Origin of the sequence: Mesorhizobium sp. WSM4989, from assembly GCF_029625795.1 — a bacterium.
Classification (GTDB): Bacteria; Pseudomonadota; Alphaproteobacteria; order Rhizobiales; family Rhizobiaceae; genus Mesorhizobium.
The window spans coordinates 177,258-234,928 of sequence record NZ_JARTVN010000004.1 but is presented as its reverse complement, the minus strand read 5'-3'; the positions used below and the strand labels follow the sequence as shown (position 1 = coordinate 234,928).

General features: G+C 59.0%; 54 protein-coding genes and 1 pseudogene (1 of these 55 only partly in view). 36 read left to right on the top strand and 19 right to left on the bottom strand.

Annotation, left to right across the window (positions count from 1 at the left end; translation table 11 throughout):
- The 3 genes and pseudogenes from P9217_RS28205 to P9217_RS28195 form a co-directional block, all read right to left on the bottom strand.
- On the bottom strand, positions 1-49 hold the start of the coding sequence (locus tag P9217_RS28205; RefSeq protein ID WP_278055777.1) for an aspartate/glutamate racemase family protein. The gene continues 632 nt to the left of window position 1, outside the view; 49 of the gene's 681 nt are visible here — the first part of the coding sequence; the start codon lies at positions 47-49; the stop codon falls past the left edge of the window.
- Between the two features lie 30 nt (positions 50-79).
- Positions 80-1,444 (bottom strand): annotated as a pseudogene (locus tag P9217_RS28200) (NAD-dependent succinate-semialdehyde dehydrogenase); the annotation flags it as partial.
- Between the two features lie 116 nt (positions 1,445-1,560).
- Positions 1,561-1,929, bottom strand: coding sequence for a hypothetical protein (locus tag P9217_RS28195; RefSeq protein WP_278088325.1), 369 nt, complete (start codon positions 1,927-1,929; stop codon positions 1,561-1,563).
- Positions 1,930-2,140: 211 nt separating this feature from the next.
- Here P9217_RS28195 and P9217_RS28190 point away from each other — a divergent pair, with 211 nt between their 5' ends.
- From P9217_RS28190 to P9217_RS28105, 18 genes are all read left to right on the top strand, one after another.
- Positions 2,141-2,638, top strand: coding sequence for a type II 3-dehydroquinate dehydratase (locus tag P9217_RS28190; protein WP_278055773.1), 498 nt, complete (start codon positions 2,141-2,143; stop codon positions 2,636-2,638).
- Positions 2,639-2,661: 23 nt separating this feature from the next.
- Positions 2,662-3,159, top strand: coding sequence for a type II 3-dehydroquinate dehydratase (locus P9217_RS28185; protein ID WP_278055771.1), 498 nt, complete (start codon positions 2,662-2,664; stop codon positions 3,157-3,159).
- Entirely contained in the window at positions 3,156-4,415 is a 1,260-nt protein-coding gene (locus P9217_RS28180) for an FAD-binding oxidoreductase (RefSeq protein WP_278055770.1), read from the top strand. The genes P9217_RS28185 and P9217_RS28180 overlap by 4 nt, the downstream gene beginning before the upstream one ends.
- Positions 4,416-4,640: 225 nt before the next feature.
- Positions 4,641-4,991, top strand: coding sequence for a RidA family protein (locus P9217_RS28175; RefSeq protein WP_278055768.1), 351 nt, complete (start codon positions 4,641-4,643; stop codon positions 4,989-4,991).
- 143 nt (positions 4,992-5,134) lie between these two features.
- Complete coding sequence (locus tag P9217_RS28170; RefSeq protein ID WP_278055767.1) at positions 5,135-6,010, top strand: xanthine dehydrogenase family protein subunit M; 876 nt, start codon at positions 5,135-5,137, stop codon at positions 6,008-6,010.
- On the top strand, positions 6,007-6,498 hold the full coding sequence (locus P9217_RS28165) for a (2Fe-2S)-binding protein (protein ID WP_278055765.1): 492 nt from the start codon (positions 6,007-6,009) through the stop codon (positions 6,496-6,498). The genes P9217_RS28170 and P9217_RS28165 overlap by 4 nt, the downstream gene beginning before the upstream one ends.
- Positions 6,495-8,747, top strand: a complete 2,253-nt coding sequence (locus tag P9217_RS28160; RefSeq protein WP_278055764.1) for a xanthine dehydrogenase family protein molybdopterin-binding subunit — start codon at positions 6,495-6,497, stop codon at positions 8,745-8,747. Before P9217_RS28165 ends, P9217_RS28160 begins: the two co-directional genes overlap by 4 nt.
- Before the next feature lie 239 nt (positions 8,748-8,986).
- Positions 8,987-10,165, top strand: a complete 1,179-nt coding sequence (locus P9217_RS28155; RefSeq protein WP_278055762.1) for an ArgE/DapE family deacylase — start codon at positions 8,987-8,989, stop codon at positions 10,163-10,165.
- A 31-nt stretch (positions 10,166-10,196) separates the two neighbouring features.
- Positions 10,197-11,315, top strand: a complete 1,119-nt coding sequence (locus P9217_RS28150; protein ID WP_278055761.1) for a branched-chain amino acid ABC transporter substrate-binding protein — start codon at positions 10,197-10,199, stop codon at positions 11,313-11,315.
- Positions 11,316-11,921: 606 nt separating this feature from the next.
- Complete coding sequence (locus P9217_RS28145) at positions 11,922-13,895, top strand: FAD-dependent oxidoreductase (RefSeq protein WP_278055760.1); 1,974 nt, start codon at positions 11,922-11,924, stop codon at positions 13,893-13,895.
- A gap of 476 nt (positions 13,896-14,371) precedes the next feature.
- Positions 14,372-15,097 (top strand): SDR family oxidoreductase, encoded by a 726-nt coding sequence (locus P9217_RS28140; protein ID WP_278055858.1) that lies wholly within the window; start codon positions 14,372-14,374, stop codon positions 15,095-15,097.
- A 302-nt stretch (positions 15,098-15,399) separates the two neighbouring features.
- Positions 15,400-16,593, top strand: coding sequence for an ABC transporter substrate-binding protein (locus tag P9217_RS28135; protein WP_278055758.1), 1,194 nt, complete (start codon positions 15,400-15,402; stop codon positions 16,591-16,593).
- Between the two features lie 66 nt (positions 16,594-16,659).
- Positions 16,660-17,457 carry an ABC transporter ATP-binding protein gene (locus P9217_RS28130; protein WP_278055756.1) on the top strand — a complete coding sequence of 266 codons (798 nt, stop codon included), beginning with the start codon at positions 16,660-16,662 and terminating at the stop codon, positions 17,455-17,457.
- Entirely contained in the window at positions 17,454-18,158 is a 705-nt protein-coding gene (locus tag P9217_RS28125; protein ID WP_278055754.1) for an ABC transporter ATP-binding protein, read from the top strand. The genes P9217_RS28130 and P9217_RS28125 overlap by 4 nt, the downstream gene beginning before the upstream one ends.
- Positions 18,159-18,160: 2 nt before the next feature.
- The gene (locus P9217_RS28120) at positions 18,161-19,165 is read left to right on the top strand and encodes a branched-chain amino acid ABC transporter permease (RefSeq protein WP_278055753.1); all 1,005 of its coding nucleotides are present in this window, start codon (positions 18,161-18,163) and stop codon (positions 19,163-19,165) included.
- Positions 19,162-20,487, top strand: a complete 1,326-nt coding sequence (locus tag P9217_RS28115; protein ID WP_278055751.1) for a branched-chain amino acid ABC transporter permease — start codon at positions 19,162-19,164, stop codon at positions 20,485-20,487. The genes P9217_RS28120 and P9217_RS28115 overlap by 4 nt, the downstream gene beginning before the upstream one ends.
- Before the next feature lie 82 nt (positions 20,488-20,569).
- Entirely contained in the window at positions 20,570-22,228 is a 1,659-nt protein-coding gene (locus P9217_RS28110) for an amidohydrolase (protein ID WP_278055750.1), read from the top strand.
- A gap of 20 nt (positions 22,229-22,248) precedes the next feature.
- On the top strand, positions 22,249-23,310 hold the full coding sequence (locus tag P9217_RS28105; RefSeq protein WP_278055748.1) for a GTP-binding protein: 1,062 nt from the start codon (positions 22,249-22,251) through the stop codon (positions 23,308-23,310).
- Between the two features lie 100 nt (positions 23,311-23,410).
- Here P9217_RS28105 and P9217_RS28100 read toward each other — a convergent pair whose 3' ends face one another.
- From P9217_RS28100 to P9217_RS28090, 3 genes are all read right to left on the bottom strand, one after another.
- Positions 23,411-23,779 (bottom strand): cupin domain-containing protein, encoded by a 369-nt coding sequence (locus P9217_RS28100; protein ID WP_278055747.1) that lies wholly within the window; start codon positions 23,777-23,779, stop codon positions 23,411-23,413.
- A 482-nt stretch (positions 23,780-24,261) separates the two neighbouring features.
- Entirely contained in the window at positions 24,262-24,720 is a 459-nt protein-coding gene (locus tag P9217_RS28095; protein ID WP_278055745.1) for a hypothetical protein, read from the bottom strand.
- Between the two features lie 55 nt (positions 24,721-24,775).
- Entirely contained in the window at positions 24,776-25,378 is a 603-nt protein-coding gene (locus P9217_RS28090; RefSeq protein WP_278055743.1) for a hypothetical protein, read from the bottom strand.
- Positions 25,379-25,474: 96 nt separating this feature from the next.
- Between P9217_RS28090 and P9217_RS28085 the strand changes: the two genes are divergently transcribed.
- Both P9217_RS28085 and P9217_RS28080 read left to right on the top strand, forming a co-directional pair.
- Entirely contained in the window at positions 25,475-26,002 is a 528-nt protein-coding gene (locus P9217_RS28085) for a helix-turn-helix transcriptional regulator (RefSeq protein WP_278055741.1), read from the top strand.
- 185 nt (positions 26,003-26,187) lie between these two features.
- Positions 26,188-26,352 carry a hypothetical protein gene (locus P9217_RS28080; protein ID WP_278055740.1) on the top strand — a complete coding sequence of 55 codons (165 nt, stop codon included), beginning with the start codon at positions 26,188-26,190 and terminating at the stop codon, positions 26,350-26,352.
- A gap of 46 nt (positions 26,353-26,398) precedes the next feature.
- Here the strand turns inward: P9217_RS28080 and P9217_RS28075 are convergent, their stop codons facing one another.
- Positions 26,399-27,424, bottom strand: coding sequence for an alpha/beta hydrolase family protein (locus P9217_RS28075; protein WP_278055739.1), 1,026 nt, complete (start codon positions 27,422-27,424; stop codon positions 26,399-26,401).
- Entirely contained in the window at positions 27,414-29,027 is a 1,614-nt protein-coding gene (locus P9217_RS28070; protein WP_278055856.1) for a hypothetical protein, read from the bottom strand. The genes P9217_RS28075 and P9217_RS28070 overlap by 11 nt, the downstream gene beginning before the upstream one ends.
- Before the next feature lie 304 nt (positions 29,028-29,331).
- On the opposite strand from P9217_RS28070, the gene P9217_RS28065 reads away from it, so the two are divergent.
- Entirely contained in the window at positions 29,332-29,676 is a 345-nt protein-coding gene (locus tag P9217_RS28065; RefSeq protein WP_278055738.1) for a hypothetical protein, read from the top strand.
- On the opposite strand, the gene P9217_RS28060 is transcribed toward P9217_RS28065, so the two are convergent.
- The 3 genes from P9217_RS28060 to P9217_RS28050 are packed head-to-tail and all read right to left on the bottom strand — an operon-like array spanning position 29,673 to position 30,981.
- Complete coding sequence (locus tag P9217_RS28060) at positions 29,673-29,837, bottom strand: hypothetical protein (protein ID WP_278055737.1); 165 nt, start codon at positions 29,835-29,837, stop codon at positions 29,673-29,675. The two genes, P9217_RS28065 and P9217_RS28060, sit on opposite strands and share 4 nt — an antisense overlap.
- Positions 29,834-30,382, bottom strand: a complete 549-nt coding sequence (locus P9217_RS28055; RefSeq protein ID WP_278055736.1) for a thermonuclease family protein — start codon at positions 30,380-30,382, stop codon at positions 29,834-29,836. Before P9217_RS28055 ends, P9217_RS28060 begins: the two co-directional genes overlap by 4 nt.
- A complete protein-coding gene (locus tag P9217_RS28050) occupies positions 30,379-30,981 on the bottom strand; it encodes a hypothetical protein (RefSeq protein WP_278055735.1) in 603 nt (200 codons plus the stop codon). The genes P9217_RS28055 and P9217_RS28050 overlap by 4 nt, the downstream gene beginning before the upstream one ends.
- Before the next feature lie 132 nt (positions 30,982-31,113).
- Here P9217_RS28050 and P9217_RS28045 point away from each other — a divergent pair, with 132 nt between their 5' ends.
- The 13 genes from P9217_RS28045 (at position 31,114) to P9217_RS27985 (ending at position 49,164) form a co-directional block, all read left to right on the top strand.
- Complete coding sequence (locus tag P9217_RS28045) at positions 31,114-31,722, top strand: transglycosylase SLT domain-containing protein (RefSeq protein ID WP_278055734.1); 609 nt, start codon at positions 31,114-31,116, stop codon at positions 31,720-31,722.
- A 12-nt stretch (positions 31,723-31,734) separates the two neighbouring features.
- Positions 31,735-32,049, top strand: a complete 315-nt coding sequence (locus P9217_RS28040) for a TrbC/VirB2 family protein (protein ID WP_278055733.1) — start codon at positions 31,735-31,737, stop codon at positions 32,047-32,049.
- A 3-nt stretch (positions 32,050-32,052) separates the two neighbouring features.
- A complete protein-coding gene (locus tag P9217_RS28035) occupies positions 32,053-32,346 on the top strand; it encodes a VirB3 family type IV secretion system protein (protein ID WP_023720449.1) in 294 nt (97 codons plus the stop codon).
- Positions 32,343-34,745: a VirB4 family type IV secretion system protein gene (locus tag P9217_RS28030; RefSeq protein WP_278055729.1), complete on the top strand. Its 2,403-nt coding sequence runs from the start codon at positions 32,343-32,345 to the stop codon at positions 34,743-34,745. The genes P9217_RS28035 and P9217_RS28030 overlap by 4 nt, the downstream gene beginning before the upstream one ends.
- Entirely contained in the window at positions 34,729-35,886 is a 1,158-nt protein-coding gene (locus P9217_RS28025) for a lytic transglycosylase domain-containing protein (protein WP_278055728.1), read from the top strand. The genes P9217_RS28030 and P9217_RS28025 overlap by 17 nt, the downstream gene beginning before the upstream one ends.
- Positions 35,887-35,904: 18 nt before the next feature.
- Positions 35,905-36,630 (top strand): type IV secretion system protein, encoded by a 726-nt coding sequence (locus P9217_RS28020; protein ID WP_278055727.1) that lies wholly within the window; start codon positions 35,905-35,907, stop codon positions 36,628-36,630.
- 183 nt (positions 36,631-36,813) lie between these two features.
- On the top strand, positions 36,814-37,857 hold the full coding sequence (locus P9217_RS28015; protein WP_278055725.1) for a type IV secretion system protein: 1,044 nt from the start codon (positions 36,814-36,816) through the stop codon (positions 37,855-37,857).
- Between the two features lie 79 nt (positions 37,858-37,936).
- Positions 37,937-38,644, top strand: a complete 708-nt coding sequence (locus tag P9217_RS28010; RefSeq protein ID WP_278055723.1) for a type IV secretion system protein — start codon at positions 37,937-37,939, stop codon at positions 38,642-38,644.
- The gene (locus P9217_RS28005) at positions 38,641-39,438 is read left to right on the top strand and encodes a TrbG/VirB9 family P-type conjugative transfer protein (RefSeq protein ID WP_278055722.1); all 798 of its coding nucleotides are present in this window, start codon (positions 38,641-38,643) and stop codon (positions 39,436-39,438) included. The genes P9217_RS28010 and P9217_RS28005 overlap by 4 nt, the downstream gene beginning before the upstream one ends.
- On the top strand, positions 39,438-40,901 hold the full coding sequence (gene virB10 / locus P9217_RS28000; protein WP_278055721.1) for a type IV secretion system protein VirB10: 1,464 nt from the start codon (positions 39,438-39,440) through the stop codon (positions 40,899-40,901). Before P9217_RS28005 ends, virB10 begins: the two co-directional genes overlap by 1 nt.
- Positions 40,898-41,923: a P-type DNA transfer ATPase VirB11 gene (gene virB11 / locus P9217_RS27995; protein ID WP_278055720.1), complete on the top strand. Its 1,026-nt coding sequence runs from the start codon at positions 40,898-40,900 to the stop codon at positions 41,921-41,923. The genes virB10 and virB11 overlap by 4 nt, the downstream gene beginning before the upstream one ends.
- Positions 41,924-41,935: 12 nt before the next feature.
- On the top strand, positions 41,936-44,086 hold the full coding sequence (locus P9217_RS27990; RefSeq protein ID WP_278055718.1) for a type IV secretory system conjugative DNA transfer family protein: 2,151 nt from the start codon (positions 41,936-41,938) through the stop codon (positions 44,084-44,086).
- 365 nt (positions 44,087-44,451) lie between these two features.
- Entirely contained in the window at positions 44,452-49,164 is a 4,713-nt protein-coding gene (locus P9217_RS27985) for a hypothetical protein (RefSeq protein ID WP_278055716.1), read from the top strand.
- Between the two features lie 161 nt (positions 49,165-49,325).
- On the opposite strand, the gene P9217_RS27980 is transcribed toward P9217_RS27985, so the two are convergent.
- Positions 49,326-51,563, bottom strand: coding sequence for a relaxase/mobilization nuclease domain-containing protein (locus tag P9217_RS27980; protein ID WP_278055715.1), 2,238 nt, complete (start codon positions 51,561-51,563; stop codon positions 49,326-49,328).
- On the bottom strand, positions 51,560-51,967 hold the full coding sequence (locus tag P9217_RS27975; protein WP_278055714.1) for a hypothetical protein: 408 nt from the start codon (positions 51,965-51,967) through the stop codon (positions 51,560-51,562). Before P9217_RS27975 ends, P9217_RS27980 begins: the two co-directional genes overlap by 4 nt.
- Positions 51,968-52,464: 497 nt before the next feature.
- On the opposite strand from P9217_RS27975, the gene P9217_RS27970 reads away from it, so the two are divergent.
- Together P9217_RS27970 and P9217_RS27965 are read left to right on the top strand one after the other, a co-directional pair.
- On the top strand, positions 52,465-53,145 hold the full coding sequence (locus tag P9217_RS27970) for a ParA family protein (protein WP_278055713.1): 681 nt from the start codon (positions 52,465-52,467) through the stop codon (positions 53,143-53,145).
- A complete protein-coding gene (locus P9217_RS27965; protein ID WP_278055712.1) occupies positions 53,142-53,549 on the top strand; it encodes a hypothetical protein in 408 nt (135 codons plus the stop codon). The genes P9217_RS27970 and P9217_RS27965 overlap by 4 nt, the downstream gene beginning before the upstream one ends.
- A gap of 117 nt (positions 53,550-53,666) precedes the next feature.
- Here the strand turns inward: P9217_RS27965 and P9217_RS27960 are convergent, their stop codons facing one another.
- The 6 genes from P9217_RS27960 to P9217_RS27935 all read right to left on the bottom strand — a co-directional run bounded on the left by P9217_RS27960 (position 53,667) and on the right by P9217_RS27935 (position 57,580).
- Entirely contained in the window at positions 53,667-54,005 is a 339-nt protein-coding gene (locus tag P9217_RS27960) for a hypothetical protein (protein ID WP_278055711.1), read from the bottom strand.
- 56 nt (positions 54,006-54,061) lie between these two features.
- Positions 54,062-54,385: a DUF736 family protein gene (locus P9217_RS27955; RefSeq protein ID WP_006205585.1), complete on the bottom strand. Its 324-nt coding sequence runs from the start codon at positions 54,383-54,385 to the stop codon at positions 54,062-54,064.
- A 713-nt stretch (positions 54,386-55,098) separates the two neighbouring features.
- Positions 55,099-55,632: a hypothetical protein gene (locus P9217_RS27950; RefSeq protein ID WP_278055710.1), complete on the bottom strand. Its 534-nt coding sequence runs from the start codon at positions 55,630-55,632 to the stop codon at positions 55,099-55,101.
- A gap of 273 nt (positions 55,633-55,905) precedes the next feature.
- On the bottom strand, positions 55,906-56,328 hold the full coding sequence (locus tag P9217_RS27945) for a hypothetical protein (protein WP_278055855.1): 423 nt from the start codon (positions 56,326-56,328) through the stop codon (positions 55,906-55,908).
- Positions 56,315-56,575 carry a type II toxin-antitoxin system prevent-host-death family antitoxin gene (locus P9217_RS27940; protein ID WP_278055708.1) on the bottom strand — a complete coding sequence of 87 codons (261 nt, stop codon included), beginning with the start codon at positions 56,573-56,575 and terminating at the stop codon, positions 56,315-56,317. The genes P9217_RS27945 and P9217_RS27940 overlap by 14 nt, the downstream gene beginning before the upstream one ends.
- Before the next feature lie 63 nt (positions 56,576-56,638).
- Positions 56,639-57,580: a DUF2493 domain-containing protein gene (locus tag P9217_RS27935; RefSeq protein ID WP_278055706.1), complete on the bottom strand. Its 942-nt coding sequence runs from the start codon at positions 57,578-57,580 to the stop codon at positions 56,639-56,641.
- Between the last annotated feature and the right edge of the window lie 91 nt (positions 57,581-57,671).

Genomic DNA, 57,671 nt, shown 5'->3' with positions numbered 1-57,671 from the left:
TATTCGATGAGGGCACCATTAACCCGACACGAGGCATGCGGTCTTTCATTCTTCAGTCCGATCCAGGCAAAGGCCTCTTCTAGGTTTCCAAACAGAGATATTTCAATTCGAGGTACTCGTTGATGCCGTATCTGGAACCCTCGCGGCCAACTCCTGATTGCTTTACGCCCCCGAATGGGGCTTGGGCGGTCGAAATGGCAGCGGTATTGATTCCGACCATTCCGAATTCGAGAGCCTCGGCAAACTTCCAGGCGCGGCTTAGGTCGCGCGTATAGAAGTAGGCAGCGAGCCCATATTCAGAATCGTTGGCCCGGTCGATGACCTCCTCGACGGTGTCAAACGCGAAAAGCGGTGCGACAGGGCCAAACGTTTCCTCTCGGGCGACCTTCATATCGTGTGAAACGTCCGTCAGCACGGTCGGCTCGAAGAACTGACCTCCACGTGCATGGCGGCGGCCTCCCAACCGGACCTTCGCACCGTGCTGCATGGCGTCTTGGATATGCTCCTCAACCTTCGCCAGGGCCTGCGGGCTGATCAAGGGGCCGATTTGAGTGTCTCCGGACAAGCCATTGCCGACATTCAATTCGGCAACCGCCTGGCACAACTTGTCCGCAAAGGCGTCGAGCACATTTTTCTGTACGTAAATTCTATTCGCGCACACGCACGTTTGGCCGGCATTGCGAAACTTGGCGATAATTGCGCCTGCCACCGCCTTATCGAGATCGGCGTCGTCAAAGACGACGAATGGCGCATTCCCGCCCAATTCGAGACTCAGCCTTTTGATATCGCCCGCCGCTTGCCGCATCAGCAGGGAGCCAACGCGGGTCGAGCCGGTAAAGGACAGCTTCCGCACTTTCGTATTGCTGCACAACTCCAGGCCTATGCCTGCCGCATCGGTGCTTGGGAGGATATGAAAGATCTCCGAGGGGATACCGGCTCGCTCCGCCAGCACGCCCATTGCAAGCGCTGACAATGGCGTTAGCTCTGACGGCCGCGCGACAATGCTGCAACCCGCGGCCAGCGCAGGCGCCGCCTTGCGAGCGATCATGGCGGAGGGAAAATTCCAAGGCGTAATCAGCGCGGCTACGCCGACAGGTTGCTTGAGAACGAAAATCCGCTTGCTTTGCCCATGCGCGGGGATGACGTCTCCATAAACGCGCCGTCCCTCTTCGGCAAACCACTCGATATAGCTTGCGGCGTAGGTGATTTCCGCGCGCGCCTCTGTCAATGGCTTGCCCATCTCCGACGTCAAGATGACGCTGAGATCTTCGATGTTCTCGAGCATCAGCCGCGACCAGCGAAGCATGATCGAACATCGTTCGTCAGCGGTTCTCGCAGCCCATTCCGAGCGAGCGGCATACGCAATATCGATGGCTTCGCGAGAACGGGCGACATTGAAATCGGAGACACACATTATGGCCGTTCCGGTCGCGGGATCTCTGACGGCGAAACATGCTCCGAGCGTGTCCTGTCGACCGGGCTCGGCAGCGTGCGGACCCAACAGGGAAGGATCTTTTAGAGAAATCATGGGCGGAAATGTCTCGAATGCTGTCGGTGTCGTCAGCTGGTAAGCCAGACGATGAACTGAAGAAACACGACAAGCACAGCCAGGGTTGCGATGATTTTCGCCAGGCCTTCGGCGAAATCAACGCGGCGAATTTTCAGGGCTTCCAGTTGCCGGGCTTGCGTGCGCAGCATTGACGCGTCGTCGAATTCATATTCGACGATCTCGTCATCATAGACGAGTACGAGAGAGGTTCCCTCTACGCCCCAATAGAAACAGTTGAGACCGTCGGTACCCCGTTGCCGCACTGGAATATTCTTGAAGCGACGCACCGGTCGATGCTCGAACGGAACCCGTTGACAATCGATCGGAGTCTGCGCGGCGCGTCGCGCCAAGGTAGCGGCTATCGCAAAAAAATCCTTCAATTCGGCTCCCACTGCGTCGAAATCGCGAGCACCATTTGTCATGCCATTCAGAGGAGTAAGGTCGAAAAATATTGTCTGACACTCTTAATGTATGTCAGATGGCTTGTCAATTTTGGTGGTGTCGCCTAATATCGAGACGATTTGCGGACGCTGCGCCTGGGAAAAAAGGCTACCGCGCTTGATGAGCTAACGGAAGGAGATGAAGGTGCGATTGTCTGATCTCAGAAAGGGCAATACCAAGTGGCATATCGTCGTACTCGGCGGCCCTGGCGTCCGAGCCACCCTGGGCGATATGGGTGAATTCGAGAAAGCGCTTGAAGAGTGGGCGTCGCAGCTTGGAATTGAGATTGAGCATTTCCAGTCAAATCACGAAGGCAGATTGCTGGAGTTTGTCCATTCCAGTCGAGATCGGGCAAGCGCCTATCTGGTGAATCCGGGCGGGCTCGTCAGAGTCGGCGAATCGCTTCGCCATACGTTGAAGGATGCGAAGAAGCCCTGCGTCGAAGTCCATCTCGACAATGGGGAGCTACGCCAGCAGTCGATTTTCGCTCCGAGCGTGTTGACGATCTTTTCTGGGCTTGGGCGTTCCAGCTATGTCGGCGCTATGACGGCACTGGTGCTCGCGCTCGACGATGTCGACTTCCTGCATCCGGAAGGGACTGGTCCTCTCAATCGCTCCCACGGCGCGCCGCGGTCGCTTTATACTTGATTGCCGATTGGAGGGCCAAAGTCATGACTGCACAAGAAATTTCGCATTCGCCGCAATTGACGCACCCAATCCGGGTTGGCTTGCTGAACGGGCTCAACATGACGAGCCTGGGCCGACGCGACAAAAACATCTACGGAACGATCGGCTCGCTGCAAGAACTTGAAGATGTCGTGCGTGATCTCGGTCTGAAACTCGGTGTCGAGGTTGTCCCCTATCACTCGAATCACGAGGGCGACCTCGTGGACTTCATCGAGGCGCAGACCGACATTGATGCCTTCCTGATCAACCCGGGCGGGTTGTGGGCGTTTGGCGAGCCCACGAAGCTGGCGCTACATCAGTCCCGCAAACCCTTTGTGGAAGTTCACTTCGCCAATATCTACGCAACCGGTCACGACTCGGTCTTTACATCGGTAGCCACTGGCACGGTGATGGGGTTCAGGCATTTTGGCTACCTTGGCGCACTGGTCGCTCTGGTCGAGGAGTTGAAGGCCGGTCGGCTGGCGAAAGACGAGGCGTCATGATGCCCAAGCCTGACGTCCTCGTTGTCGGTTGCGGCGCAGTTGGATTGAGCGTCGCGTACAATCTCGCGATAAGAGGAATGCGGGTGCTTGCCGTCGATCGCGTGGGACCTGGTGCCCAGACGTCGGCGAGAGCGGCGGGTCAGTCGGTCATCGCTCAGACCGACCCGGCGATGGGCGAGCTCATGCACCGTAGCATCGACATCATTACAGGTTTTGAAAAGAGCGCTGGAGTTGCTTTCAAATACCATCAGGTTGGCAGCATTCGGTATGCGCTTGCCGATTGGTCGGCGGCGCAACTGAAGCGTGAAGTCGAGCGGGCAAGCCTGCTTGGCGCTGATGTTTCGATGATTGCGCTCGACGATGCGCAACGGATCGCTCCGCATACCAATGCCGATGCCGCCTTGGCTGCCTGGCACGCCCCGAATGACCTCTATTTCCGCCCACCCGATATGCTGGCGGCGTTCTATTTGGCGGCCAAAAAGGCAGGCGTGGAATTCCAGTTCGGCGAGGACGTCGCTGACATCGTAATCGACGCTGGCAAGGTCGTTGGCGTTGTGACGCGAACTGGCAAGGTCGACGCCGGCGCCGTGGTGATAACAGCAGGGCCTTGGACGAAGGAGCTTCTGGCGCGAACCGGCGCGATCTTGCCGGCACTGTACGTACGCCACCAGTATTCAATTCGCTCCGGCGTTCCCGGCATTCATCCCGGTTTGCCGTCTGTTCGCATAGTGGACCACGCGGTTTATGCGCGACCCGAAGGCGTCAATTTGATGTTTGGGACGTATGAGCCGCATCCGCTCGAATTCAAAGCCGTTCCCAAAAGCGCGGAAGATGTCCCGCTCGATGGTGCGGCGATAGAGACCGCACTGCAAAAGGTCAGCGCAGTGTTTCGCGGGCTCGCAGACGCCAGCGTCGTCGAACTGCGCGGAGGTGTCACGACCATGACGCCAGATGGTAGTTACCTGATCGACGAGGTCGCAGACGCGAGCGGTCTCTATTTCGCTACCGGCTGCAACGTGATGGGTCTGTCCTGCGCTCCAGCTCTGGGCGAGGAACTGGCCTCATGGCTGGCTACCGGGCAGAGACCAGAGGTCTTGGAAGGCTTCTCGATCAGACGATTCGCGGATCAGGACTTGTCGTCGGATGAAATCCGGCAGAAGGCCCTGGCGGAATACGAGAGCATATATCGCGACGCTGAAACTGCGGGGTATGTCAGGGGCTACGGTGCCCCAGCGAGCGGCACGCACGCTGGATAATCGGATTCACGTCGAATTTAACGGCTGTCGGGGGTTTGAGACCAACAAGCTAGGTCTGCGGAAACACCAGTAGTCTCGTGCAATCCTGGTTTTGTCCGGAAGGCTGATCTGCGGGGTGCGAGGGGCGCAAATGCATGTCGCAGGCAGCGCTCATTTTGCCAGTAGTTCAAAACAGAACAAATGCGCGCATGCAGTCCGGCATGCGGATTTCTTAGAGGGTAAGACATGAACGTAAAGCGTCTCGAGGCCAATCACAGACTTTCCCAGGCGGCCGTGTTCGGCAACACCGTCTATCTGACGGGTCAAGTGGGCTCGGAGGCGGACACCCTTGGGGAACAGACGCGCTCCGTGCTGGCCTCGATCGACCGGTTGCTTGCGCTTGCCGGGACCGACAAATCAAACGTGATCCAAGCCACGATCTGGTTGGCGGATCGCAATGATTTCCCCGGCATGAACACCGTGTGGGACGAATGGGTCGATAAATCCAATCCGCCCGTACGTTCGACCGCGCAGGTCGATTTGCTCGTTCCCGGACAGAAGGTCGAGATCACCGTCGTTGCTGCGCTGCCCCAGTAGTTACGGTGCTCGAAACGCGTCGCTATCGTGGAGTGCCGCCGGGAAGTGGCTCTTTAAGGTTTGCGTTGCCACGTGAGAGCATTTCTCCCGGGGATCGAGCAGGTAGCTACCAAAGTGACGCGCGTACTGGATGAGTTTGCTCAATGTCGAATTTGACGTCAGTGCCATATGCGAAACCGAAACTCGTTTCTGAGGCGCTAGCCTTGATCGCCAACGAGAAAGCATGCGTCCTCGCAGGAGGTACAGACCTCGTCGTGATGCGCGCTCAGTCTGTCGTCAGTGCCGATAGCCTGGTTGATATCAAGGGGATTGAAGCCCTTACCGATGTCAACGTCGGGGGGCGTGGGATCAGCATCGGCGCGTGCACAAGCCTTGATACGCTTTCCTACCACAAGGGCCTTGGCCTGAACGCAATCAGTGACGGCGCGAGTGTTGTTGGTGGTTGGCAAACCCGTTGTCGCGCGACGATAGGCGGCAATATTTGTCGAGCCTCTCCGGCAGCGGATACGCTGTGCGGCTTGTTGGTCCTCGGGTGCGAACTTGAGGTTGCCTCCTTGGGTGGCGAGCGGTCGATTTCAGCAGACGCCTTCTTCAAGGGGCCGGGCAGAACCGCAATGCGTCCAGGCGAACTGCTTACCCGCATTGTGATTCCATTCGACGGCGGTGGGTCGGCCTACCGTCGCTTCACCTATCGCAATTCGATGGACCTGTCAGTTGCAGGGGTGGCGATCTTCCTGCAATTGAACGGAGACCGATGCACGCATGCACGGGTTGCCGTCGGGGCATGTGGTCCGACGCCCTTGCTCGTGCCGGAGGCGGCCAGCGAACTGATAGGCTCGACAGTAGACAGTGGCGCCGTCGCGGCCGCGGCCGCTGCTGTCGTTGCCGCCGCCAGACCTATCGATGATGTGCGTGGCAGCCGCAAGCACCGGCTGCACGTTTTGCGTCCCCTGGTCGTTTCCGTCGCGGCAGAAGCTCTAAGCAGGGCTCGCCAATGGAACAAGGACAGCTCCTCATGACAGCGGCAATAAATGTCGACATCAACGGCGAACAGCGGTGCTTGCAAGCCGACGCGGATACCCTCTTGATCGACGTGATCCGTTACGCCTTTGGATTAACCGGAACCAAGCTTGGCTGCGGCACCGGCGACTGCGGTGCCTGCACCGTTCTTCTGGATGGACGGCCGGTGAATTCTTGTCTGGTCTACGCCCTTGAATGCGAGGGCGCCCGCATCGAAACGATTGAGGGCGTGGTCGCTACACCTGCCGGTCGACTTATCGTCGAGGAAATGATCGATACCGATGCAGCGCAGTGCGGTTTCTGTACGCCAGGCATTGTCGTCACGGCTTGCGCTCTTGCGAAGCAATCATGTGGTCGGGACGTGACTGAATCTCAGATCGCAACTGCGCTGGCCGGCAATCTGTGCCGTTGCACGGGCTATCTGCCCATACGACAGGCGCTGCAAGCCGCCCTGGCGAAACTGGCGAACGGAGGGGAACAGCTGTGAACCTTCTCGGGACCAAATTCCTTCGCCGGGACGCCAGGGAACGGATCACTGGTGCCATAAAGTACACTGAAGATATTTCCGTGCCGGACATGCTCTACGCTGTTCTGGTGCGGTCGCCAGTGGCGGCCGGAACCATAAGGCAAATCAGCGTCGATGCCGCGCGAGGAATGGATGGCGTGGTTTGCGTCCTGACCGCTGAAGATCTGCCCGATCGGACGTACGGTAACTACTTGCACGATCAGCCGGTGCTTGCCAGGCATGTCGTACGTTTTGTGGGCGAACCACTAGCAATGATCGCCGCCACGAGTTTGAGCGCAGCTCGCCGGGCATCAAGGCTTGTCGAGGTACAGATTGATCCGCTGCCGTTCGTTGTGGATCTTGCCGCGGCTGTGGAGCCACAAGCACCTCTCGTCCATGGAATTGCTAAGAACGTACTCGACACCGCCCGCATCGTAAGGGGCGATGTGGACGCCACATTTCAACTGGCGCACAAAATTGTCACGACGCGGGTCGAAACCCATCGCGTGCATCAGGGCTATCTCGAGCCGCGGGGAGTGACTGCCATGCCCTGCGCAGACGGACTGTCACTCATCATGAGCACCCAGCAGCCGTTTGGCGTGCGTATGGTGCTTAGCGAGTTGTTTGATATACCGATCGGCAAAATCGAAATCCGGGTTCCCGCAGTAGGCGGAGGATTTGGAGGTAAGCTGCATGTCGGCTACGCGCCGCACGCGTCGGCGCTGGCCCTTGCAACAGGTCGCCCAGTGCAACTGATTTGCGAGCGGGGCGAAGATATGCGCAACGGCAGCCCTCGCGAGAATTCGATCGTGGAAATCTCGAGCGCGGTCGATCCCGATGGCCATCTGCTTGGAAGGAAATGTAGCATTCTCCTGGATTCGGGCGCCTATGCGCTTGATATCCAGGCATTGAATTCTATGGCTGCCTTCTACGCTACCGGGCCCTACCACATCGAAAATATCGATCTATCGTCGCGAGCCGTCTACACCAATACTTGTCCAACCGGCTCATTTCGTGGACCCACCGGACCGCAGCTCGTCTATGCCGGCGAGGCACATCTCGATGAGATTGCCCAAATACTAGGCCTTGATCCCGTCGAGGTCCGCCGCCGCAACTTCATTAGGAAGGGGCAGCGAGGTCCAGGTGGCGAACTGATGTCGGACGTGAGTATCGAACAATGCATGGACCTGGCGCTGGAACGCCTACGAGCATTCCGTTCAGAGGAGCGGCCTGCCGGAGACATCCGGCGACGCGGCTACGGCTTTGCCTGTACATGGTGGTCGTCACTGGGAACGCCGTCATCGGCGGTCGTGCAAGTGCATGACGATGGAAGCGCAACTGTGTCATCAGGCGGTACCGAGATTGGTACAAGTGTGATCTCTACGACGTTGCCGGCGATGGTTTCCGAGGTGCTGGGAATCGACCCTGAGCGAGTGGCACTGAACAATGGCAGTACCCGCGACGCCCCGTTCGAATCCGGCTCCAGAGGAAGTCGGACGCTTTTTTCTACCGGCAATGCGACGCTGCGTGCCCTGGAAGAAGTCGTTGGCCAGATCAAGGATGAGGCATCAGAGATGCTGGGCGTCCCGCCCGAGAACCTGGTTCTGCGCGAAGGCAGGGTTGAGGGTGTCGGCCAGTCAAACGCATCGCTGCCGTTGGCCGACGTGGTGTCGTCGGCCAGGATGCGGTCTGGCCCGGTCGTAGCATCCGCGCGTTATCGGGAAAGGCCTTCCGAGATCGAGGGTTCGCAGTTGGAGAACGCGCGCTTCGCTCGACTGGGGGAGGCGACGTTCCATTGTCATGCCGTTGAAATAGCCTTGGACGACGAGACCGGACGAATAGAGGTGCTCCGCTATGTTGCCGTCCATGACGTCGGGCGCATCCTCAATCCGCTCGCTGCCCGTGGACAGGTCGAGGGCGGTGTCGTCCAGGGTATAGGCTATGCGCTTTATGAGAACCTGGAAATCGACAAGGACGGCGCAGTCCGCAACGACAATTTCCACGATTACCGCATGCCGACCATCGCTGACGTTCCGAAGTCAATCGAAACCATATTCATCGAGACAAACGAGAGCGCCACTGGGCCTTTCGGGGCAAAGGGAATCGGTGAGCCTCCCGTGATCATACCCGCCGCAGCCATCGGGTCGGCACTGCGTGATATTCTGGGACGACAGCCTATGCGCCTTCCCTTCGATGCGGGATATATCGCGGAGTTCCTTGATCATCCCTAGCTGGGTCCGTATGCGGCGGCTTTTTCCGGCGCATGGTCAACAGCAGCAAGAACCTTATCGAGCACAGTTCGCCTCTTGCCAGCCCGGCCGCCCAATCCAGCCGCCTGGCCTGATCGATGTTCGTTGGGATTGAGGGCTCTGACTATTGACAAAATGTCTGACACTCATAATGTCATCAAAACAGTTTCGATGCAGAGCTTGGATTAACACCCTAGGCCGTTGCGGGAGGAGAGCCGCTGATGGCGATCGGCTGCCAGACAGTTCCGGTAGACGAGCCCGTTCTTGACGATCCGGTCGAGCTGTTGAAACAGCTGATCGCCATCAACTCCGTCAATCCTGACCTGGTCGTTGAAGGAGAGGGTGAGGCAAAGATCGCGGCCTTCTGTGCCGATTGGCTATCGGCGCGCGGGTTTGAGGTTCACCGGGTTGAGGAGCGTCCAGGACGGCCTTCGATTGTCGGTATCGCGCGCGGGTCAGGCGGCGGCCGGTCGCTTATGTTCAACGGACATATCGATACGGTCTCGATCTCAGGCTATGATGGAGATGCGCTAACCCCGGTTGTTCGCGATGACCGGCTCTTCGGTCGTGGCTCCTTTGATATGAAAGGCGGAGTTGCCGCAATGATGGTTGCGGCGGTGCGCGCGAAGGCGAGCGGCCTGCGGGGGGATATCCTCGTGGCCTGTGTCGCCGATGAGGAATTTGCCTCTTTCGGCACGGAACAAGTCGTTGCCAAGTTTACGGCAGACGCGGCCATTGTCACCGAGCCCAGCCATTTGGAGCTCACCGTTGCGCATCGTGGTTTCACGTGGTGCTACGTGACAGTCTACGGTCGCGCGGCCCACGGCTCACGCCCGGATTTGGGCATCGACGCAATCGCCAAGGCCGGAAAATTCCTATCCGCACTAGAGGACTACGATAAGCGCCTTCGAGCAGCACCCACGCACCCAACTCTGAAATCCGGATCCGTGCACGCCTCGTTGATCGAGGGTGGAAAAGAAATCTCCAGCTACCCGGCTGAGTGCCGCATGTCCCTGGAGCGTCGCACGATTCCTGGCGAGACCGCGGCTTCGGTGACGACCGAGCTCCAGCAGATACTGGACAATCTTGCATCGATCGATCCCGATTTTCGCGCCGCATTGACCGTTGGCCTCGACCGTCCTCCCTTCGCGGTAGCTGAGGCGGAACCAGTCGTGGTTACGCTCGATCGTGCCGCAACACGCGTGATGGGCGAAAAGCCAATCCGTCGAGGTGAGCCCTTCTGGACAGATTGCGCCATTCTACAAGCTGCCGGCATCCCCAGCGTGATGTTTGGAGCGGCTGGAGGCGGTGCGCATGCGCCGACCGAATGGGTTGATATCAAGTCTGTCGAACGTCTTTGCGATATTCTTACAGATACTGCCGTCGAGTTCTGCGAATAACGAAACTACACTAACGAAAAGGGGAACGAAAATGAAAAAATCTCTATTGGTGGCGGTAGCCATGGCTACGGTTTTCGGATTTGGCAGTAGTGCCTGGGCAGATGTGCTTATGGGGGTTGCCGGTCCCATTACTGGTCCGGGAGCGGCTTTCGGCGCGCAATTGCAAAGAGGCGCCAAGCAAGCCGTCGATGACATCAATGCGTCGGGCGGAATGAACGGCGAGAAAATCACCCTCGAAATTGGTGATGACGTAGCTGACCCCAAGCAGGGCATCTCTGTGGCGAACAAGTTTGTTGCCGACGGCATTAAGTTCGTAGTCGGCCATTACAATTCCGGCGTTTCAATTCCCGCTTCGGATGTCTATGCGGAAAACGGGATTCTCCAGGTCAGTCCGTCCTCAATCAACCCGGATCTTACTGACCGGGGCCTCTGGAATGTATTTCGTACGTGCGGCCGTGCGGATCAGCAGGGAGCGGTTGCCAGCTCCTATCTGTTGAAACACTTCAAGGATGCAAAGATTGCCTTTGTCCACAATAAGACGCCTGTCGGACAAGGGATGGTCGATGCAGTGAGAAAACAGATAAATGCCGGTGGATTGCAAGACGTCGCCTACGAAGGAATCAACGTCGGGGACAAGGATTTCTCGGCACTTGTTTCCAAGCTCAAGCAGGATGGCGTTTCGCTTGTCTACTATGGCGGCGATCATACCGAAGCCGCTTTGATAACTCGACAAATGGCTGATCAAGGTATGAAGGCGAACCTGATGGCGGGAGACGCTATCGCCACCGACGAGTTCGCCGCCATTGTCGGCGACGCCGCCGACGGCACGCTAATGACTTTTCCGCCGGATCCGCGCCAAAATCCAGCTGCATCCGGAATCGTCAAGAAATTTCGTGAATCAGGGTTCGAGCCGGAATCCTACACCCTTTACTCATATGCGGCTGTTCAGGTGATTGCGGCAGCTGCCAACGCGGCCGGCACGAACGATCCAGCAAAAGTGGCGGAGGCAATCAAAGCCAAGGGTGCCTTCAAGACTGTAATTGGCGATCTCAGCTACGATTCAAAGGGCGACATAACGAGAGCCGACTATATCGTCTACAAGTGGAAGAAGGGTGACGATGGGAAGTACACATATTTCCCAACCGAGTAGTAGGGTCGAGACCCACGGAGCTATGGCCGCCTATTCAAGGCGGCCAACTCCACGGATGCACAGCCGTCGCTCAGGAGAAATTTACCAGAGTTTCCTTTAATGCCGTGTGATTTCGCAAAGCCGGTCTCTAGTAATGTTAGCGATAAGAATATCAGCACGAATTGCACAGTGAATTTGACCATATTTGTTTTATTTATGTTAAATATAGTAATAATTTATACGATCAATATGATGAACATCGCTACGAGAAGTTCGATAGGAAACTACAGAGACTGCGCTGTTCATGGTCATTTGATGATCCCGATGTTCTAGCCCGAGTTTTTCTTCAGGAAGCCGCAGTCCACAACAGCCGAGCGCTCCGAGCTAATGTTTCAAACGACTGCAAAGTACTCCCGGCAAACGGTCTCCTTGCGTTGCGAACACACCGTTTGTCACTGACATCGCCGTGAGAAAATTGAAGGATCATGGCTTCAAACAGGACGCAACAAGCACGAGGAGTGCGATTGACTTAGATTAAGATTGTCTTACAATCGTGCCCGTTGGGCGGCACCCTCCCATCCGACAGCCAGTCCGGCTCGCAGTCCCGAAAACTCGAAGAGACCAGCAGTGAACGATTTCTTCCCGAACCTTTTCGCCCCAATTCGCATCGGCAGCTATACGGTCAAAAACCGTATCATGAATACGGGCCATGCTGCACACTATCAGCAGGGCGACGGCACGCCGAGCCAAGCCTATGCGGACTATGTTCGCGAGCGCGCGAAGGGGGGCGCCGGGATCATCGTCGCCGGTCATACTGTACCGGTTTACGATGGCCAACTCTCACTCTCTCTTACCAACTATTCCGACTCAAGTTCAGATGCATTCAAACGGATGGCGGATGCATCCCACGACTACGACGTTCCGATCCTGGCACAGCTTGGCCACCGGGGCCGCCGCCTCATGGACGGTGGTGCGTATCACGGCCGCGCGATCGTTGCGCCGTCTGCTGTGCCAACACCCGACTATTCCGTGCCAATGATCATGCCACACGTTCTAGACACCGGGGAGGTGGAGGAGATCGTTGCGTCCTTTGGTGCCGCCGCGGGTCGCCTCCGTAAGGTCGGGTACGACGGCATCGAACTCGCTGTTGGAATGGACTACCTTGCCGCCAATTTCCTTCATCCCAACGGTAATCGCCGTTCAGACAAATATGGTGGTCATACGCTCCTCGAGCGTATGACGTTCCTGCGCGAAGTTCTGAACGTCCTGCGTGCAGAGATGGGCCCTGACCGGATCGTCGGAATCAGGATGTATGACGATCTGGCCGAGTTCAGTCTGCAACTCGCGGACTACGTTGAGTTGGCGAAACTCCTCGAAGCGGAAGGTCTCGTCGACTATTTCAACATGTGGCACGCGGTGACCTCCATACCGCGTCAGGGCCGCATGCATTGGCCAAGCCACTACTACGAGCCCGGTGCATTCGTGCACCTGCCTGCGGCAATCAAAGCCGCCGTCGCGCTGCCGGTTGTTGGTGCCGGGCGTATGGATTCTCCTGGCATTGCCGAGCGAACCCTTGCCGATGGCAAGGCCGATATCATCGGCATGGCGAAAACCCTTATCGCGGATCCTCATTTCCCGAACAAAGCGAAGGCGGGCAGGGTAGACGACATCCGCACCTGCATAGGCTGCACGCAGGCTTGCGTCGGTCACGTCGATATTGGACTGGGGGTTGGGTGCATTTATAACCCCGTAACCGGCCGGGAGGGCATTTGGAGCGAACTCCCGCCCGCCGCAACTCCACGAAAGGTGGTCATCGTCGGTGGTGGGCCCGCTGGAATGGAAGCAGCCCGCATCGCGGCCACTCGCGGCCACCGGGTGGTTTTGTTCGACAGGGGTTCTCGACTCGGCGGCCAAGTCAATTTGGTGATGAAAGCCCCGAAGCGCGACAGCTTCGAAGAAATCATCTTGTGGTTCGAGCGCCAACTGCCAAAGCTCGGCGTGGACATTCGTCTTAGAACAGAGGTTACCCTAGATACAATTCTTGGCGAGGAGCCGGACGAAGTTGTCGTCGCAACAGGCTCGAAGCCCTATTTACCCGAGATCGAAGGCGCCGGATTGCCTCATGTCTTTACGACACGCGACGCCATGGCAAATCAGGCGGTTCTTGGAAAGCGTCTGGCCATATTCGATCTGGTTGGTCGCGGCGAGGCCGTCAGTGTTGCCGATTTTCTGGCTGAGCGGGGGCACGAGATCACATTCATCACTGGCCTCGAGACCATTGCGCCACACATGCCGTCCCCGACGCGCCACCATCAACTGGAAAGGCTGATGAACTTCCCGAACGTACGCCTTCTGACGCATACCGCCCCTTGGGAGATAACGGACGACGGCGTAGAGGTATACAATGTGGTCACGTGGCAGCCGGATTCCATCAAGAACGTGGATTCCGTTATTATTGGCGCCGGCGGTGCCGCCGATGATGCGCTGGCCCAGCCGCTTCGGGACAAACAAGTCGCCGTGCGTCTGATCGGAGACTGTTTCCAGCCAAGAGATATCGAACTTGCGATCATTGACGGACATCGGGCCGGACGTGAAATCTAGATGTCGTGCGTTCGGAATTTAGATCGACAGTCCCGTCCTTGGATATGCGCAAGTCGTCTTGGAGACCCGAGCTGAGCTCCAGGAGCCTGTTTATCAGCGGTGTTCAGGTGATCGAGCCGGGTGAGCCTACTTCACCCGACTCGCATGCATAGCGACACTGCCAATTCGATGGTGCGTTTAGCTCGCAAGAGCGGAAACCGGCACTGAGATGACAGTGCGGCGGTTGCGATGCTGGTTTTCTTTGTGGCGTCTCACAGGCCAAGACCAGTTCGAGCCTGTCGGGCAAGAGCCACATCTCCGGGATTCCGGCGCCCCGAGGTGTTGGTCAATCTGAGCGTAGAAAGTAATATTGACAGAATGTAAGACATTCCATAGCTACCTTACGTGGGTTGCATGCAAGGAGGTTTCGCCATGAGTTCACGTGTCGCAGTGATTACCGGCGGAGGCAGCGGGCTAGGTGAGGCTACGGCGAAACGATTGGCAAAAGACCATACACCTTGGCACTCATCGATATCGATGAAGCCGAAGGATGGCGGGTGGAGCGGGAACTTACCGAAGCTGGGCATAACGCAAGGTTTATCCGTTGCGACGTGTCAAACGCCGCTGCCGTTGAAGCGGCTGCTGCCACAGTCGGATCTGAACTCGGTGCTGTCGAGGTACTTGTGACTTCCGCTGCGATGCAGCCAAACCCGGAATGTGTGCTCGACATGGACATGGTCGCGCATGAGCGGATGTGGAAGGTCAATTACTTCGGCGCCATTCACGCCTGCCAATCCTTTGCCCGGCAAATGATCCCCAATGAAAAAGGCGCCATCGTAACCTTGGGATCAATTCATTCTCGAATGCCGTTGCCGCTGCCAGCCTATAACCCCGGTAAAGTGGCAATTGAGCGTATGACGCTGCTTGCTGCTGAATTGGGCCGCTTCAACATTCGCGTCAATTGCATCGGGCCGACCCACGTTATGACGCCGCCTCTTGTCGCCGCGATAGCCGCCGGAGAACGTGACGAATCAAGGATTATGGAGCCCCACGCGCTGAACTACCTGCCCGAGCCGGAAGACGTGGCTGAAACCATCGCCTTTCTTGTCTCCGATCGCGCCCGTGCGATAACCGGGGCCTTCCTTCCAATCGATAGTGGCATAATCGCCAAGGATGCGTTCGTGACCTATGCTGGTGGTATACCCTGGTTGAAAAAGCGCTAGCGGCAGTACAGGTCGCGGCCCAAGCCTCAAAAGAGATGATTTTGATCAAGGTTGCACCGATACGGGACGACCTCGCAGATGCGGTGATTTCCGCGAAAACTAGAGCGCGCACGCCAATCGGCCCGATGAGCATCTCAAGGATCAGTGGGCGTCACTCCAACACTATGTTGGTCAGAAAATCTGGGGCGACGAGAATGCAGCTATTGACAGATTGTCAGACAAAGTGAATGTATGATCGTTTTGCAGCGGGAGCGTCCTGAAGGCGCCCTGGTGATTGCCGAACGAGATTGGGAGGAATGTAAATGTACCAATTGAGACGCATGTTTACGGCCGCACTTGCGGCAACTGGCATCGCATGCGCAAGTGCCAGTGCAGCGGATATTAAGGTCGGGATCATCGTTGGATTTACGGGACCGACGGAGTCAGAAGCCCCGAACTACGCCCGCGCCGCTGAGATCGCGGCGGACGAGATCAATCGCAGCGGGCTACTTCTTGGCGGCAGCAAAATCGTAACGCCCCATGCCGATTCCACCTGCATCGATTCCTCGGCCGCCGTCCCGGCGGCGGAGCGCCTAGTATCTAGCGACAAGATCGTGGCACTCGTCGGCGCCGATTGCTCGGGAGTGACCGCGGCGATTGTGAACAACGTGACGAAACCGAATGGCGTCTTGACGATCTCGCCCTCGGCCACGTCGCCCGCACTCACTGGCATTGCCCCTGGCTACTTCTACCGTACCGCGCCCTCGGACGCTCGGCTTGGGCAAGTCATTACCGACATGCTGATGAAGAAGAACCTCAAGGAAGTGGCAGTCTCCTATTCGAACAGCGACTACGGCAAGGCCATGACTGACTCCTTCTCAGCCTCATACAAGGCAGCCGGCGGCACGATTACCCTGGCTGCTCCGCACGATGACGGCAAGGCCGACTACTCGGCCGAAGTGGCGGCCCTGGCTGCTGCTGGAGGTGATCTTCTCGTCGTGTTTGGGTACGCCGACCAAGGCGGACTCGGCATCGTGCGCCAGTCACTCGAGTCCGGTGCTTTCAGTCGCTTCGCTTTTGGCGACGGCATGTACTACCAATCTCTTCTCGACGCAGTGGGCAAGGATCTTGAAGGTTCGATCGGTGCCGTCGCAGGTTCGGAGGGCAAGGGCGGCGAAGCCTTTGACGCCGTGGCAAAGGCGGCCGGTTTCAATCCTAATGGCGTTTACAGGCGCGAGTATTATGACGCCATGGCTCTGATCGGTCTGGCGATTCAGAAGGCCGGCTCCACGGATCGCAAAAAAATTCGCGATGCGCTCGAGTCCGTTGCCAATGCGCCTGGAGAAAAGATCTACCCGGGTGAACTCGCCAAGGGGCTGCAGATCCTGAAGGATGGTGGCGATATCGATTATGTCGGTGCGACAAACGTCGAGTTCGACAAAAACGGCGACGTCGGGGGCTCCTACCGCGAATATGTAATCAAGGGAGGAAAGTTCGAAACCGTCGGCTTCCATTGAGCGCGGCGCTAACCGGGCAGTCGCCAGTGTAGAACTGGCGGCTGCCTTTTTACGTGGGAGGTCGTGTTGATCCAAGTAGAAGACCTGCATGTCCATTTCGGGGGACTCCGCGCGGTCGATGGTGTCAGCCTTACGATCGAGAAAGGATCGATTACTGGCTTGATTGGGCCGAATGGTGCCGGCAAGACAACTCTTTTCAATGCGATAGCCGGCCATCATCGACCAGTGTCGGGTCGGGTTATGCTGGACGGAAACGAAATTACCGGCCTGCCTCCGCACCAGTTGTTTGCGAGGGGCTTGCTGCGGACGTTCCAGATTGCCCATGAATTCGCCACCCTCAGCGTCAGGGACAATTTGATGATGGTGCCTGGAGGGCAGCCCGGTGAATCGCTCGTCGATGTCTGGTGTCGACCATCGAAAGTTGCGGCCCGTGAACAAGAGGTTCGTGCCAGGGCCGACGACGTAATTGCTTTTCTACAGCTTTCGCACGTGGCGGACGAACGTGCGGGCAACCTGTCCGGCGGACAAAAGAAACTGCTCGAGATCGGGAGGACGATGATGACTGACGCCAAGATCGTCTTCCTGGACGAAGTGGGTGCGGGCGTGAACCGCACTTTGCTGAACACCGTAGGCGACGCGATTCTCCGGCTAAACCGTGAGCGGGCCTACACCTTCTGCATGATCGAGCACGACATGGATTTCATCGCGCGTCTCTGCGACCCGGTGATCGTGATGGCTGAAGGGAAAGTGCTAGCCCAGGGTTCCGCTGCGACCGTAAAGGCGAATGAACAGGTGATTGAGGCCTATCTCGGACGAGGTCTCAGGCAGCGCCCGGCGCGTGAACCGAGGAGTTCGGCCCAGTGAGCATGCTGATAGGCGAGACCATGACCGGAGGTTATGGCGGTGCAGATATCCTTCATGGATGCACCATATCGGTCGACAGGGGCGAAATCGCGGTCATCGTCGGCCCAAACGGCGCCGGGAAGTCTACGGCGATGAAGGCCATCTTCGGAATGCTCGCGCTTCGCGAAGGCCGCGTGTTGCTCGCTGGGCGCGACATCACCGCCCTTTCACCACAGGAACGTGTACGGGCCGGCATGGGCTTTGTGCCACAGACACACAACGTGTTTGTGACGATGAGCGTCGAGGAGAACCTCGAAATGGGCGCATACATCCGCGAGGACGATTTCTCCGAGACTCTCGATCAGGTCTTCGCGCTGTTCCCCATTCTCAAGGAGAAGCGGCGGCAGCCAGCCGGTGAACTGTCGGGCGGGCAGCGACAACAGGTTGCCGTGGGTCGCGCGCTAATGACGAGACCCGCTCTTCTAATGCTCGATGAACCGACCGCCGGCGTTTCGCCGATCGTCATGGATGAACTGTTCGACCGCATTCTCGACGTCGCCGCCACTGGGATCGCGATCCTCATGGTGGAACAGAACGCGCGGCAGGCACTGCAAATAGCCGACTGCGGCTACGTTCTGGTGCAGGGGCGCAACGCCCATACCGGTACTGGAAATGAACTGCTAGCCGATCCGCAGGTTCGTGCGTCATTTCTGGGAGGCTGAGTGTGATCGACATCTTCAATGCGATGGCACTGTTCACCAATTTCGTCATCTTACCTGCAATTGCCTATGGTTCGCAGGTCGCGCTAGGCGCGCTCGGCGTTACTTTGATTTTCGGTATTCTTCGCTTCGCAAATTTCGCTCATGGCGACCTCATGGCGTTTGGCACCGCAGTCACCATTCTTCTTACGTGGTGGCTGCAGTCGCTTGGCATCGGATTCGGAGTTTTGCCGACTGCGCTGCTCGCATTACCCGTCGGGATTGCCGCTGCGGCGGGACTTGCATTGGCAACGGACCGGATTGTTTATCGCTTCTATCGGAACAAGCGCGTTGCCCCCGTCATAATGACCATGGCCTCGGTCGGCGTGACCTTCATCTATGGCGGTCTCGTCCGTATCCTCATTGGATCGGACGACCAGCGCTTTGCCGATGGGGAACGGTTTCTAATCAGCGCCGCTGGCTTCCGCGAACTGACAGGTCTTGCTGAAGGTGTGGCCGTCAAAGTTACGGTACTAGTCACCGTCGTGGCCACCGTGCTCGCCATGGGATGGCTATTCTGGTTTCTCGCTCGCACTCGCACCGGCAAGGCGATGCGCGCTTTCTCCGATAACGAGGATCTGGCGTTGCTCTCAGGCATCAATCCCGAAAGGGTCGTCCTGGTTTGCTGGTTGCTCGCGGCAGGTCTGGCGACCCTGGCCGGCACACTGTATGGCCTCGATAAAAGCTTTAAGCCGTTTAACTATGTTCAGTTACTACTGCCGTTCTTCGCAGCCGCTATGGTCGGGGGTATCGGTAATCCGCTGGGCGCAGTTGTCGGCGGTTATCTGGTCGCGTTCTCCGAGGTTGCAATAACCTATCCGTACAAGCGGGTGCTCGAATATTTGGGGTTCCGACCCGAAGGGTTGGTGCAACTCATATCGGTCGACTACAAATATGCCGTCTCCTTCGTCATCCTCGTCCTTGTTCTCTTGCTCCGTCCGACAGGAATCTTCAAAGGGAGGGTACTGTGAAACGTTTCCGCCCAGCTTTCCTCTACGCCATCATGACGGCCGCGCTTTTGGCCATTGGCTTCCTGCAAGGTTGGAACGTGAGTGTCACTATCCTCAACCTGTGCCTCGTTTCAGCCATTATGGCTCTCGGCGTTAACATTCAGTGGGGCTATGCCGGGCTCTTCAACGTCGGGGGAATGGGCTTCGCCGCACTAGGCGGCTTCGCAGCCGTCCTCTCGCTGCCGCCCGTGGTGGGAGCATGGCACGTCGGCGCGGGTGGATTGGCGCTGTCTCTGGTATGTGTGGTCGCAACGATCCTCGCAACCCTCGGCGCAAGGAGGTGGCTGCCGGCCCAGTGGCGGCTTCCCGCCATCCTTCTCATTATTGCCGGGGGAATTGTTCTCGCCAGCTCGTTTTTCTTGCCGGCCACGGACGCGATTGAGAATTTCGATGCCGCGCGCAACGGCTACCTTGGCGGCATTGGTCTGCCCATCGTGGTTTCGTGGTTTGTCGGTGGAGCTTTTGCCGCTGCCACAGCTTGGCTGACTGGCAAAGTAGCGCTCGGCTTGCGTTCTGACTATCTGGCGATCGCCACACTGGGAATTTCCGAAATCATTCTGGCGGTGATGAAGAACGAGAGCTGGCTCACCCGCGGCGTAAAGAATGTCAGCGGCATTCCACGCCCTTTCGCGGACGAGATGTCGCTGCGTCAGATGGAATGGTTTATACGACTTGCGGATAAAATTGGTGCGGACCCATCAGATCTTGCTGGAATTGCCGTAAAACTCGGATATACTTTATTATTTCTCTTGGTTCTCGGCGTGCTATTGTGGCTGAGTGAGCGCGCGCTCCACTCTCCATGGGGACGAATGATGCGCGCCATCCGCGACAACTACATTTCAGCTGCTGCGATGGGAAAGGATGTCACCAGGCGGCATCTCCAAGTCTTCGTGTTGGGTTCAGCTGTCATTGGTATGGCCGGCGCGATGTTGGTGTCGCTTGATGGCGTGTATGCGCCTGCCGCATACAATCCGCTCCGCTTCACGTTTTTAATTTGGGTCATGGTCATCGTTGGCGGTTCGGGGAACAACTGGGGCGCGGTGCTCGGAGCGTTCCTGATCTGGTTCGTTTGGGTGGAGGCTGAGCCCGCTGGTGCTTGGCTCATGCGCCTTATCAGTTCGCCGCTGCCGGAAGGTAGTCTGATTCATCAGCGCCTCATGGAAAGCGCTCCGCACATGCGCTTCCTTCTCATGGGGCTGATCATGCTCCTCGTGCTGCGCTTCGGTCCGCGCGGCTTGATACCGGAAACCGCGGGAGGTCGAGCCGATTTGCCTCGGGCGTAGCCGGGCTGAGGTCCGGCTTGAGAAATTGGTCTGAAACAGCAGCTTAATGCGGCCCTGAATGGTCGTCCGGGAGGATTCCAAAATGTCAGAAATCCGCGTCTATCAGGCCAAGAAGATCATCACCATGGATCCCGGCCGCCCGGAGGCGAGCGCGGTGGCCGTACGCGACGGTCGGATCGTCTCCGTCGGCACGATGGAGACGATCAAGCCCTGGCTGGAGCGCTATCCCCACGTCGTCGACGACACGTTCGCTGACAAGATCATCATGCCCGGACTGATCGATCCCCACACGCACCTTCACTGGTCGGCCTGCGTCGTGAACCTCAACTATATCGGTCCGATCGATTCCCCGACGTGGCTTGAGCCGGCGGTCAAAGGGCGCGAAGCGGTGTTCGAGCGCCTGCGCGAGATCGATCGTTCGATGGAGGATCCCAATCAGACGCTGTTTGCATGGGGTTTCGATCCCGCGTTCCATGGCGGTCAAATCGACAGGGATATCCTGGACGGAATCTCGAAAACGAGACCGATTTGGGTTCTCTCCTATGCTATCCACTACCTCTACGTAAACAGCGCCATGCTTGACCAGCTTGGCGCCACCGACGAGATGCAGATGCACGGCCTCGGACGCTTTGAGGACGGGCGCCTCAATGGCCAGTTCATCGAGTTTGAGGCGACCCGGTTCGCGATGGAGCCGTTTCGGCGCGAGATGCTTAATCCGCAGCGCGCTCGGGAGGGAATGCGCAAGCTCGCCGCCACCGCCAAGCGCGCCGGTATCACGCTCACGGCAGACATGGGGACCGGTGTCACCAATTTCGACGATGAATTGCGCGATCACAGGCAGGTCGTGCTCGACGACGATTTTCCGCTGCGAATGGTTCTCACCCCCAGCGAGTTCGGCCTGCGCGCCATTCACGGCGAAGCAACACCTGACTTCATCGCCGGCCTCGCCCCGGCCCACTTCCACGAGAAGCTCAGGTTTCACGGCGTGAAGTTCTGGACCGACGGCTCTTATCAGGCAATGTCGCTTAGGCTCAAATTTCCCGGCTATTTGGACGGCGGCAACGGCTTGCGGGGCCAGGACGCCTGGGAGGAGTTGGCAGACCGGATGATGCCCTACTGGGAACGCGGTATCCAACTCCACGTGCACGCTAATGGCGATGAAGCGGTGGACGCCACGCTTGACGCACTTGCCGAGTTGCAGCGTCGGCTTCCCCGTTTCGACCATCGTTTCACGATCGAACACTACCTTATCAGCACTACACAGCAGGCGCGTCGTCTCAAGGCACTAGGCGGCGCTGCGAGCGTTCTGATCTATTACCTGCACACGCGCAGCCAACTTCAGTCCGCGCAAGGGCTGGGCCCTGATCGCGCGGAAGCCACTGCGCGCGTGGGCACGCTCGAGCGCGAAGGCGTGCCCTTCGCGTTCCATTCCGATCATGCCTTTGCCGTTGCGCCGCTGCATCCGTTGACGGCCGCTTGGATCGCCATGACCCGCATTGTTCAGGACGGAAAGACGGTATTTGCGCCGCACGAGCGTATCGAGCGAGATGCGGCCTTGCGGGCGATCACCATTGACGCCGCGTATATTCTACGGATGGAAAACGAGGTGGGCAGTATCGAGGTCGGTAAACTGGCGGATTTCGCCATTCTGGAGGAAGATCCGCTCGAAGTAGAGGTCGATCGTATCCGCCACATCCCTATCTGGGGGACAGTGCTCGGCGGCTTAAAGCAGCCAGCCTGACTAGGTATGGAAGGGCCCCGATGAGCAAAATGAGAGACGAAGGCAACCTTGCGGAGCTCGAAAGCAGACGCCGCGACCAACTGGCGGACACCTGGCAGATGTTGCTCGGCATCGGACATGCCTCAGTGTCGGCGGCAAAGTTACCACCGGCGCGTAAGGCATCGATCGGGTTTACGCTCGTCACCGGCTTTCTTGGCGCCGGAAAAACGACGCTTTTGAATTCTCTCCTCTCACAGGATCATGGCATTCGGCTGGCAGTCATCGTCAATGATTTCGGCTCGGTAAATATCGATGCCGAGCTTGTCAGCCGCGAGGACGTCAACAGCATCGATCTTGCCAATGGCTGTGTGTGCTGCACGCTCGCCAACGGGCTTGTTGCCACCTTGGGAGAACTCGCGATGCGCGACGAGCCTCCCACGCAAATAATACTGGAGGCGAGTGGCATCGCTGAGCCACATGGTGTTCTTCAGGTCGCGCTCACCAATTCGGCATTGCGGCTCAATGGCGTGGTTTGCGTAGTGGACGCCGATGCTGCCACGCGGACGGTTGCTGATGCTGCAGCGGGGCCCGTGGCCGAAGGGCAGATCCGCGCTGCTGATCTCGTTGTTCTAAACAAAATCGACATTGCAGGCGCGGAGGACCTGGCGGCGATCTCACACCTGCTGTCGACCGTCGCACCGGCGGCGAGGCTCCTGCCAGCGGTCCGTTGTGCAATCCCCGCCGAGGTTATTTTAGGCATTTCTACCAAATCCCGCTTCGCCGCTGTCGAAGCGAGCTTACCGGCCTCCGATACTTTCGAGAGCCATGTGCTGACGGCCGATAGACTGCTTGACCGCAAAAGGATCTGCGCGTTGGCGGCAGCTTTTCCCGTCGGTGTGCTGCGCGTCAAAGGCTTTATCCGCCTGGACCCCCAACCGGGTCGATGGTTCCTGCTGCAAGTCGTAGGTCCGAGGTGGTCGCTCGATCTTTGCGAGCGCGCTTCAGACGCCCCGAATTGCTCAAGTCTTGTCGTGATCGGTAAAAAAGGGGAGGTCGACGTCGACGCGTTGCATGCCGCATTTCTGAGCTGTCAGAAGGAGTAAGTTGGGGAAGCTTCACTTGTTAGATGGCGCGAGCAGCCGATAAGCCCATCAAAAGCATGCGCCGCACCCTGCCAGCGCGCCGGCGCTTTCCCGGCGTGCGCTAGACGGCAACGCCGTTGGGGGCTGTATAGGTGTCGATGATACCAAGATTGCCCGTGTTTAGCACGTTGGCCGGCTCAAAGATCACGAATTCCGTCTCGACATCCGCGCAACTGCGATGCTCGATCCCACGGGGGATGACGACGCATTCGCCGGGGCCCATCTCCACAACGCGGTCGCGGAACTCCACGCGCAGGCGGCCGCTCCACACCATGAAGAACTCATCGTCGTTCTCGTGGAAGTGCCAGGGAAACTCGCCCTTGATCTTCACCACCTTAACTTCCTGGCCATTAAGCGTCGCGATGACTTTTGGGCGCCAGTTCTCCTCGAACTGCGAGAACGCCTCAGATACATTGATTTTCCCGGTCATAGTCATTCGTTCCAGTCGGTCGAAATAGCCTCCCGCTGGTTGCGCAGGAGCGGCTAGGCATATGGTTTTACGCGCCGGCCCCGATGCGGGTCCAACCGAGGTAGCCAGAGGGCTGCAGGGTATAATTCGTCAGACAATCTGTCAATCAAACAAAAGCTGATGGATGCGGGCGATGCTACTTATTCTTCTTCCAGGCATTGCGCAATTTCGAAGTTCCATAAGCTATATTACGCGACTTTCACCAATAAACGTTAATCTACCAAAGTAGGTATTGGTCGACGCGAAGTCCTATTGAGACAACCCAAAAGAAATGATTAGCTTTTTCCAGTCCCGTTTCGTTATTGTCTTGGGCTGACATATAGAGAATACTTAAGCTGCCTCATCGTATGACGAATCTGAATGGGACGACTCGCCGTTTTCTGAAACACCGAGGTTGGCGCCTCAGACCAGACTGTGTCGGCCTTCGCTCGCCCGCCCGGCACTCACTTGTGCGGCATGCAATAGACTCCCTCAGATTCCATTAGTACAGCGCCACCCTTCAGCTCGCTCATTGCGCCGACCCACGCTTCCGAATAAGTGCGGCTGGCATCCACGGCCGTCAGCCAGAGAACGCGATTGTCGGCCAGTTCGACCTTGACTTCCTGCTGCAAAGGGCTTGCCTGCACTGTTTGCTGATAGTGGCGTTTGATCCTGACATTGCTGGCCGGGAACTCAGCTTCGTTGCTCCCGTAGTTCAGCACAAATCCAGTGTGGTCCCCAGCCACTGAGCAACTGCCATCACGCTCACACACGATTTTGGCAGCGGTCTTGCAGTCCCATTTCAGTGAAGCGGGCCACATAGGATTGTCCACACTTGATCGCGGCTTGTCGCTCTGACCAGCCGCCGCCAACACTGCGCCTGTGTTCATAATCACAGCAGACAGGAGAAGCGCCTTGAACACTACAAACCTCCCTAATTGCGACCCAATAGTACCTCGTCCTGCGTGATCGCCTGGCTCAAGGCATGTTGAGATTGAACCAACTTTTCTGGCGCACGCCGTTCGCGTCATCATACTCGAGGAACCAGGGCTTTCCGCGCATCGGCCGAGGGATGGTGTAGTAGGTCGGACCATTACCAAGGGAATGCCCTCCATCGTTCCCCGCGGTCTGGATTGTTGCCGCAACCACCTTACCGTCGATTTCGATTTGGACCTGACGTGATCCGTCTCCATGATGCCCGCCGAGGGCGTTGTTTTTGAAAACGACGGGCAAAGAGAGCCGATCGGCCGCGATGCGGCAGATGTTTCGTTCTTGACCTAAGCTCGGCCGATCGGATTCGGAGCTGCCAACTGCTTGCCAGCCAGACGGACAATCCTCATACTTCTCAAATCTCGCCGCGCTGGAGTTGGCTTGCGGACAGGTCGGCCAATTAAAACCCGGGGCTTCCATCGCCGCAATCAACTTGTAAATTGGCGGGTGGCACGAGGGGGTGCCTTGCCAATCGCCGGAAAGACATAGAAGGACCTGACAGCCCCATTCCGACGCTTTTGATTGAGATGGAAGAGCTGCGGCGCTCGCGATGGCGACGGCACCCCCCAGTATCAATTTGAGTATGGTCATAGCCTTTTCCTCGCTGCAGATTTGATAGTTTACTATGGATGATCCGCGCGAAAAAGGACAGATCGAAAAGGCAGGTTTGTGCGACTACATCGATTTATGAAACGAGACGACGAAGGCCTGGTCAATAACCCGTTGCGCGCCAACATTGCTCTGACGCTTGAGAGGGAGAGAGCCAAACGTGGCCTATCCCATATGCATATGGCCGAGCTGTTTCGGACCGCCGACGGTGAGAAACTCGCCTACCGAACGTACATTCAGACTGTGCGTCAGAAAAATAATGTCACATTGACGACGCTGCAGATCATGGCAAACGGCTTGCAAATGTCTTTTGCAGGACTCCTCGCCGGCGGTAAGAAAGTTCCGGAATGGGCGCATCGGTTGGACGACAATGCGATCCGCAAGCGGCTGGCGCATATCATCGATTTTGAGCGACAACGACGTACTTTGCACCGCTATGAGATGGCCGAACTCATCGGCGTGGCGGAGGCGACATTCACGAAACTGGAACGCGCGAGCGGCAACATCAGCGTGGACACGATTGCCGCGATTGCCAAGGCGTTAAAACTTGATCCAGCGACCTTCCTCTTTTCCGAAACGATCCCGCCTGGCAGAGCCGACACCTAGCCGCCCCACGACTGTTCCTAAGGGCCCTATAATTCGGCCCAGCGGGCATCGCTCCTCTGCCCCTGGCGGTCGGGCCCGCGACCGACTAGCGCCCCCGCCGCGGCTGTGCGGCCGCTGGCGTCATCGTCGTTAGCGGCGGGGATGATAACGGGACTTTGACATGGGCGACTGTGCCGGCGCGAGGAATGCTTGCTGATGAAAAGAAACCCTATGAGAACAAGCCGTCAAACCTGCCGGCGCGTTTAGAGAAGAAGGGTGTCGTGGTGACAATTGCCGGGGTCATGCCTGCGCCTTTGTCGGGGTCGGTTCCGGTAGGTGGCGACCCCACATTCATCACTTTTGTGTCGTGATGCCCGCCAGAGAACTTGCTGGTGAACTGACCGGCCAAAGCCAAACTCATGCTCGCCGGGCCGACTTGTCAGCGCGCGACAGAAACCGCTTCAAGCTCAGACCGGCCAACACAATGTAAGGTGGGATAGCAAGCGAATAATGACCACAATTCATTTTCAAAATAGTTGGCCTAGCACCGACGTCCTTCAGCCTCTGCATGAAGCTTTCCGATAGCTCTGGCAACACCACTTTGTCTCTCTTGGCCAACACAACGTGAAGATCGAGATCAGGTCGTGCCAGACTATGCGCGTAGTTCTCCAAGTTAAGTGGACCCCAGGCCCTTCTGAGATCGGTCAGCTCAATCTCAGGCTCAAGGCTATCGCGTATCGATCGTGTCGCACGGCCCGTCCAAACCATATCCGCTAGACTCCCCGCCGTCAGAAACAAAGAGGCTTTTGAAACAGCCAAGTCGTGTGTTGCGACTATGGCCGCAACCCAGGACCCCAAGCTCATTCCGAGAACCGAAATCTCGCGATAGCCTTCGTTCTTCAACCAACGTATGAGTTTTCGACCGTCCAATACTGCCTGCCTTACGGATTGGATCGTTCGACCAAGATTGGCACTAAGCATATAATCGGCGTGCAGGGATCCGGGACGGCTGCGCTCGAAATGATAGGGCATGGCGATCTCGACAACCGTGATGCCACGCTTCGAGAAAAAACTGGCGATCTGGCGATTCCGGGAGCTTGCATTCCAATGGTGAAAAATCACCATCGCCTGATCGAACGATCCGCTTTCTGTGATTTTCGCCGAGACGACATTGTTCTGTTTGATATCAGTAGAAATGTCCGATGGAAATTTGAGCCACCAATCTAGCCTTTCAAACCCCTGATCACTCACATTCGGGCCATCGAAAAAGGCTGGATCAGCCACGGCCTGGTCCGCAAGGGCACAGAATTCCTCGATACTTGTTATCTTCTCCGCACCTGGAAAGGCGAGTTCGGCGTCAAGGGCGAAATCCGATGGTTTCTTCCCTTCTTCACCGCGTCGTGCCCGCCGCTCATCCCAACGATCAAGCCAACTATGATACACTCTGATTGTTTCCTAACTTACTCGCTTGCCCTCGCCCCAACCCTGGATCAAACAGGCCGTATACTGCGAACAGCATTCCAACGCCCAGAAGGATCGAAAAGCCAGAAAATGCATCGATCAGCAAGTAACTAGCCACGAGTAACGCTACGATCGCTGACATCCTCCACAAAGACATAGAAAACCGACGTTCGACACCTAAACGGATAGAGCCGAACACAAATACCACACAGGTCGAAATAGCGATAAGAAGGCTACTGTAATGGGTCGGCCTACGGTAGATGATCCCGGCGCTCACATCATTGTGCCCATAAAAGGCGTTAGACATATCGCCGACCAACCAAGACACAATATTCTCTCCACGCGATGTCAGGTAAGCACTCTGGAGCTTCATGGCTATGGCGATCAGAAACCCCAAAACAGTACAACGAAAAATCGCACGCATAACCCTTAGGTTGGTTTCATGGAGCTCGTGTTGATAGTCAACCTCGGGTCGATTATTCGCTGCTTCTCCAGTCTTCCAAAGATCATGGATCACGGTATAAAGCAAAATGAGACCTACGAAGAACAGATAAAAACAGAGGCACATATACAGGTAAGCGAGTCCCGTGAACACGACCGCTTCCGGCACCGATATAACCTCAGGGCGCACAATCGCTAACGAGCCCCAATCCGTCGCATAGTTGCCACCCCCTTTGAGCAACGGGATCAAAGACACGCCGATCCACTGAAAAAGACCGGCGAACACCACGCAAATCAAAAAAACCGCCCAATATGAATATGAAGAAGCTTGTACGGTGCGCGCCCAGGCATCGTCGCTTTCCATCTTGTCGCCCTGCGCCACAAGCTTTGGGCGACCTTCATCTTTCCAAAAGGTCACCAGCTCGGTCACGAAGGCAAAAAACAGTGGTAAAAATACCATGAAGACAAATGTCCAATTCGCTGTCCAAAGAAACCCGACCTGCTTGACGATGCCATCCGCCCGGCCATACGTCACGCTGTGAATCCCCGTAAGATACGACAAAAACCCAAGCGCGGTGACACCCGCAAACACCGACGCCGGTAAATTCAGGGGAGATCCGCGACTAAAAAACGCCTCCGATTTCCTCGCCAAACTAAAGCGCCGGCTCGGCGCCTTGGGGTCAGTATCCAGTATCAGCTCTACCGGGGAGTCTGTCTCGTTATCGATGGTCGCAGTCACTGCCGTATCTGGGATCTCCTGAGCAACGCTGCTTCCGGCTCTCTTCCATTCTCGTCTCTTGGCCGATAACCGCGATTGCGCCTCACTAAGCTCCATCTGCCATTCGCTAGTTGCGACCGGATCATCGCATCCAAAAACCCGCGCCAGCCAACGAATGTTGGCAGCGCTAATTCCCTTCTCGTTCTCTTGAAACCAAAGCTGCACCGTTCGCAGATCGACCCCAACCCGGTTGGAATCAATCAGTGAAATCGCCTCTGCAAGGAGTTCGGGCGTCCATGGGCCAGCAGGAAACCCGTCTTTGTCCAACGGTCGACCCGCACCGGCCGCCGCCAGTCGTTTGAATAATTCTTTGAAATCACTCCCGTCTCTCGGCGGAGGGAGAAATAACTTTCCGTTCTTAAACAACAACTTATAGGCTCTAATTTCGTTCCGTTTCGCTAGGCTTCGTACCCTATCGTGCCTTCGTCCTCAATCAACGTTTTTATCAACTCGATTTTGGCCGGCACGGCAGAGATAGAATGACGGGTGACCCGCTGGAGAGGCTGGAAACGTTTGTTTCGTGGGATGTTTTGCAAACCGCCGGCCAACCGAAACGTTTGTCTGGTGGCAGGGTAGTGTGACCTCATTAGCGAACAGGGGAAGCCAGAGAAGCGGAGGGATGATCTCGCCTGCCCAGGGTACCGAATTGTCATGCGCATGGAGCCGGTCGATGCCCATTCAAGTGGTCTGTAATAACGGAGTGATGGAAGAGGCCGATGGGGTCGCGAATCTGCTCGCGGCGCATCGCCATGCAGTCGCCATGGTTGAACGTCTCGGCAGACGACGGATGAGGGCCGACGGGCCGGACGCGACCCTGATCGGTCGGCGACTGGATTCGGTGATGGCGGAGGAGGCTTTCGCGCGTCGGCGCGCGGCCGCTGCGCCGGTGGCCGATGTCGTTGAGATGAAAATGAAGGCAGCTTATTTCCGGCGGTTGTTGGGGAACGACTGGTGCGAGCTTGATGTCGACGATTTTCGCGCGTTGCTCGGTTCTTTCGCGAAACTGCAATCCTAGGAGAAGAGCGCTGAAATCCATGAGGCCACGGTATTCCAGGCCGCATAGATTCCTGCCGGCACCAAGATGATCGCGATGAGAGCGATAGCATCGCCGATGGCGCCGTCAGTGCGTCCTTCCACGGGATAGTAATATTTGTGCGCCTCATCGTCGTGCTTCATTGTTGTCTCTCCGACTGCTTCTCTAGCAGCAGCTGAACAGGATGCTGAAACGTCGTGCTCCACAGACCTGCACGTTTCATCTTAGCGTTAATTTCCGCGACGAGGTAGTTCTCATTGACGGCTTTGCCCTTCGCTGTCGTTGCGGCAAACGCGTATCCGGTCGCTATGAGGGCGGTGCCAACATCAATTGTTGCGCCATTCAGCTGCGCACCGCATACGACAAACACCGCCTTGTCCAGGGCGTAGCCGATTGGCTGGCACGTAACCGCCGCGCTATCAAACAGCGCCGCCAGATGCGCCAGCGATGTGTTCCCGCAATCGATTTTGTTCCCATTTGGCTCTTCGGCTGATGTGCCTCGAAGACATGACTGGACGCCATAGAGGCGAAAAAGGTGATCTCCGTCTCGCCAGGTATCTCCGGTCAGCAGTTGAGCCGATTTCGATACTGCGAGGGGCGTTGGAACGGCAGACTCCGATGCATCCTGGGCCTGTGCCGATGCGCACAAACCAAATGCGGCCAGCACTGCGAGCCTCGCCCGCTTCATTCCTGGAACTGTCCACCGAGGTCGGCGGAGTGCTCCAGATCGGGGCGCAGCGACTTGCCATCCTTGTTGCGTCCGATTGCCGCCATGTCGAAGAAAACCATTTCGTCATCGTCGTAGGCGACGTTGTACGGGTCGTTTGCGTTGCCCGCACCCACGAGAGAGAAACACGACACAGCGTCGGGTTCGCCCTTCTTGCTTTGCAGAACAAGTGTCTTGCAAAGCACGACAGACGCACGATCGTTGTAGATTGTCTCTTCATAGTCCTGGGCCGCCTTTGCGCAGTCCCATTGCTGGGTCTTGTACGTGATCTTCGGTTTGGGGCAGGCCGCAAGGCCGCGCAGCCGGTACGTCACGCCGTTGACGACGCGCTCGGTCGCAGACGGCACCTTAACTCGCCCGACGAGAGCGGCCGCATCGCGCTGAAAGAGCGCGCCTTTCGCATCGTAGCGCTCGTAGACGAACACCTTTTCGCCCGGCTTCGCAAACTGAAGCAGGTAGTGCTCCGAAGGTTGCGCGAAGGGGCTCGGGACGTCGGCGCCAGCAGCATAGGCCACGGTGCCTTGGAGCAGCAAGATCGTGTACAGGGCCGTCTGTTTCATCGAAATCCGTCCTCGCGGTGTATATCGTGTTGACACTTTACTAGGGCTGCGTGTAGCCATAGTAAAGTGTCAAATTTTGGCGACAGTATGAACACTCGATTCGCTCTTCTGCTCACCCTCTGTGGCGCCACGATGCCGTTCAAGGCGCACGGCCGGGACCTGGCATCAGACCGCGTCGCAATCGCCTTTGCAACGCCGGCGCAAGCCCTTGCCGCAGTCGGGGGGCAAAGGCCGCGAGCGTGCAGGACCGTAAATCGGGCTGAGGTCTCCCAACTTGTGCGTTCAATCGCGCAAAAGGAAGGTTTCGACGCTGATCTGGCCGAGGCAATTGCGTGGGCCGAAAGCGATCTCGGCACCAGTCAGGGTCCGTCGAAGGCCGGAGCCTTGGGGATCATGCAGCTGATGCCGGGCACGGCGGCCGATCTCGGCGTGAATGACCGTTGCGATACTGAGGCAAATGTCCGGGCTGGCCTACGCTATCTGAAGTCACTCTATGACGAGTTCCAGGATCCGCTACTGATGCTGGCGGCTTACAACGCCGGGCCCAACAGCGTCTACAAGGCGCAGGGCATTCCGGTGAATCCGGAGACGGCGGAATACATCGTGAAAATCCTGAACCGCTGGAAGTTCGGCGGTGTCGTCAAGAAGTCCGCCCTGACCAAATCCGAGACGCTCGCGGCCGCGCCGCCAGCAAGCGAGGACGCTTGGCAGGATGGTCATGTCATGGATTTCGGCAACTGAAAGGAGCCAAGGGTGGAATACAGAAAAGCGGGTATATTTGCCCTGAAACTCGCCTTGGCCTCGGCGGTCGGAATGGCTCTCGCGCCAGCCACTGCGTACGCCCAATCGGCGGCACCAGTCGAAAACGTGCTGGAGTGGTTCGTCGGCGTTCTGCAGGGCAACATAGCGCGCTCATTCGCCATCATCGCGGTCTGTTTTCTCGGCTTCCTCGCCATGACGGGCCGGCTGGCGTGGATGATGGCTTTCTCCATCATCATCGGCATCGCTCTGATCTTCGGCGCCGCGCAGCTGGTGGATGCGGTTCGCGCGACCGCGGGAGGCGGCTGAGACATGGACGACGAGGAGGTCTATGTCGAGCCGGTCAGCCTGCCACTGACACGCCCGCCTATGAAGTGGGGTGTGCGCTATGAGGTTTTTGCACTGAACGGCATCCTGGCGGTGATCGGTTTTATCGCCACGAGCAGCTTCATGCTTGGCCTTGGTGTGTTCGGCGTGGTGCATCTGGTCAGCGCATATCTGTGCCAGCGCGACCCTTACATGTTTCATATTTTCGAGCGGCGCGTCTCAAAACGCGGAGCGGTGGCGAACCTTACTTTCTGGGGCGCGAGGAGCTATTCGCCATGAGCCTCGATGCCGACCTGAAATTTGGCCGTGAGCGCCGCCGCGAAAAGCCCGCGGCGATGCACATCCCCTACCTTCGCCATGTCGATGACAATCTGATCGTGACGAAGAGCGGCTTTCTGGTCGGCGTCATCCAGCTCAGTGGCCTGCCCTTCCAGACGATGGACCAGGCCGAGCTGAACAGCCGCATGTTCAACCGCAACACGACGTTCCGCAATCTCTCGACCTCTCGCTTTGCGGTCTACACAACGATCATCCGCCGCCACGTGACGCCGGAGATCGAAGGCGACTTTGACAATCCTTTCGTGGCCGAGCTCGACGCCCGCTACATGGACGAGCTTGGCGCGAAAAACCTTTTCGTCAACGAGGCCTATCTGACGGTCATACGCCGCCCGATGGTCGGCCGGGTCGGCTGGGTGGACAAGGCGCTCAATGCCTTCCGCATCAGCACCGCCAGCGAGGAAACCCGCGAAGACGCGATGGCTGAACTGCGTGAAGTTCTCGACGGCGTCGTCAAGGATTTCACAGCTTATGGTGCGCGTCTTCTCGGCGTCGTGAATCGCCGCGACAGCTTCTTTTCCGAGCCGTCGGAATTTTTGGCGAAGATCCTCGCCGGCGGCGTCGACGTGGAAATGCCTTTGCCGCGCATGAGCCTTGGCGATGTACTGGCGACACGACAGCTGTTTTTCGGCAGATCCGCGCTGGAACTCCGCGGGCCGGACGAAGGCAAGCTCGGCGCCATGGTGTCGATCAAGGAATACCCACCATTCACTGCTCCGGGGTCATTGGACGGTCTCTTGCGCCTCCCACATGAGTTTGTCCTGACGCAGAGTTTCGCGATTGAAGACCGCGTGACGGCGATGCGCCGGATCAACACAATCGCCAACCAGGTTGAGGGTTCCGACGAGGCGGGCACGACGGTCGAGGAGTCCGTCCACGACGGCGCCGACAAGCTGGCCGGCGGCGAAGTCGTCTTCGGCCAACATCACATGAGCGTCATGGCCCTGGCACCGGACATGACCGGGCTCAACCGTGCGATATCCGACATCACGGCCGAGCTTTCGCGCATGTCGATCGTGCCGGTTCGCGAAACGCTGAACACGGAACTGGCATTCTGGGCGCAGTTGCCGGGAAATTTCAGCTACATCGCGCGACGCGCGTTGATCTCGTCGCTGAACTTCGCCGGTCTTTTCTCAGGACACAATTTTCCGTCCGGCCAACGCGAGAGGCTGCATTGGAAACGGCCCATCGCTTTGCTCGAAACGACCAGCCAGACGGCCTATTATTTCAATTTCCATGTTCACGATGTCGGCCACTTCACGGTGTTCGGCCCGACCGGCTCGGGCAAGACCGTCGTGCTGTCGTTCCTGATGGCGCAGGCCATGCGCATCATGCCGCGGCCGCGATGTGTCTATTTCGACTACATGCGCGGAGCAGAAATTTTCGTTCGAGCGCTTGGCGGTCGTTACGAGGTGATGGAGCCCTCCCAGCCGACCGGCTTCGCGCCATTGCAGCTTGACGACACGGCAGAGAACCGTTCTTTCCTGGAAGATCTTCTTATCTACATCCTGACGCCGGAAGGCGGCGCGCTGGACGTGGCGGAGATGCGTGTCATCAACGCCGCCGTCGACATGATCTACAAGATCCCGCGCGAACAGCGGACCTTCGACCTGCTGCCGGAAGTGCTGCGGGGCTCGCTCATGCCCGGCATGAACGATCTGGCCGCGCGGATCCAACCCTGGCTCGACCCGAAGGACAAGGGCTGGCTTTTCAACAATCCGGTCGATCTGGTCGATTTCTCGAAACCCGTCGTCGGCTTCGACATGACCAAGATCCTCGGCGACCGAAAGCTGCGTTCGGCGGCGTTGCTCTACATCTTCCACCGTCTTGAAGACGTCATCGACGGCTCGCCGATCATGCTCTTCCTCGATGAAGGCTGGAAGCTGTTGGACGACGAGGTTTTCGCCGCTTTCATCAATGAGACGCTGAAGACCATTCGTCGCCGCAACGGCGTGGTCGGCTTTGGCACGCAGACGGCGGAGGACGTCGTCAATTCCTCCATCTCGTCGTCACTGATCGAGCAGACGAAGACCAACATTTTCTTCCCCAACCCGAAGGCGAGCAAGGAATCCTACATGGAGCGCTTCTCGCTGACGGCGAAGGAATTCGAGTTCGTGCGCCGCACCGCCAAGGAAACGCGCACCTTCCTCGTCAAGCACGACAGCGACTCGATCGTCGCCAAGCTCGATTTGTCGGCAATGCCCGATCTCATCAAGGTCCTGTCCTCGAACGAAGCCAACAGCAAGGAATGCGCACGGCTCCGGGAGACCTTCGGCGACGAGCCGGAAATGTGGCTGCCATACTTCTGCGGATGGGAGAACGAGCATGACGAAGCGGCTTAGCAGCGCTTGTCTGGTCGTGGCTCTCGCGACGGCGGAAAGCATGAGCGTGGCTGCCGCTCAGATCGCGGTCATCGACGGGCAGAACCTCGACAAGCAGCAAGAGGACGAGCAGCACAGCACGAAGTCGGATGAGGCCAAGAAGGATGAAACCGACAGGAAGAAAAGCGTCGTCTGCACCTATTCTAACAAATACCGCTCACAGATGTTTCGCCGATCGCCGGCCGAAGCGTTGCAGCGCGACGCCGGCAACGTGAAGATGATCCGCTACTATGCGCAAGAATACGGCGTTCCCGAAGGCCTGGCGCTGTCCGTTGCCTATCAGGAATCGCGCTTCGACACATGCGCCGGGAGCCACACCGGCGTCAAAGGCGTCATGCAGCTGACCAAGGGCACCGGCAAGTCCATGGGACTGGACCGCGACGTGAACGAGCAGAATGTCGAAGGCGGCGTCAAATATCTCGGAATGGGCGTGAAGCAATGCGGGGCGACGAATTACAGCTGTCTCGCCTCCTTCTACAACGGATCGAACGCAGGCGAACAAAGTCAGTGGGCCGGCGGCGTCGGCCGTTGGAACAGCTACTTCAACGACTATGTGTCAAGCGGAAAGGCTCCGGCCGCCGCGCCGCCACCATTCTCGATCGTAACGGCCGACGGCGCAGGCGGCACGGCCCAGGACGCGGCCATGGGCGCGGTCAGGAAGGCGGCTGGCGGCCTTGACGCAAGCTCATCGCAGCTCGGCGCCAACAATGCTGCAATCGAGGCGCTTGCAGGCAACGTTGGCCAGGTGACCGAATACAAGGACGCCTGGGAGCTGAACTCGTCGGCTCGCGGGGTCAACGCCGATGTCACTAACCAGTACCTCGCCCAGGCGGGGGATTTTACGACGCTGCTTGCCCAACTTCTGTCGATGCAGAACGTCCAGGCATCGCAGTCGGCCAAGCTGGTGCAACAGCCGAAGAGCGGCTCTCCGAACCCGTTCTCTTGTGATCCGGCGGAACTGGAACGGTTGGAGATAGATCGCGGCCGGTGGCTACCATGCGCACTCGAGAACGCGGGGGCAAGCTCGGCCGACAGTCGCTCGATGATCATAACCACTGATCCTGCCGGCGCTGCCAGCGTGATCAATTCTCTACAGCAATAGGAGGCTGACATGAAGAAATTGGCGATTGCCGCCAGTCTGGCGCTTTGGGCAGGCACTGCCCACGCACAAATTGCGGTCATTGATGGCGCCAATCTCGATGTCGCCCGCAAGAATGCGGACAACACCAACTCCATCATGGACTCCAACAAGGATATTCTGAAAAAGAGCGAGGAGATCCTTCAGGCGCTCAGCGGCAGTCGTGACGGTTCGCTCGGCATCGGACAAATGGGCCTTGGCGGCAACATGTCGATCGCCCAGGCTCCGTCGTTCGGATCGATCCTGAACGGCGGCGCGCTTTCGTTTGGCGGCCTTTCGCCCGAAATCCAGAAAATCGCCGGCGCCGTCATCAACGGGCTCCAGCTGGTGAAGCAGCTCCAGCAGATTGCCGGCAAGGAGACCAGCGCCGTCAACACGGCCTATGGCGGCAGCGTGAACGTGGCCTCGCTGCTAAGCGCGTTGACCTCGCAGGCCTCGCAAGGCGTTACCCAGCGCCAACAGTCATTGCAGTCCGCGAGCGGGCAGATCGGGCAGTCGCAGGACGTCAAGGGCTCCGTGGACCAGAACACACGAATGCAGCTGGAAAACGCGCGTGCGGTCAACGAACTGATCGGCGTCCAGAATGGTGCGGTCGCGGCGCTGAATGAGAAGCTCAAGGGAGATCTCCTTCGCCAAAGCCAGGTGCAGAAGATGATGACACCGCGCACCGTCAATCCGTTCGCGGAATTCGGCAAGAGCGGGGGCTGAGCGCTTGTCGAGGCGAGTCCTGCGCATATGCGTTGTGATCGGGCTCGGCACAGGGCTTTTTGGATGCGCAAATCGCGACCTGAAAGCGCCGTGCGGGCCTTTGGCGTATGCCCATGCCGACAACTGCGGCGCGCTGAAGCCGGTCAATTCAACTCCGTTCGCCAGCATTATTGACGAGGATCCATGAACGGTCTCGCCGCAAGCATCCTCGGTGGCATTGACAACATCGGTGAGGACTTCGTTCGCAATGTCTATATGCAGTTGGGCAATGCGATGGGCAACGTCTTTACCCTGATGCTGACCCTCTATATCGCATGGTGGGGCTATTCGATCCTGAGCGGGCGGGAGTCGATTTCGCCAATCGAAGCGGCCTATCGGCTCGGCCGCGCCGTCATCATCTATCTACTGCTGACCGGATGGGGCACATTTTCCGCCACGATCTATCAGCTCGTGCAAAGCATTCCAGACGAGATCGGTAAAGTGATCGTCGGCGCCGTGTCGCGGGCCACCGGCAATCAGCTTAGCGACCAGGCGGCAATTCCCACGCTGATCGACAACCTCTACCAAGGGGCCCAGGACGTCGCCAATCAGGTCTACAGCGGATCCTTCTATGACATTTTTGGTGCGCTGTTGTCGCTGCTCGTTCTGCTGTCGGCCATCATCTTCGCAGCGCTTGCCATTGCCGCGATCATCGCCGCCAAGGTGATGTTGTTCATCACACTCGCGTTGGCGCCGATATGGATCATTCTTTGGCTTTACCGATGGTCCTCGCGGATGAGCGAAGGCTTTCTTTCGCTGACCACCTTCCTGATGATCCAGCAAATCCTGATCTACGGCTTTCTCGGCTTCTACTTCTCGCTCGTCAACGCGGCGCTGAACACCGCCACGTCCGGCGGAGCGACCATGGACAGCAAAATGTCGCTGGTGCTGCCCTTGGTGCTGGTGACGATCATCGGCATCTACGTTCTCATGCAGATACCCTCGATTGCTTCGATCCTGAATGGCGGCGGGTATCTCAGCACCACGGGCGCTCGTTACTCATATGGGACGTTCGGCAGGAATGCCGTGCGCTATTCCGGCGCGCGATGGGCCGCGGGCCGCGCCGCTCGCGGCGCCCGGCAGCTCGCGGCAAACAGTTTTCGATCCTCGCGAGCAGCGAGGGCCGACGACGCAACCCGGTCCGCCATCCAGCAAGGTGCGCGCGATAACTCCAGGCCTCTGGCCTAGAACACAAGGATAATCACCGATAGCGGCCCTTGGATCGGGATCGTTTCGAAAACGAGGCAATAGTACAGTGTCAATCTCAATGGAAACAGCTGCTAACAGCGGCGGCGAGCTCGTCGACAAGGGCTATTACAGGGCGGGCGCGACCTGGGAGGACGACACGCACAGGTCAATGCGTCGATCGCGTACATTGGCCTGGATCGTCAGCGGTGTTTCCGGAATGGTGGCGGTGTTGTCGCTGCTGGCGCTCGTGCTGATCCTGCCGCTCCGGCAGTTCGAACCGTATGTTGTCGAGGTCGACAAATCGACGGGCTACCTCGAGATCATGCGCGCGCTGAAGCCCGGAGATCTGTCCCAGAACGAAGCCGTCACGGCCGCCAATTTGGTCCGCTACATCAGGGCCCGCGAAACCTATGATTCGCGTGAACTGAAACAGAATTACGACCTGGCACAGCTCTACTCCACCGATGCCGCATCCAAGGATTTGACGTGGCTTTATACGCCTGCAAATCCACAATCGCTTGACAAGATTTTTGGCCGCAATGTCACTGTCTCGGTCGAGGTGAAGTCGGTCTCGCTGCTCAATCGCAACACAGCTTCGGTGCGCTTTGCCACGACGACGCGGCGGGACAATTCGTCCACCGCCGACAATTGGGTGGCGGTGATAAAATTCCGCTACACCTCAACGCCGCTCAAGAACGAATGGCGTTTCGACAATCCACTGGGATTTCAGGTTAGGGATTACCGCCGCGACCAGGAATCGGCGCCGGCGGCGGGGAGCCTGCAATGAGATGGCGCGTGGGCTTCGTCCTATCGGCCGCCCTTCTGCTCGGGACGATGCACAGCGCGGCCGCACGCGACGGCCGCATCCGATATGTCACCTTCAACAATGACGACGTGACGTCAGTGCGCGCAGCCCTTGGCATTTCGACGATGATCGAGCTCAGCCCGACCGAAGTCATCGAAACCGTGTCGGCTGGCGACACGAAAGGCTGGTCCATAATCCCCAAACGCGGATCGCGGTTTCTTTTCATCAAGCCGCTGGAGCGCGATGCGTGGACCAACGTCAACGTCGTCACCAACCGGCGCGTCTATTCCCTGCTGCTGCAGGCCACTGACAACAGCCGTGACCGAGCATCCTTCCAGGTCCGGTTCAAATACCCGGACGAAGATATAGACGCGCGCCTCCTCTCACAGGCCAAAGAGAGCGCCGCCGTTCCGGATTTGAAGGACCTGAATTATGCCGATCTCAATTACGACTACGCCTACAAGGGCGACGACAGTCTGAAGCCGCGCACCGTGTTCGACGACGGCACCAAGGTGTTTCTGGAGTTCAAGGGCGACATTCCAGCGATCTTCGTTGTCGACGACAAGCGTCAGGAGTCGCTGGTCAACGTTCGCACGCAGGGCAAATACACCGTCATCGACAAGGTCGCACGGCAATTCACCTTGCGGGCCGATGGCGAGACGCTCTGCCTCTACAACCGGGCGCGACCCAACGCCATCGATCCCGTCGAGCAAGTCTACGGTCCAACGAAACTGACAGGCGGTTCCACCCTGTTCGGATCCAGCGGAGGGCGCTGATGTCCCAGATCGATTATAACCAGCTGGACGGCAGCCCGACGGTCGCGCGCCGTGGTGCTGGCGTGGGTACCAGGATCGCCCTGGTCAGCCTCGGCGTGGTGCTGGTAGGCGCGCTGATATGGCTTAACTGGCCCCGGGAGCCTGTATCGCGCGATCTGCGCGGCGATGCCGAGGAAAACTTCAACCCGCCAGAGTTCCGCCCGCCGGCGTTGAACGAACCGCCGCAACCTGCCGACGGCACGATCGACCAGATCGTGGTGCCGCCACCGGCTGACGACAAGAATGGCGCGCAACAAGCCGATAATGTCGATCAGACCGTGCAGCAAGGCGCGGATCTCGATGCGCAGCGACGCGCGCTGGAGGCGCAAATGGCGGCCGAGGAGGCACGCCGCAAGGCGGAGGCGGAAGAAGCCCGACTCAAGGCGGCGGCTGAGGACGAGGCTCGTCGTAAAGCGGAGGCGGCGGAGCATGAAAAAGCGGTGTGGGAACGCCTGCGGTCGAACCAGATGGTGACGAATGATCAGACCGGCTCGACAGATGCCGGCGCCCAGGCGGCGCAGGTCGAAATCGCGCGGGACGGTCAGATCGTACCGGTGCCCGGCGCGGACAGCGATCCCAACAAGGCCTTCCTGGCGCAGTCTGAGGCAAGCTCTTCCGGCATCGTCAAAGCCAGGGTCTTCCGACGCACCGATGCGTTGATCCCTGAAGGAACGATCATTCGCGGCTATTTGGAAACCGCGATCAACACCGACCTTCCCGGCGCCGTGCGCGCTGTCGTGCGTGAGGATGTCTTCTCTCTCGACGGCCGGCGGATCCTCATCCCGAAGGGCTCGCGCCTGACCGGAGAATACCGCTCAGGGCTTGCACGTGGTCAGAAGCGTGTTTTCATCGTCTGGAGCAGGGTCATCCGCTCGGACGGCATTTCCGTCGACATCAAGTCGCCTGGCGCAGACGCGCTCGGCCGCGGCGGCATGGGCGGCCGTGTCGATACGCACTGGGTTGAACGGTACGGTAACGCCATCATGCTTTCCGTGGTTGGCGGCGTCTCTGAATATCTGTCCTCGCTTGGCGATAGCGGACAAAATGGCCAACAGCGCCAGGTGTCGACGATCGATCCCGTAACCGGTGAGACGACGACCGTGACCTATGGTGGCAACGGCTCGCAGCGCGACGCCCGCGGCATCGCGTTCGACAAGTCATCGACCGCCCTGCAGCAACTCGCGCAAGAGGCGTTTCGCGACACGCAGAACATTGGCCCGACAGTCTATGTCGACCAGGGCACCTCGGTCGTCGTGCTGGTGCGTCGAGATCTCGATTTCTCGGACTTGTACGCCGATCCCGTCCAGGAAGAAGCGGTGCGTCTGAAGGCAGGTGGGCAACCGAAGACGGCGATCGATCCGACGCCTCTCTACGCGACGCCAAAGGATAATTTCTATCCCGGCTATGGGAGCCCGGTGAAATGAATGCACTGCATCCCCTCCCCGACCCTTGGGCCAGAGCCCCGGTCCTGCGCGCTCATCTGGAACCGATATGGCCCTATTTGAACGAAGATTCGGTGTCCGAGATTGCGATCAACAGGCCGGGTGAATTGTTCATCGAACGCCTCGGCGCGAAGGAAATGGAGCACGTCGTCAAGCGGGAGGTAACGCCGGGCTGGATTCGCAACATCTCGACGGGCGTCGCCTCGGCGACAAATCAGGTCATCAACGAAGAAAAACCGGTCCTGTCGGCCGCTCTACCCTCGGGCGAGCGCATCCAATGCATCTTGCCTCCGGCGGCTCCCGAAGGCGGGGCGATCTCGATCCGCAAGCAGGTCATCATGGATATGAGCCTTGATGCCTACAACGATCTTGGCGCCTTCGAGAACACGGCAATGGGCAGCGGACTGGCGCTGTCGGCCGAAGAAAAGCGGCTGGTCGACATGTTGCACGACACGTCGCCGATAGACTTCCTGCAATATGCGGTGCGCAATCGTGTCTCGATTGTCGTTTCAGGCGGGACATCCACGGGCAAGACGACGTTTCTAAATGCGCTCCTGAAAGAGATCCCGGCTCACGAACGGATCATCACGATTGAAGATACCCGCGAACTGAGGCTGCCGGCTCCCAACAACGTCACCCTGATAGCCTCGAAGGGCGACCAGGGCCTTGCCAAAGTCTCCGCCCAACAGCTGCTCGAAGCCTCCCTTCGCATGAGGCCCGACCGTCTGCTATTGGGCGAGTTGCGCGGCGCTGAAACCTTCGCGTTCCTCCAGGCGATCAACACCGGCCATCCGGGTTCGCTCACCACCGTTCATGCCAATTCCGCCCGGTCCGCCTATGAGCGGCTGGCTCTGATGGTCATGCAGGGCAGTTCGGGCCTCTCACGAAGCGAAATTCTCGACTATCTGCGCGAAGTCATTCCAGTGGTCGTCCAGATGGTCCGCACCGAAGGCGGACGGCGCGGCATCAGCGAGATCAAGTTCACCAAGGCGGAGACGATCTAGCGGGGCCCATCCATGCAGAAAATCGCAACAGCAATTTTCATGGTGCTCATGGCGATGGCCCTGGGCGTCCTGGTCTTCACGGTCGCCTATGCCGCGACGGATTGGTACCGGACTGGCTCCCACGTCCTGTTCGACCAGCTGAACGCCAATCCCCTGCCGGTCGTTCGCCAGGCCTGGGCGGATACGATGGCCAGGAATTTTAGCCGGGTCCAATATGCCGTTGCCGCGGGAGCAGCAGGGTTTTTCTTACCACTGGTCGGCCTGTTTCTCATGCGCCCGAGAAAGCGCAACGACTCTCGCTTTATGTCTATGAACGACGTATCAAAACGCGGCCTGACGAAAGCTGGCGGCGTCTTCGTCGGGCGGGCCGGCGGCAGGCTTGCCGAAATCTTGTCGCCCGGCCGCGATCAGCGATCCGGCAAGATCCGTTTGACCCAGCGCCGGCTGATCGGCGGCAAGAAATTGTGGATTGATGGCGATGATGTCGGCGGCTTCGTCATAGGGCCGCCGCGCTCCGGCAAAGGGAGCTCCCTTATCATCCCGAACGCCTTGACCTGGCCGCATTCGCTCGTCGTTCTCGACCTGCGGGGCGAGACCTATGCGGCGACCGCCGGCTACCGTTCCACCATTAGCCGCGTGGTGCGTTTTGCGCCGGCTGATCCAGACGGCAATACCGCATGCTACAATCCGATGGACTTCATTTCGCTGGATTCCGCCCAGCGCGACATCGACCTTCGCAATATCGCTGCGGCGCTATTTCCGCGCCCGCCGTCCAACGCAGATCCATATTGGGTGAACGACGCCCGCCTGCTTTTTACCGGCATAGCATCGTTCGTCATGGAATCGCCTGCAATCCTGAACGAGAAGAAGACCTTCGCCAAAATCCTTGAGATCATGAACGGTGCCGAGCAGCCGCTCCTGGAATTCATCGGCTCGCTGCGCGAGGAACGCCGCCGCGAATGCTCGCATTTTACGCTGCAAACCCTGCTGCCGTATTTCGAGATGTCCGAGCGGCAGTTTTCCGGAATTTACGCCGGCGTACGCACCGGCATGGCCCCTTTTCTCAACGAGCGCTTGATGCGAGCTACGTCCCGCAGCACGTTCGATATTCGCAGGCTCAAGCGTGATCGAATTTCTCTTTATCTCGACGTGCGCCGTGAGCAGATCACGTCGCTTGGACCGCTGTTCAATGTCCTGATCACGCAGCTGATGAACTTCATGTCGGAAACCCTGCCCCGTCCGGACGAGCATCCGGTGCTCGTGCTGCTCGACGAGTTCCAGAACCTCGGCAAGCTCGAGAATGTAACCGAAATGGCGAGCGTGCTCGGCGGCAACGGCGTTTCGATGTGGTTTTTTGTGCAGTCGCTGAAGGCTGTAGACGAGATCTATCGCCAGGAAGGGCGCAAGACCCTCATCAACGCCGCTCGCGTGCAGATCTTTTTCGGTGCGCAGGATGCGGACGATCTGCGATACGTTTCCGAGCAGCTCGGCGAAACGTCAGACGTGCAAAAGGACGTGACACGCACCAAGGCAACGTTGTTCGACACTTATTACACGCGCTCGGAGCACCGCAAGGAGGTGCGGCGGCCCCTGATGCGGCCGGATGAAATCCGCACGCTCGACAAGCACAAGGTCATCATATTGCCACGTGGCGAGTTACCGATCCTTGGCACGCGAAATTTCTATTTCGCCGACGGCCAGCTCGCCAGACGCGCGTTCATGCCCCTGCCCGCCTCTAGCGACGTTTCGCGCACGAAAAGCCCTGCGTTGAATTCCACTGCGGCGGTTCCACCTCCTGCGCTCCCGCCGATTGTGCCGACAGCACCAGCGTACCGATCGGGCCTCTTGCAAATGCGCCTTCGGCACGGCGCGACATTCGCCGCCAAGGCCGGCCGTATGGCTCCGCCACAGGGCCGACGCGCAATCGTAAAAGGGCGGCTGAAAGCAACCGACGCTGCAGCCGCACCGGCTAATGCCGCCATAGATTTTTCCGCTTTGGCGGCCAAAGCGGTGACGACACGCATCGCGCCCGACAAGGAAGCAGCGGTTGCGGCGATCCTGAACAAGGTGCGGTCCCTGCGCGCCAACGCATCCGATACCGAGACTTTCGATCGAAATCTGGGCGTCGTGGAAGATACTTTGCCTGATGTAGTCGATGGGTAGGCCAGGATTCCGATGCGGCGGAGAGGTCGCTGTCTATCGTGACCTTGTCGCACAAGCCATGGCGACGGCGCACATTGCCACGCGCTTCGCGCCGGGCACCAAGCATAGTTCGCCAGAAGTTCTAGGAAGCGACAGAGTTCATCTCAAGTGCGTTTCCGCCTGGCGGCTTTGGGGCCGTGTCCGGACGGTCCGGTTTTGGAAAGCGATGGGCGGTAAGTTGTCGTTTTGGTCTGCTTGATCAGGCAGGCTGCCTCTTCAACATTGCAGTTCAAGAATTCCAGAAATAGAACACGACAGGAACGAGGCCGCATGCCCTATTCAGGAATACAGCCGATTCCGTGATGGCATAGCTTGTGGGGGGTTAGGTGTTCGGGGGCGGGATCGCAGATAAATTTGGCAATGCCTACGAAGCGCGATGGGCTGTTCGTCAATTACTTGACGTTCTCAATGCCAAGGCGCGTTCCATCCGTCTCGAAGGCATCAGCGACGCATTCAAAGGCTTCGAGTTCGCCGTCGACTATGGGCCCCATATCGCCTGGCACCAGACCAAGATCAACGCCCCAGGTCAGAATTGGACCATCCGCGCGCTTGAGCGGGAGGGCGTGCTTTCTGCCTTTGCGGACAGGCTCGGAGCAAATGATCGTGACCGCTGCGTTTTCGTTTCGCAAAGCCCGCCAGCGGAGCTACTCGACCTTGCCAGCAAAGCCTCCTACGCCAGCGATTTCGTCGAGTTCGACGGCGCGTTGCCGAAAGGATCGCAAGACAATTTCAAGAGCTTTCACACGACTGTCGGGGTCACACCCGATGTGGCTTTCGGTTGGCTTCGCCGCTGTGATTTCCGGGTTGTGCCAGAGGCCGAGATTACCTCTTCCATCGAAACGTTCGGTGCCCTCTTGTTCGATTGCGCGCCGACAGAGGTGTATCCGGCTCTCAGAGGATACCTCGAAGCGAGGCTTAATAGAGTTCTGACGACGGAGACCATTCGCGCGGACATGGCCGCTGTCGCCAAGTTGCGGATCAAGGAATGGTCGCTCGATCCGACCTTGCGCCAAACGCTGGCTGACGAGACCAAGGCCTATTTGGACAGCTATGCGCCGTTTGGCGCGCACGGGCATGTCGTCGCCCGGACCTATGGAGACGAGGTCATGTCCCTGCTGGGTAGCCAGGCTGGCCCAAGTGTAATCTTGCTGAGCGGCGTCGCGGGATCCGGCAAATCCGGTGTTGCACGTGACATTCTCGAAAAGCTGACCGATGCCGGCATTCTTCATCTGGCCCTTCGCATCGATCAGAATCTCGACTGCCGATCACCGCGGGATTTCGGCCGCACACTTCTCGATCGTGAAGATAGTCCGGTTACGGTGCTAAAAGGTCTGTCTCCCGACGATCGGACGGTTCTGCTCATCGACCAGATCGACGCCGTCAGCGAGGTATCAGGTCGAAACGGCGCGGCAAAAAACGCCGTCTTGGGGATGGTCGAAGAGGCCCGGCGCTACGCGTCGGTGCGGATCGTCCTGGTGTGCCGCTCTTTCGACATTGAGAGCGACGAGCGGATCAAACAGCTAAAGCAGTCCAACGATGTGGCGCAGGTCGATGTACCGCTCCTCGACTGGAGCACTGACGTTGCGCCGGTGGTCGCCAGCCTTGGCGTAGGTCCGGATACCCTCGATGCCAGCCAGAAGGAGCTCTTGAGGCTTCCTCTTAACTTGGCGGTCTTCGCCGAAATAGCAATCGATGGCGATACCCAGTTCGGCAATCGCAACGACCTTTTCGCGAAACTCCTGCAGCGGAAGGAGCGATTGATCACTCAGAACCGCGATCAAGTCAGTTGGGCACTGATGGCCCCGCTCACGACACTCGCCGATTGGATGAGCGCACGGCAACGGTTAGATGCTCCTCACACCGTACTCGACGGATTCTCCCGAGCAGTCGAGATTCTGACGTCAGAACATCTCGTGATCCGCTCGCGCGGCACATTGAATTTTTTCCATGAAAGCTTCTTCGACTATGTCTTCGCGCGTGCATTTTCTGCGCGGCAGCAAAGCCTGCTGGATCTGCTGGCCTCGACCGAACAGCATTTGTTCCGGAGAACACAGGTGCGCCAGATTCTCGAACACATGCGCCAAAGCGATTATGTGCGCTACGTCCGCGAACTCGCTCAAGTCATTGCCTCGGGCGATGTGCGCTTCCATATCAAGATCGCCGTCGCCCAATGGCTGGCAGCTCTTGCTTCGCCCACCGAGCAGGAACGCGACCTCATACTTAAACTCGACGTATCATCCCAACCGATTCCTTTGCTGGTCCGCACCGCCATTCAGGGAACGGCAGGTTGGTTCGACGTGCTCAATCAAAATGGCTGGCTGGCTGCGCAGCTCAGCAGCACAGTTGAAACCCGCAAAAAGGCCATTCTCTGGTGGCTCTCAAATATAGCCGGTGCTCGGCCACAGCCTATCGCGCAGTTGCTGGACGCATGGTGGAACGGTGATCGAAACAAAGGTGCTCAACTTCTGGACTGGTTCGGCTATGTGCGCCGTCAGGGATCGGATCAGGCGCTGATCGATCTATGTACGCGCGTCGTTCATTCCCGTCCGCCCGGTTTGTTCGAGCGGAAGGGAAATTTTCGTCGCGAGCTTCTGATCGCCACGTGGACCGCCGGAAGAAGCAGCGACGGCGCAGCAGCGATACTAAAGGCCTACTTCGACGCATGGTTTGACGAACACCCAGATGGCGCACCGTTCGACCGGGACGAAATACAGGATATCGACCTGCACTCACTCGGCGAATTGGCAAAGAAGTCGCCTCTGGCGCTGCTCGATGGGTCGATAGACGCGCTAGCGAAAACATTTCAGCGGATTGCCCTAAAGGTGGGCGCGGGCGAATACGATTCCAGTTTTCGCCATCGCGCCTACTCCGGCCACAATTTCGGAAGCGACCAGTATTTGCAGTTGGTGCGTGCCGCCCTGCAAAAGGTGGCCGGTGACAATCCCGAGCAGGCCCGACTGATACTCCGCCGTATCGATCCGCAAAGCCACGAGGCTGCGGCCCATCTGTATCTTGAGACCATCGCCGCGAATCCGCGGGTCCTGGCGAACGAGCTGCTGCCTTTGCTCGCGTTTCCTATAGTTTTCGAGGCGGGATGGACGGGCGCGGATTGGCGCTCATTTGCCGACGCGGCGAAGGCGGCGCTTCCCTATTTAGCGGATCCGGAACGCACCGCAGTAGAACAGACGATCCTCGCATACCAGCCGGAGTTGGATTTCGCCGTCAAAGCCGCACAGGAGCACAAAGCCGGAGAGCGGGAGACGATATGGACACAGCCCAAGAATATCGTCGGTCAGTTGAGATGGTCAGGCTACAAGCAGTTCTGTATACTCGAAACCGTCGGGCGGGATTTGCTTAGCCCCATAGCGGCGGTTCGGTTGGATGAACTGCGGCGAAAATTCCGTGGCGAGAAGGTTGTAGAGCCTTCGCATGTCGAGGCCTACGCGATTGAGTCGCCGATTGCCAAAGACAATGCCGTCTATATGACCGATGAGCAATGGCTGTCGGCTATGCGTGGCCATCACAGTGACGAAGAGCGGCACTACGGAAACGGCTCGGCCACCGGCGGCGCGCGGCAGCTCGCATACGTGTTGCAGCAACTCGCGAAAGAAAACCCGGAACGATTCGCCCGCCTGCAACTGCGCATCCCCGCCGACGCGAATCCTGCTTATGTGCAACAGCTTCTTTGGGGACTAGCCGAAGCGGAATCCGTTGCATTGGAGCCGTTGCAAGCGGCGGTGCTCGATGCTCATGCTCGCGAAGGCAAGCCTTATGGTGACGGTATCGCCCGGCTGTTCGAGCGCCATCCCGAACTGGGCAGATCGCAATCATGCTGGGAAGTCTTGGTCTGGTACATCCTCCATGGGGAGGCCGCGGACAATGTCGATGTCGATACCAACCATGCCGACCGGGAAATGGTGTCGATCGAAGATCTTCTTAACCGAGGCGGCAAGTTGCATATGCGCGGCCTCAACGGGGCTCGCGGTTGGGCCTTGGAGGCGCTGTCAGCGGTTCTTTGGAATGTTCCGGAGCGGCGTCGGGATGCATGGTCGCTGCTTGAAGACCGCATTGCCAACGAAGCGCAGATCAGCGTGCGTTGTTGCATGCCGCGCCCGCTCACCCCGATGTTCAACGAGGATAAGAGCCGATGTGCGGCCCTTCTGGAAAAGCTGGTTACGCCTGATGCACAGCGGCCCAGCTTCGCCGCGAGCGCCATAGCGAAGCTGCAATTCCCGCCATCATGGTTGCCACCCGCTGCCGCTAGGATGCTTGCCGCCGCCACTCAGGTCGCAACCAACGCTGTTGCCAGACGCTCGTCGCCCGACCCCGTGTGGCTGTCTCCCTTGATGACGCACCCGGCAACCAATCTGCTACCTTACATCGTCCATCAAGTTCCCGCGATCGGCAGGCGGCTGCTTTCCACGTTGCTCACATTTGGAAATGCGGACATGCGGCTGGTTGCGACATGGCACATTGCACGCGCCAGCTACAATGATGCCAGCTACGTCGCTCTGGCGGATTCGCTCGAACAGTCATCGCTGGATGCGAGGCGGCTAGCGTCCGACATTGCCTCTCACTCTGTAGTGGAAGCCACCTATCGGGATCGGGCTGTCGGAAACCTTCTGCGCTACTTCGATGATGACGATCCGAAGGTGCGGAACGAGGCGTCCGAGGTGTTTCGCTCCATCCCTCCCGGGAGGTTCGCGACGTTTATGGGACTTGCTCAAGCATATGTAACGAGCAACGCATTCGAGAACGACTCATTTGCCTTCTTGCACGCGCTGGAAGATGCACAATGCAATGTCGCTGGCTTGGTAGTTGCCGCTGCGGAGAGAGTCATAGTCGACCTAAAGGCTGGCGGCGAAGAGGCGAAGCGAAGAGATATGGATATCCACCAGCTAAAAGACCTAATCAAAGCGGAATACGCAGCTTCGGAAAACGACCCTGCATTGCGCAGGCGTTTGCTCGACGTGATCGATCAGATGCTGATGCTTGAGCTACATGGCATGGATGAAATTACTAAGCCGCACGAACGGTAGGCGCGGGAAGTTCCGTTCGATCTTTAACGATGTTCGTTTACATGCATCGAGAGAGCGCGCCTCAACGCCCGACATGCGGCGCATTGCTGTCATTCCTGATCATTGTATGGCGAATGCGTCGCAGACCTACCTCCGCGGGAGGACGCTGGGTCGGCCCTTACTCAACGCTCGTAATCGTTATCATTCGAGCGCTGGGTCTTACGGTCCTGGTCTTCCGGCTGCCGCGCCTTCTGTTTGTTGGCGTCTTTTCGCTTGGCTCTCACCTTCTCCTGGTCGGTGCCTGTGCGCGGCTCCTCCGGCTCGCGGGGATCGGCCCGCGTTGGAAGGTCGCGCCCTCGCGCCTCACGCTCGGGGATCGGCTCGCCGGCACCACCACGACGCTGCTGCTGCCGCTCGAATTGCAGCCGCGCGAGACGGTCGTGCATCTTGTCGTTCACCTCTTCACGATACTGTTCGAACTGTTGCTGATGCGCCGGCGGCAGCGTCTGGCGCATGTTGTCCAGAGCCTGATTGACACGGGCCATCTGACGCCGCATTTCCAAGGGGGTTTGCGCCATGTTCAAATCTCCTATCAGTGCATTCAATTCTCTCATACCGGGATGGGACAGGAAAGACTTCTGCCCCGATTGATCAGCTCCGCGACCCATAGGACCTGTCTGCCCCTCCACTGTTCGATCGCGACGCAATCGCAGAAAACTGCTGCCGATCGACTCCGCTGCCATGAGAGCCTGACCGACTATCCCCGCGGTCCGCATCGTCGTCACAGTCTTTTGCCATGCGGCAACGATTGCATCGCCGTTTACGACAAGGGATTGCCCGTCCAAACGGCGTTGCCGCTTGGCCTCCACTCGCTCGATCGTCCTGGCGCTCACCTGGTAACGCGGATCGCTCTGTGCGCGGCTATAGGCTCCAGCATGCTCCTTCGTGAACGGCCGCGTCATCGCATGATCCATCCGCCGCGTCGCCACCATCGCAATGCCGTTCTCGCGCGCTTTTTCCGCAAAGGTCTCGCGCCAGGATGCGAGATCCGGCTTGTAGAATTTCAGGCGTTCGCCGTCGGCTGATCGTGCCTGCACCATCGCGTGGATATGGACGTGCTTGGTGTCCTTGTGATGCGCCAGGACGAACTTGTATCCTGGCGCGCGCTCCTCGAGTACGGCGCGCGCCGCGGCCATGACGGCGTTGGCATCGGTACCGGCTCTTGCCGAGAAAAGCAGGTGATAGGCATTGCGGCGCTCGCGCCCCGAAAACTGCGGGCGCCATTGTTCATAGACCGAAGCCGCCGCCGTCGTGGAATTCTTCACCCCAGGCACGGGTTCGCCATTTGCATAGCGGACATGGCTGTGGGTACGGATAAACTTCTGCAGGAAATATTTCGCCTTGGCTTCACGGCTGACCGCCGCCGTCACCGCTGCCTTGGCTGCCACCCCCGCCGCGCCCATGGCTTCAGACAAACGCGCCTCGATCTTGTCGAGGGCCTTGCTGCGCGAATTATCCCGACCACCGGCAAGCACCCTCGCAATAGGTCCTGCCCGCTCATCGGTGTGTGCATAAACCTGCACCGTCTGTCCATCATGCGCATAGATGAACGGTTTTGCACCGAAGGCCTTGTTCAGCGCCTCGCTCAGGGCGCCATCGGCAACCTCGCTGGCGAGCTCGAAACGAACCTCCAGAAAATTGGTATTTTCCAGCGGCGGTTCGAACGTCTCGCAAAACGTTTCCAGGAACGCCTTTCGTGCGGCACCTGTCGCGAGAACCTGCCCATCCTCATCGAAAATCTCAATGTCGTGTTTCTCGCCTTTTTCGTCCTCGCGCTTCCCGATGTAATTGAGCAGCCGCGCGGCGGCTTCCTTGGTAGACGGAGGATTGGGCATGACCTTAAACACAGCGGGCTGCGCGCCCGCCGCATAGCCTGCCCGTGCCGCCACGGCGAGCGCCTGATAGCCCGCCCGCGCCGCTCGTCCTGTACCGCCAGAGCGGCCAGCGCCACGGCCGCCGCCGCCGCCGCGCCGCTTCCAGTCTTCCTCCTCCTCTTCCGGCCGGAAACCGGCGAGCGTGGCGCCATAGATCATGATCGGCGCGCTAGCGGCCTTGGGCGAGCTCGCAGCAGCAGTGGACTTCGGTGCAGCGCTGGAGACGGAGCTCCCCGCCACTCCTGTTAATCCCGGCGAAGAACGAGGGGCGCTCCTGCGCCCACCTACCGTCGAGCCGGCTTGTCCTTGCCCGAGGCGGCCAGCGCCACCGGCCCGCTCACGACTCTTCATCGCCTGGAATTCACCAGCCTCGCGTCGGGCGCTCGTCCCGGGCTTGTCGTCGTCCAGGTCCTCGCGCTTCACGGCGGACTCGCCTAGAAGATAGCGTTCGATTTCGGCCGCGTAGCCAGCAAGACGACCGCTCATGGCCTGGCCTCCCTCGCCTTGCGAGACTCGACGGTCATCGTTTTCAGTTCCTCGCGAAACTGCCTCACGAGCTCGCCCACCGCGATCAGCGCCTGCTCAAGATCCTCATCATGGGCGACACGGCCGTCGTTCATGGCGCGCACGGCCTGATTGAAATTGAGGCCGACACGCCGCAGCTGATCGGTCATGTCCACGATCGCCGGCCGCAACGCCTCTGACGCGATAGGCAGATGCCCGACCTCTGCCCGCACCAGACGCCGGACGACCTCACTGACGGTGACGCCCTCCCGCCCCGCAATGGCTTTGAGGCGGGCCAGCTCGGCAGCCGAAAACCGGATGTGCGTCACCTCGCCGTAGCGTCGTGACGCGCTCTTGACCGCCGCTTTCTGGACGTCTGCATCCATCTCTCAAGCCCGCTTGCGGGCGCTAAGGTCCGCCAGGGCCGCGCCGCCTATTTTGTGTGTGTCACAAAATAGGCTATCCTGCCAAGAGAACGCAAGAGGCATGAAATTACGGGGCGCGTTTTCTCACCAGCGCAGTTGGTGAGAGGCGCGGGCGACGAAATGTTCCCATCGTGTATTGATGCGATGTGCCTATGATGCGTTGAAGACTTGTTTCCATGTTAACAAGGAAACAAGTGCCCTGATGCGCAGCCCGAAAGCGTAGTCGAAAATCCGCAGTCGGATTAGCCCGGCTGGACGCCTTCTTCGCTGAAAACAGCAGCTGCGCAGAAACTGCACCTTTAGGCGAGCCCTTATCGATGCGCGCGTGGGTTGCCAAACCAGTATTCCCCGTCGACAATGTCACCATGTTTCGACCGTGACATTGGTCCATATGTCCATGATGACTTGTTCCCATGTTAACATGGGAACAAGGAGACAACGCCGGAAGGAAGCCTCCTATGATCATCTCCGCTGCGATCCCAAAGGGCGGCACTGGCAAATCGACGATGCTGCGCACCCTTGCATCCGTCGCGCTGCATCGGGGGTATTCGGTCACTCTTATCGACGGCGACCGGCGGCAGAACATGAACCGCTGGTTCCAGATGCTGGGCGAAGCTGGCAATCGTCCTGACAAGCTGCAGATGGTGAGCGCGATGACGCCGCAGGAAATCCTCGACGCAGCAGCCATCCACAACGGGGAACGCTCTGTCGTCTTGATCGATACGGAAGGCACGACAAATGACAACCTCATGGCCGGGCTCTTCGCTGCCGACATTGTCGTCGTGCCGGTCTATTTTGCCCTCGACGATGTGACCGCCGCCATCCAGATCACCGACCACTACATCCCGCTGGCGGTCGAGAGCCGGGGTAGACCGCTGCCAGCGATATTCGTGCTGACGAAGCAGACAATCATCGATGGCAGGGCGCGAGCCCTGACCGAACTGCGCGCCATCATCCAGGCCAACGGCACGCCCATTGCAGAACACGTCCTGCACAATCGCGTTGCCTACCGCGACCTTCAGACCGGGCAGACCCTTTACAGCCCCGAGGTGCCTGACGCGAAGGCGATTGCCGAGAGCGAAGGGGTCTTCGACGACCTTCTGCAAACCTTCATCGAAGCCACAAGGAACGCGGCATGAGTGAAGAAACCACGCCGAAACCCGGTGACGACAAGAAAGCCCGTATGATGAAGGCGATCTCCACGCAACCGCCCGCGCTGCCGAGCATGTTCATCCCGCCGAAGGCCGAGACATCAGGGACCAGGGAGCAGGCTGCGCCACAGATCCAGAAAACGACAAAGCCGTCCCCGGCAGTCGGGCCCGATTTCCGCAAGCTGCTGCGGCAGGGCCAGAAAAAGGATCCCATCGCCGGAAAGAAGATTCGCGAGGAGGAGATGATCCGCTGCGGCTACTATTTGACGGCCGTGGAGCAGCGGCAGTTCAAGCTGCTGGCGATCAGCAATGGGCACAGCATGACCGAACTGCTGCGCAAGGCCGTGCAGGACTATATCCGCATTCATAAGCACAAACTGCCGAAGGAATAATCGGCGGTTTGGAGTCGCTGTCTCTTGCTGTAGCCGGTGATGTTCGTGGCTCTTTTGCGACCCACAAAAAAAGGGCCCGCGACGGAACACTCCGTCGCGGGCTCTGAGACGTTTTGCCTACTTGGGTTGATTGAGGTGTTTCAGCACCTGGCCGAGAATTGTGTCCCGCGCCGGACGCCGGCTGGCTACCGCTTTGTCGTCGACCAGCTTTGCGGCCAGTTTGGGCGACGGCGTGAAGTCGTAGCCGTGTGAGATGGCTGCGCGGCGAAGATCCTCAAGCGTATCGAAGGCGCGATCGTGGGTGCCGAACCAAAGACCGGGCTCGTCGGTTTCTTCGTGCAGGAATGCTTGCAGGAAGTAGGTCCGAAGCGGTGGATCGTAGCCGATGACAGCGTCTGGATCCGAGCGGCTCTGTCCGGTGACGGTGCCAGTGACAGTGATGGTGTAGCGGCTCATTGCAACCTCCTTTTGCCGGTGGGGAGCCGGCCCCTTGCGAGGCCGGCCACCGATGCTCACTGGGGGTTGTTCCAGAGGATGACCTTCTTGTTTTCCTCGCCACCCGGGGCGGGAGCGAGATTGCCGAAGATGACGCCGATCTCGGGGGCTTCCAGCTTGACCGAGAGGTATTCCTCGCCCGAACGCTGGGAGATGCGGTGCCAGCCGGCTCCGATCTCGAAGCCCGTGCGCTTGTTGACGATCCGGTAGTCGGGCGCGTCCTCGCGCGACTTGTTGGTGTTCGGGATCAGGGTGATCGGGGCGTTGACCCGGAGCGTGGCGAAGACGCCTTCCATCGAGCCGTCGGCCTTGGTGGTGAGGTTTGCGATCGTGGTGGCCATGGTAGTTCTCCTTCGGTTGCATCGGGACCATTCCCGATGGCGCCAAAGGAGAGGGCCGTCCTGCTGCGGTCATCTCGGCGAAAATTCTGGAAAATTCTATTTGCCGAAAAATAGCGAGCAGGCCCTTCGCCTGCCCGCGGTTAAAAACAGAAATCGAATTTTCCTGAATATTCGCCGAGTGTACCCCCAACGGGGGTTGACCGCACAAAGCAGGCGGTCGTCTACAAAGGCGACATGAAACGGGAATGGCCCCGGATGCGACCGAAGGAAAAGAACTCAGGCCGCCATTGCTAGACCGCCGACGCAATGCTGCCGGATCGCAGGAACATGCTGCAGCCTCTCGGGTCATATCGTCGGCATTGCCAACACATCGAACAGTTAGCCCAGCGCGTGACCGCCTTGCGTGTTCGGTATGGCGGCATAGCGGTTTCGAGATCGGGGCCGGCTGGCAGCGGCCTTTACGCCCCTCGGGGGACGATACCGCGCAGTCAGGTTGGATGACCCGGCAAGCCAGGATGTTGTTCGGCACGCTTGCACCCGCTTCAGAGGCGAGACGGATCAAGATGATCATCCGCGCAACGCCCCGCGGCTCTGCGCGTGGACCGGTTTCGAAAGGGGCCGGCTCCGGCCGTTCATAAAGTGGAGTGGGCCGCGCGGGGCCGGATCAACGTATCGGATTGAACCCGCCAGGCTGTCGGCAGGAACCGCATCCATCATCCTGGCAACGCTAGACGCTCCTCCGGCGTCATGCGGGCTTCGGCTTGGCGGCGAATATCCGGACCAGCATGGCGGAGCATCGCGCACCAGTCTTCCACATTGTACGTGATCGCCATGCTCCCTCTGGCCAGATCGTAAATGACGCACGGCTTGTTCGCGATGGCGAGCCGAAGCATGTTGACGGCCGTGCCGGGTGATGCGCCGTCCCAGACCATCATGCCAAAGTCGGCGCGCCGCGCCATCTCCCGGTCCTTGGCGGCGTGGAACAAGTGCTCGTGAACTCCTTCAGGAGAAGGAACATGGTAGGCGGACCAGTCGCCCAGATTGTTGCGGGGTTCCTTGCCGGCATGGAAGACCCCGACATGCTCGTACTTGTAGCCCGCAAGCAGGCCCTGCGCCTCGGCATCGGCTCCCGACGCGTCGCCAACCAGCACGCCGTGTTCGGCAGCAACGATTGCGCCGATGCGAGCGATGGCAGGTTCCGGCAGCTCGAATATCTCGCGTGATCCACCTATGAATATCATCGACATCGTGACTTTCCCTTCTCTCCCGCGGCCCCCGCTCCGCGCCGGCCGCCCTCTCCCCCTGGCCTTGCGCGAGGGATCGTCACCGAAGGCCGAGACGGCAAAGCCGGCTCGGGAAGCGGCGGGACGCCGCGACGAGAGCCCGGCCGGCCGCAGGCCGGCGCGCCCGGACGCTGCAGCTGCCAGAGGCGCTACGCGCCTGGAGCGAGTGCTAGTGGCCTTTGTCGGCCAGCCAGAGCTCACGTCCTAGATCGGGCACATGGCCGCGAAAAGAGAACGTTAGTCCAGACGGCTGACGCGGCGCCCCTCGCTGCGCGCTTCAATGAAGGCGGCCGCGATCTTCATCATGAATGCCTTGCTGAACCGACCGAGCGTATTCCCGTCGGGTCCGATGTACCAGGAGCGTTCGGCAATATCGTAGTTATATTCGTCAACCACGATCCAGCAGCGTTTGAGATCGGTCAAACCGGCGCGGCGACATTCGATGGCGGAGACCTCCAATGCGACCCGATCGGCGGGCGGTGGTTGGGTGGTTATCGCCAGGAGCGCCAGATGGGTCAGACCGTCGCTAGCGCCGCGGACAGCGATGACCACGCAGGTCGGCCGGCTCTTGCGGCCTTCCGTTTCGCCGCGCTCTTGTTGCCATGCCCAAAGATACGGGTAGGAGATTACTTGACCGGGCAGGAATCTACCGCTCGTCATCGTATCCCTCCCCGCGCGCCAGTCGGTCGATCTCGGCGGCGAAGAGTCCCGCGTGTTCATCCGGCATCTCGGAGACGCGGTATGCGCGGCGGGGGTCGGCGCCGGCACGCATCCGTTCGTAGTGCTCGTAACTCATCAAAACGAACCGGGGCTTTCGGTGCTTGGTGAGAATAACCGGTTCGCGGCTGGCAACGTCGGTGACGTCGCCAACCTGCTTGTTGAGATCCCCCGTCGTGAACTGACGCATGGCTGGACTCCTTGATCGGTCTCCATAATATCCAGATTTTCTGGATTTGCAAGAAAACGGCGCTCACGCGCCGCCCTCCGCGAACCGCCAGACCGGGATGCCGAGCCGACGCGCCTTGTCTGCAAGGTTCTCGGTGATGCCGGAGCCGGGAAAAACGATCAGGCCGTAGGGCACCACCGACAGCAGCAGATCGTTGCGGCGGAACGGGGCCGCCTTGGCGTGTCGGTTCCAGTCCGGTTTGAAGGCGATCTGCGTGACCTTGCGGTTCTCGGCCCAGCAGGCGGCGATGCGCTCGGCGCCGCGCGGGCTGCCGCCATGGAGCAGCACCATGTCGGGATGCTTCTCACGGGCCTTGTCGAGCGCGTCCCAGATCCGGTCCTGTTCGTTGCAGTCGAGGCCGCCGGCGAAGGCGATCTTGGTGCCGGCAGGGACCAGTACCTCGGTTTCGGCGTGGCGCCGCGCGGCGAGGAAGTCTCTAGAGTCGATCACCGCCGCCGTCATCGCCTGGTGGGATACCTTGGAACCCGTGCGCGGCCGCCATGCCGATCCGGTTTGCGCCTCGTAAAGGTCGGCTGCCTCGTCGCGCATGATTTCGAGCACGTTGCGGCGCTCGATGTAGGTGATGCCCTCGGCGGTGAGCCGTTCGAGTTCGACGGACTTCACTTCCGAGCCGTCCTGCTCCTGCTGGCTGGTGCGCTGCGCCTCCTCGTTGCGGTCGAGGCTGCGGGCGACGCGCTCAGCCGCGCGGTGGAAGACATTTGCGAAGGACCAGAGCAGATCGTCGAGGTCGGGTTCGAGCCTGGTGTCGCCGAGCATGCCGGCGAAGATCTCGACGATCCCGGCGAGGCCACCCCGGATCACCTCGCCGTCCGGCAGCGGGCGAGGATCGGGCTCGTCCTGATGCGGACGGTGGCCGTACATCTGCAGTTCGAGGATGACGCGGTCGGTCGGCGAGGAGGCGTGGTAGGGCTCGTAGGCGGCGTCGAAAGGAAGTTCGTAGGTCATGGCGTGTCTCCGTCGGCTGTGGCCGCGCCCATCGCGGCCTGACAGCGCATCCCGGCCGCGCCCCGGGCGCGGCCGCCCCCCAGGCCGCAGC

What these genes read in the sequence shown, in the direction of transcription:
- P9217_RS28185 (WP_278055771.1), top strand. Translation starts at nt 2,662, where the DNA reads ATGACTGCACAAGAAATTTCGCATTCGCCGCAATTGACGCACCCAATC.
- P9217_RS28180 (WP_278055770.1), top strand. Translation starts at nt 3,156, where the DNA reads ATGATGCCCAAGCCTGACGTCCTCGTTGTCGGTTGCGGCGCAGTTGGA.
- P9217_RS28175 (WP_278055768.1), top strand. Translation starts at nt 4,641, where the DNA reads ATGAACGTAAAGCGTCTCGAGGCCAATCACAGACTTTCCCAGGCGGCC.
- P9217_RS28170 (WP_278055767.1), top strand. Translation starts at nt 5,135, where the DNA reads ATGTCGAATTTGACGTCAGTGCCATATGCGAAACCGAAACTCGTTTCT.
- P9217_RS28165 (WP_278055765.1), top strand. Translation starts at nt 6,007, where the DNA reads ATGACAGCGGCAATAAATGTCGACATCAACGGCGAACAGCGGTGCTTG.
- P9217_RS28155 (WP_278055762.1), top strand. Translation starts at nt 8,987, where the DNA reads ATGGCGATCGGCTGCCAGACAGTTCCGGTAGACGAGCCCGTTCTTGAC.
- P9217_RS28150 (WP_278055761.1), top strand. Translation starts at nt 10,197, where the DNA reads ATGAAAAAATCTCTATTGGTGGCGGTAGCCATGGCTACGGTTTTCGGA.
- P9217_RS28135 (WP_278055758.1), top strand. Translation starts at nt 15,400, where the DNA reads ATGTACCAATTGAGACGCATGTTTACGGCCGCACTTGCGGCAACTGGC.
- P9217_RS28110 (WP_278055750.1), top strand. Translation starts at nt 20,570, where the DNA reads ATGTCAGAAATCCGCGTCTATCAGGCCAAGAAGATCATCACCATGGAT.
- P9217_RS28105 (WP_278055748.1), top strand. Translation starts at nt 22,249, where the DNA reads ATGAGCAAAATGAGAGACGAAGGCAACCTTGCGGAGCTCGAAAGCAGA.
- P9217_RS28100 (WP_278055747.1), bottom strand. Translation starts at nt 23,779, where the DNA reads ATGACCGGGAAAATCAATGTATCTGAGGCGTTCTCGCAGTTCGAGGAG.
- P9217_RS28090 (WP_278055743.1), bottom strand. Translation starts at nt 25,378, where the DNA reads ATGACCATACTCAAATTGATACTGGGGGGTGCCGTCGCCATCGCGAGC.
- P9217_RS28085 (WP_278055741.1), top strand. Translation starts at nt 25,475, where the DNA reads ATGAAACGAGACGACGAAGGCCTGGTCAATAACCCGTTGCGCGCCAAC.
- P9217_RS28080 (WP_278055740.1), top strand. Translation starts at nt 26,188, where the DNA reads ATGCTTGCTGATGAAAAGAAACCCTATGAGAACAAGCCGTCAAACCTG.
- P9217_RS28065 (WP_278055738.1), top strand. Translation starts at nt 29,332, where the DNA reads ATGCCCATTCAAGTGGTCTGTAATAACGGAGTGATGGAAGAGGCCGAT.
- P9217_RS28060 (WP_278055737.1), bottom strand. Translation starts at nt 29,837, where the DNA reads ATGAAGCACGACGATGAGGCGCACAAATATTACTATCCCGTGGAAGGA.
- P9217_RS28055 (WP_278055736.1), bottom strand. Translation starts at nt 30,382, where the DNA reads ATGAAGCGGGCGAGGCTCGCAGTGCTGGCCGCATTTGGTTTGTGCGCA.
- P9217_RS28050 (WP_278055735.1), bottom strand. Translation starts at nt 30,981, where the DNA reads ATGAAACAGACGGCCCTGTACACGATCTTGCTGCTCCAAGGCACCGTG.
- P9217_RS28045 (WP_278055734.1), top strand. Translation starts at nt 31,114, where the DNA reads ATGCCGTTCAAGGCGCACGGCCGGGACCTGGCATCAGACCGCGTCGCA.
- P9217_RS28035 (WP_023720449.1), top strand. Translation starts at nt 32,053, where the DNA reads ATGGACGACGAGGAGGTCTATGTCGAGCCGGTCAGCCTGCCACTGACA.
- P9217_RS28030 (WP_278055729.1), top strand. Translation starts at nt 32,343, where the DNA reads ATGAGCCTCGATGCCGACCTGAAATTTGGCCGTGAGCGCCGCCGCGAA.
- P9217_RS28025 (WP_278055728.1), top strand. Translation starts at nt 34,729, where the DNA reads ATGACGAAGCGGCTTAGCAGCGCTTGTCTGGTCGTGGCTCTCGCGACG.
- P9217_RS28015 (WP_278055725.1), top strand. Translation starts at nt 36,814, where the DNA reads ATGAACGGTCTCGCCGCAAGCATCCTCGGTGGCATTGACAACATCGGT.
- P9217_RS28010 (WP_278055723.1), top strand. Translation starts at nt 37,937, where the DNA reads ATGGAAACAGCTGCTAACAGCGGCGGCGAGCTCGTCGACAAGGGCTAT.
- P9217_RS28005 (WP_278055722.1), top strand. Translation starts at nt 38,641, where the DNA reads ATGAGATGGCGCGTGGGCTTCGTCCTATCGGCCGCCCTTCTGCTCGGG.
- virB10 (WP_278055721.1), top strand. Translation starts at nt 39,438, where the DNA reads ATGTCCCAGATCGATTATAACCAGCTGGACGGCAGCCCGACGGTCGCG.
- virB11 (WP_278055720.1), top strand. Translation starts at nt 40,898, where the DNA reads ATGAATGCACTGCATCCCCTCCCCGACCCTTGGGCCAGAGCCCCGGTC.
- P9217_RS27990 (WP_278055718.1), top strand. Translation starts at nt 41,936, where the DNA reads ATGCAGAAAATCGCAACAGCAATTTTCATGGTGCTCATGGCGATGGCC.
- P9217_RS27980 (WP_278055715.1), bottom strand. Translation starts at nt 51,563, where the DNA reads ATGAGCGGTCGTCTTGCTGGCTACGCGGCCGAAATCGAACGCTATCTT.
- P9217_RS27975 (WP_278055714.1), bottom strand. Translation starts at nt 51,967, where the DNA reads ATGGATGCAGACGTCCAGAAAGCGGCGGTCAAGAGCGCGTCACGACGC.
- P9217_RS27970 (WP_278055713.1), top strand. Translation starts at nt 52,465, where the DNA reads ATGATCATCTCCGCTGCGATCCCAAAGGGCGGCACTGGCAAATCGACG.
- P9217_RS27965 (WP_278055712.1), top strand. Translation starts at nt 53,142, where the DNA reads ATGAGTGAAGAAACCACGCCGAAACCCGGTGACGACAAGAAAGCCCGT.
- P9217_RS27960 (WP_278055711.1), bottom strand. Translation starts at nt 54,005, where the DNA reads ATGAGCCGCTACACCATCACTGTCACTGGCACCGTCACCGGACAGAGC.
- P9217_RS27955 (WP_006205585.1), bottom strand. Translation starts at nt 54,385, where the DNA reads ATGGCCACCACGATCGCAAACCTCACCACCAAGGCCGACGGCTCGATG.
- P9217_RS27950 (WP_278055710.1), bottom strand. Translation starts at nt 55,632, where the DNA reads ATGTCGATGATATTCATAGGTGGATCACGCGAGATATTCGAGCTGCCG.
- P9217_RS27945 (WP_278055855.1), bottom strand. Translation starts at nt 56,328, where the DNA reads ATGACGAGCGGTAGATTCCTGCCCGGTCAAGTAATCTCCTACCCGTAT.
- P9217_RS27940 (WP_278055708.1), bottom strand. Translation starts at nt 56,575, where the DNA reads ATGCGTCAGTTCACGACGGGGGATCTCAACAAGCAGGTTGGCGACGTC.
- P9217_RS27935 (WP_278055706.1), bottom strand. Translation starts at nt 57,580, where the DNA reads ATGACCTACGAACTTCCTTTCGACGCCGCCTACGAGCCCTACCACGCC.